Annotated in this window: 51 protein-coding genes and 1 tRNA gene (1 of these 52 cut by a window edge); 38 read left to right on the forward strand and 14 right to left on the reverse strand. The window is 53.0% G+C overall.

The genetic code is table 11. From position 1 onward, the window contains the following. The 3 genes from fabB to B3729_RS14300 all read right to left on the reverse strand — a co-directional run. A protein-coding gene (gene fabB, locus B3729_RS14290) for a beta-ketoacyl-ACP synthase I (protein ID WP_286788214.1) crosses the window boundary here: on the reverse strand, positions 1-622 show its 5' portion. It extends 596 nt beyond the left edge of the window; the window shows 622 of its 1,218 coding nt (coding positions 1-622); it begins with the start codon at positions 620-622; its stop codon lies beyond the left edge, outside the window. A 12-nt stretch (positions 623-634) separates the two neighbouring features. Continuing rightward, positions 635-1,150, reverse strand: a complete 516-nt coding sequence (gene fabA / locus B3729_RS14295; protein WP_010797837.1) for a 3-hydroxyacyl-[acyl-carrier-protein] dehydratase FabA — start codon at positions 1,148-1,150, stop codon at positions 635-637. Between the two features lie 180 nt (positions 1,151-1,330). Then, positions 1,331-3,214, reverse strand: coding sequence for an ATP-binding protein (locus tag B3729_RS14300; RefSeq protein WP_286788215.1), 1,884 nt, complete (start codon positions 3,212-3,214; stop codon positions 1,331-1,333). A gap of 196 nt (positions 3,215-3,410) precedes the next feature. Here B3729_RS14300 and B3729_RS14305 point away from each other — a divergent pair, with 196 nt between their 5' ends. From B3729_RS14305 to B3729_RS14335, 7 genes are all read left to right on the forward strand, one after another. After that, positions 3,411-4,439: an NAD(P)H-dependent glycerol-3-phosphate dehydrogenase gene (locus B3729_RS14305; RefSeq protein ID WP_286788216.1), complete on the forward strand. Its 1,029-nt coding sequence runs from the start codon at positions 3,411-3,413 to the stop codon at positions 4,437-4,439. An 8-nt stretch (positions 4,440-4,447) separates the two neighbouring features. Further along, positions 4,448-4,741, forward strand: a complete 294-nt coding sequence (locus tag B3729_RS14310; RefSeq protein ID WP_010797840.1) for a DUF4389 domain-containing protein — start codon at positions 4,448-4,450, stop codon at positions 4,739-4,741. Then, positions 4,738-5,193, forward strand: a complete 456-nt coding sequence (gene sixA, locus B3729_RS14315; protein WP_286788217.1) for a phosphohistidine phosphatase SixA — start codon at positions 4,738-4,740, stop codon at positions 5,191-5,193. The genes B3729_RS14310 and sixA overlap by 4 nt, the downstream gene beginning before the upstream one ends. A gap of 96 nt (positions 5,194-5,289) precedes the next feature. Further along, complete coding sequence (locus B3729_RS14320) at positions 5,290-5,727, forward strand: hotdog fold thioesterase (protein WP_010797842.1); 438 nt, start codon at positions 5,290-5,292, stop codon at positions 5,725-5,727. 159 nt (positions 5,728-5,886) lie between these two features. Next, the gene (locus tag B3729_RS14325; protein ID WP_010797843.1) at positions 5,887-6,753 is read left to right on the forward strand and encodes an alpha/beta fold hydrolase; all 867 of its coding nucleotides are present in this window, start codon (positions 5,887-5,889) and stop codon (positions 6,751-6,753) included. Positions 6,754-7,000: 247 nt separating this feature from the next. Next, positions 7,001-7,801, forward strand: a complete 801-nt coding sequence (locus tag B3729_RS14330) for a DUF4892 domain-containing protein (RefSeq protein WP_286788218.1) — start codon at positions 7,001-7,003, stop codon at positions 7,799-7,801. 164 nt (positions 7,802-7,965) lie between these two features. Further along, the gene (locus B3729_RS14335) at positions 7,966-9,018 is read left to right on the forward strand and encodes an AI-2E family transporter (protein WP_286788236.1); all 1,053 of its coding nucleotides are present in this window, start codon (positions 7,966-7,968) and stop codon (positions 9,016-9,018) included. 45 nt (positions 9,019-9,063) lie between these two features. Here B3729_RS14335 and B3729_RS14340 read toward each other — a convergent pair whose 3' ends face one another. Continuing rightward, positions 9,064-10,269 carry a CynX/NimT family MFS transporter gene (locus B3729_RS14340; protein WP_125887855.1) on the reverse strand — a complete coding sequence of 402 codons (1,206 nt, stop codon included), beginning with the start codon at positions 10,267-10,269 and terminating at the stop codon, positions 9,064-9,066. Between the two features lie 540 nt (positions 10,270-10,809). Between B3729_RS14340 and selD the strand changes: the two genes are divergently transcribed. From selD to B3729_RS14355, 3 genes are all read left to right on the forward strand, one after another. Beyond that, entirely contained in the window at positions 10,810-11,844 is a 1,035-nt protein-coding gene (gene selD / locus B3729_RS14345; RefSeq protein WP_150347677.1) for a selenide, water dikinase SelD, read from the forward strand. Further along, positions 11,844-12,935 (forward strand): tRNA 2-selenouridine(34) synthase MnmH, encoded by a 1,092-nt coding sequence (gene mnmH, locus B3729_RS14350; protein ID WP_286788219.1) that lies wholly within the window; start codon positions 11,844-11,846, stop codon positions 12,933-12,935. Before selD ends, mnmH begins: the two co-directional genes overlap by 1 nt. Before the next feature lie 64 nt (positions 12,936-12,999). Further along, positions 13,000-13,281 (forward strand): hypothetical protein, encoded by a 282-nt coding sequence (locus B3729_RS14355; protein ID WP_010797849.1) that lies wholly within the window; start codon positions 13,000-13,002, stop codon positions 13,279-13,281. A gap of 57 nt (positions 13,282-13,338) precedes the next feature. Here the strand turns inward: B3729_RS14355 and B3729_RS14360 are convergent, their stop codons facing one another. The 4 genes from B3729_RS14360 to B3729_RS14375 all read right to left on the reverse strand — a co-directional run bounded on the left by B3729_RS14360 (position 13,339) and on the right by B3729_RS14375 (position 16,907). Continuing rightward, positions 13,339-14,082, reverse strand: coding sequence for a YciK family oxidoreductase (locus B3729_RS14360; protein WP_219653215.1), 744 nt, complete (start codon positions 14,080-14,082; stop codon positions 13,339-13,341). A 38-nt stretch (positions 14,083-14,120) separates the two neighbouring features. Next, a complete protein-coding gene (mupP, locus tag B3729_RS14365) occupies positions 14,121-14,792 on the reverse strand; it encodes an N-acetylmuramic acid 6-phosphate phosphatase MupP (protein ID WP_286788220.1) in 672 nt (223 codons plus the stop codon). A gap of 4 nt (positions 14,793-14,796) precedes the next feature. Next, positions 14,797-15,495: a bifunctional 2-polyprenyl-6-hydroxyphenol methylase/3-demethylubiquinol 3-O-methyltransferase UbiG gene (gene ubiG / locus B3729_RS14370; protein ID WP_286788221.1), complete on the reverse strand. Its 699-nt coding sequence runs from the start codon at positions 15,493-15,495 to the stop codon at positions 14,797-14,799. Between the two features lie 89 nt (positions 15,496-15,584). Then, a complete protein-coding gene (locus B3729_RS14375; protein ID WP_286788222.1) occupies positions 15,585-16,907 on the reverse strand; it encodes a TRZ/ATZ family hydrolase in 1,323 nt (440 codons plus the stop codon). Between the two features lie 182 nt (positions 16,908-17,089). On the opposite strand from B3729_RS14375, the gene mtnA reads away from it, so the two are divergent. The 4 genes from mtnA to pheA all read left to right on the forward strand — a co-directional run bounded on the left by mtnA (position 17,090) and on the right by pheA (position 23,285). Beyond that, positions 17,090-18,166: an S-methyl-5-thioribose-1-phosphate isomerase gene (gene mtnA, locus B3729_RS14380; RefSeq protein ID WP_286788223.1), complete on the forward strand. Its 1,077-nt coding sequence runs from the start codon at positions 17,090-17,092 to the stop codon at positions 18,164-18,166. A 116-nt stretch (positions 18,167-18,282) separates the two neighbouring features. Beyond that, positions 18,283-21,102 carry a DNA gyrase subunit A gene (gene gyrA / locus B3729_RS14385; RefSeq protein ID WP_286788224.1) on the forward strand — a complete coding sequence of 940 codons (2,820 nt, stop codon included), beginning with the start codon at positions 18,283-18,285 and terminating at the stop codon, positions 21,100-21,102. Beyond that, on the forward strand, positions 21,102-22,187 hold the full coding sequence (gene serC, locus B3729_RS14390) for a 3-phosphoserine/phosphohydroxythreonine transaminase (protein WP_286788225.1): 1,086 nt from the start codon (positions 21,102-21,104) through the stop codon (positions 22,185-22,187). The genes gyrA and serC overlap by 1 nt, the downstream gene beginning before the upstream one ends. A 3-nt stretch (positions 22,188-22,190) precedes the next feature. After that, complete coding sequence (gene pheA / locus B3729_RS14395; RefSeq protein ID WP_122042979.1) at positions 22,191-23,285, forward strand: prephenate dehydratase; 1,095 nt, start codon at positions 22,191-22,193, stop codon at positions 23,283-23,285. Positions 23,286-23,303: 18 nt separating this feature from the next. Here the strand turns inward: pheA and bamE are convergent, their stop codons facing one another. Further along, the gene (gene bamE, locus B3729_RS14400) at positions 23,304-23,837 is read right to left on the reverse strand and encodes an outer membrane protein assembly factor BamE domain-containing protein (RefSeq protein WP_286788226.1); all 534 of its coding nucleotides are present in this window, start codon (positions 23,835-23,837) and stop codon (positions 23,304-23,306) included. Between the two features lie 301 nt (positions 23,838-24,138). Between bamE and mgtE the strand changes: the two genes are divergently transcribed. Then, on the forward strand, positions 24,139-25,572 hold the full coding sequence (mgtE, locus tag B3729_RS14405; RefSeq protein ID WP_010797859.1) for a magnesium transporter: 1,434 nt from the start codon (positions 24,139-24,141) through the stop codon (positions 25,570-25,572). Positions 25,573-25,620: 48 nt separating this feature from the next. Here the strand turns inward: mgtE and B3729_RS14410 are convergent, their stop codons facing one another. After that, a complete protein-coding gene (locus tag B3729_RS14410) occupies positions 25,621-25,938 on the reverse strand; it encodes an Arc family DNA-binding protein (protein WP_010797860.1) in 318 nt (105 codons plus the stop codon). 282 nt (positions 25,939-26,220) lie between these two features. Between B3729_RS14410 and B3729_RS14415 the strand changes: the two genes are divergently transcribed. The 9 genes from B3729_RS14415 to B3729_RS14455 all read left to right on the forward strand — a co-directional run bounded on the left by B3729_RS14415 (position 26,221) and on the right by B3729_RS14455 (position 34,976). After that, positions 26,221-26,297, forward strand: a tRNA-Arg gene (locus B3729_RS14415). A 523-nt stretch (positions 26,298-26,820) separates the two neighbouring features. Next, on the forward strand, positions 26,821-27,846 hold the full coding sequence (locus B3729_RS14420) for a glycosyltransferase (RefSeq protein ID WP_010797861.1): 1,026 nt from the start codon (positions 26,821-26,823) through the stop codon (positions 27,844-27,846). 14 nt (positions 27,847-27,860) lie between these two features. Continuing rightward, a complete protein-coding gene (locus B3729_RS14425; protein ID WP_010797862.1) occupies positions 27,861-28,967 on the forward strand; it encodes an FAD-dependent oxidoreductase in 1,107 nt (368 codons plus the stop codon). Further along, positions 28,948-30,597 carry a hypothetical protein gene (locus B3729_RS14430; RefSeq protein WP_286788227.1) on the forward strand — a complete coding sequence of 550 codons (1,650 nt, stop codon included), beginning with the start codon at positions 28,948-28,950 and terminating at the stop codon, positions 30,595-30,597. The genes B3729_RS14425 and B3729_RS14430 overlap by 20 nt, the downstream gene beginning before the upstream one ends. 5 nt (positions 30,598-30,602) lie before the next feature. Further along, positions 30,603-31,400, forward strand: coding sequence for an NAD(P)-dependent oxidoreductase (locus tag B3729_RS14435; protein WP_010797864.1), 798 nt, complete (start codon positions 30,603-30,605; stop codon positions 31,398-31,400). Next, the gene (locus B3729_RS14440) at positions 31,400-32,239 is read left to right on the forward strand and encodes a sugar phosphate isomerase/epimerase family protein (RefSeq protein WP_286788228.1); all 840 of its coding nucleotides are present in this window, start codon (positions 31,400-31,402) and stop codon (positions 32,237-32,239) included. Before B3729_RS14435 ends, B3729_RS14440 begins: the two co-directional genes overlap by 1 nt. Further along, on the forward strand, positions 32,236-32,595 hold the full coding sequence (locus tag B3729_RS14445) for an EamA family transporter (RefSeq protein WP_010797866.1): 360 nt from the start codon (positions 32,236-32,238) through the stop codon (positions 32,593-32,595). The genes B3729_RS14440 and B3729_RS14445 overlap by 4 nt, the downstream gene beginning before the upstream one ends. A gap of 7 nt (positions 32,596-32,602) precedes the next feature. Beyond that, positions 32,603-33,415 (forward strand): glycosyltransferase family 2 protein, encoded by an 813-nt coding sequence (locus B3729_RS14450; RefSeq protein ID WP_230382325.1) that lies wholly within the window; start codon positions 32,603-32,605, stop codon positions 33,413-33,415. Between the two features lie 187 nt (positions 33,416-33,602). Next, a complete protein-coding gene (locus B3729_RS14455) occupies positions 33,603-34,976 on the forward strand; it encodes an MFS transporter (RefSeq protein ID WP_010797868.1) in 1,374 nt (457 codons plus the stop codon). Here B3729_RS14455 and B3729_RS14460 read toward each other — a convergent pair. From B3729_RS14460 to flgA, 4 genes are all read right to left on the reverse strand, one after another. Continuing rightward, complete coding sequence (locus B3729_RS14460) at positions 34,973-35,707, reverse strand: flagellar brake protein (protein WP_010797869.1); 735 nt, start codon at positions 35,705-35,707, stop codon at positions 34,973-34,975. The genes B3729_RS14455 and B3729_RS14460 overlap by 4 nt on opposite strands. Before the next feature lie 74 nt (positions 35,708-35,781). Beyond that, entirely contained in the window at positions 35,782-36,249 is a 468-nt protein-coding gene (locus B3729_RS14465) for a flagella synthesis protein FlgN (RefSeq protein WP_010797870.1), read from the reverse strand. A gap of 41 nt (positions 36,250-36,290) precedes the next feature. After that, complete coding sequence (gene flgM / locus B3729_RS14470) at positions 36,291-36,617, reverse strand: flagellar biosynthesis anti-sigma factor FlgM (protein WP_010797871.1); 327 nt, start codon at positions 36,615-36,617, stop codon at positions 36,291-36,293. 146 nt (positions 36,618-36,763) lie between these two features. Continuing rightward, positions 36,764-37,489 (reverse strand): flagellar basal body P-ring formation chaperone FlgA, encoded by a 726-nt coding sequence (flgA, locus tag B3729_RS14475; protein WP_286788229.1) that lies wholly within the window; start codon positions 37,487-37,489, stop codon positions 36,764-36,766. 98 nt (positions 37,490-37,587) lie between these two features. Here flgA and B3729_RS14480 point away from each other — a divergent pair, with 98 nt between their 5' ends. The 14 genes from B3729_RS14480 to B3729_RS14545 all read left to right on the forward strand — a co-directional run bounded on the left by B3729_RS14480 (position 37,588) and on the right by B3729_RS14545 (position 51,741). Beyond that, the gene (locus B3729_RS14480) at positions 37,588-38,520 is read left to right on the forward strand and encodes a chemotaxis protein CheV (protein WP_010797873.1); all 933 of its coding nucleotides are present in this window, start codon (positions 37,588-37,590) and stop codon (positions 38,518-38,520) included. A gap of 43 nt (positions 38,521-38,563) precedes the next feature. After that, a complete protein-coding gene (cheR, locus tag B3729_RS14485) occupies positions 38,564-39,391 on the forward strand; it encodes a protein-glutamate O-methyltransferase CheR (RefSeq protein WP_010797874.1) in 828 nt (275 codons plus the stop codon). 226 nt (positions 39,392-39,617) lie between these two features. Continuing rightward, positions 39,618-40,031 carry a flagellar basal body rod protein FlgB gene (gene flgB / locus B3729_RS14490; RefSeq protein WP_010797875.1) on the forward strand — a complete coding sequence of 138 codons (414 nt, stop codon included), beginning with the start codon at positions 39,618-39,620 and terminating at the stop codon, positions 40,029-40,031. Positions 40,032-40,033: 2 nt separating this feature from the next. Further along, positions 40,034-40,477 (forward strand): flagellar basal body rod protein FlgC, encoded by a 444-nt coding sequence (gene flgC, locus B3729_RS14495; protein ID WP_010797876.1) that lies wholly within the window; start codon positions 40,034-40,036, stop codon positions 40,475-40,477. 13 nt (positions 40,478-40,490) lie between these two features. Beyond that, positions 40,491-41,201 carry a flagellar hook assembly protein FlgD gene (locus B3729_RS14500; protein ID WP_010797877.1) on the forward strand — a complete coding sequence of 237 codons (711 nt, stop codon included), beginning with the start codon at positions 40,491-40,493 and terminating at the stop codon, positions 41,199-41,201. Positions 41,202-41,228: 27 nt separating this feature from the next. Beyond that, the gene (flgE, locus tag B3729_RS14505; protein ID WP_286788230.1) at positions 41,229-42,536 is read left to right on the forward strand and encodes a flagellar hook protein FlgE; all 1,308 of its coding nucleotides are present in this window, start codon (positions 41,229-41,231) and stop codon (positions 42,534-42,536) included. Between the two features lie 184 nt (positions 42,537-42,720). Further along, complete coding sequence (gene flgF, locus B3729_RS14510) at positions 42,721-43,458, forward strand: flagellar basal-body rod protein FlgF (RefSeq protein ID WP_010797879.1); 738 nt, start codon at positions 42,721-42,723, stop codon at positions 43,456-43,458. Between the two features lie 52 nt (positions 43,459-43,510). Next, positions 43,511-44,296, forward strand: a complete 786-nt coding sequence (flgG, locus tag B3729_RS14515) for a flagellar basal-body rod protein FlgG (RefSeq protein WP_010797880.1) — start codon at positions 43,511-43,513, stop codon at positions 44,294-44,296. A 29-nt stretch (positions 44,297-44,325) separates the two neighbouring features. Further along, positions 44,326-45,021: a flagellar basal body L-ring protein FlgH gene (flgH, locus tag B3729_RS14520; protein WP_010797881.1), complete on the forward strand. Its 696-nt coding sequence runs from the start codon at positions 44,326-44,328 to the stop codon at positions 45,019-45,021. An 11-nt stretch (positions 45,022-45,032) separates the two neighbouring features. Beyond that, entirely contained in the window at positions 45,033-46,133 is a 1,101-nt protein-coding gene (locus B3729_RS14525; protein WP_286788231.1) for a flagellar basal body P-ring protein FlgI, read from the forward strand. A gap of 13 nt (positions 46,134-46,146) precedes the next feature. Beyond that, on the forward strand, positions 46,147-47,373 hold the full coding sequence (gene flgJ, locus B3729_RS14530; RefSeq protein ID WP_219653229.1) for a flagellar assembly peptidoglycan hydrolase FlgJ: 1,227 nt from the start codon (positions 46,147-46,149) through the stop codon (positions 47,371-47,373). Positions 47,374-47,382: 9 nt separating this feature from the next. Beyond that, positions 47,383-49,434, forward strand: coding sequence for a flagellar hook-associated protein FlgK (flgK, locus tag B3729_RS14535; protein WP_286788232.1), 2,052 nt, complete (start codon positions 47,383-47,385; stop codon positions 49,432-49,434). Positions 49,435-49,445: 11 nt separating this feature from the next. After that, positions 49,446-50,996, forward strand: coding sequence for a flagellar hook-associated protein 3 (locus tag B3729_RS14540; protein ID WP_286788233.1), 1,551 nt, complete (start codon positions 49,446-49,448; stop codon positions 50,994-50,996). 76 nt (positions 50,997-51,072) lie between these two features. Continuing rightward, complete coding sequence (locus B3729_RS14545; protein WP_286788234.1) at positions 51,073-51,741, forward strand: class I SAM-dependent methyltransferase; 669 nt, start codon at positions 51,073-51,075, stop codon at positions 51,739-51,741. Positions 51,742-52,083 lie beyond the last annotated feature (342 nt).

Here is a 52,083-nt window from a genome sequence, read left to right on the forward strand (position 1 = left end):
GGCTAGACAGGGCGCCCATGGCGTCGAACAGGAAGGACTGGGACCAATGTTCCTCTTCACCGCCACCGGCAAACACGACGTCCTGCTTGCCCAGTTGAATCTGCTCCATCGCCAGGCCAATGCAGTGCGCACTGGTTGCGCAGGCCGATGCCACGGAATAGTTCAGGCCTTTAATTTTGAAAGGCGTTGCAAGGCAAGCCGATACCGTGCTGCTCATAGTACGAGTAACCCGGTAGGGGCCGACACGCTTGACGCCTTTTTCGCGCAAGATATCCAGCGCTTCCATCTGGTTGAACGTAGAGGCGCCCCCGGAGCCGGCAATCAGGCCGGTACGTGGGTTTGAAACCTGCTCTTCGGTCAAGCCTGAGTCTTTGACAGCCTGTTCCATTGCCAGGTAGGCATAGGCGGCTGCATCACCCACGAAGCGCTTGACCTTGCGGTCGATCAGCTCTTCCAGGTTCAGGTCGACGGACCCGGACACTTGGCTGCGAAGCCCCATTTCGGCATATTCCGGATTGAAACGAATGCCGGGACGACCTGCGCGCAGGTTGGCGGAAACGGTGTCTTTGTCATTGCCGAGGCAAGAAACAATGCCCAAGCCGGTGATCACGACGCGACGCATGCGGAAGGACCCTTAGAAACTTTCTGTTGAAGTGAATAGGCCGACACGAAGACCTTCGGCCGAGTAAATCTCGCGACCATCAACGCTAACCGTACCATCTGCAATGGCTAGAATTAGCGAACGTGTAATGGTGCGCTTGATATGTATGTTGTAGGTCACTTTCTTGGCAGTGGGCAGTACCTGGCCAAAAAACTTGACCTCTCCTGAGCCCAGCGCACGGCCGCGGCCAGGATTTCCCTGCCAGCCAAGATAGAAACCTACCAATTGCCACATGGCATCCAAGCCCAGGCAGCCTGGCATTACCGGGTCACCTTCGAAATGGCATTTAAAGAACCAGAGATCTGGATTGATATCCAGCTCGGCGACCAGTTCACCCTTACCGTACTTGCCGCCTACATCGCTGATATGAGTGATCCGATCGATCATCAGCATGTTCGGGGCGGGCAGTTGCGCATTACCCGGGCCGAATAGCTCGCCACGGCTGCAGCGCAGCAAGTCTTCGTGGGTGAAGGCGTGTTGTTTGGTCATGCAAGCTCCTGTAGCTGGCCTGGTGATCAATGTCGGCGATTATAGTGTCGCTCTCGCTATTGGACAGCCACCACATAGACAGCCAAGCCATTTTTAAAGTCACAGCGAGGCGGTAAAACCTCGCGAAAGACGAATTGTGCACGTTGGAGATCAAATACTCCAATAGTGATGCATATCCGATTACAAGGACGTTGCTCCTCGAGACCGCTCGGGCTGGCTAATCCAGCGTTGCAGCATCTGCTGAAGATCAGCTCGCTTGAAGGGTTTTGCCAGATAATCATTCATTCCGGCAGCCAGACAATTTTCCCGATCCCCCTGCAGCGCATTAGCCGTCAGTGCAATGATGGGAACCATAGGCCCAGGCTGTTGACGGATCAGGCGAGTAGCCTGATAGCCATCCAGCACCGGTAAACGACAGTCCATGAGAATTGCACTGAAAGACTGCTGCTCGGCCAGATTTACCGCCTGGGCTCCATCCCCTGCGATAGTAATATGATACCCCAGGCTGCGTAACATGGCTTCGATAACTGTCTGATTGACCGGGTTATCCTCAACCAGCAGGACGTTCAGTCCATTGACCTGAAACTCCTGAAGAGGAGACTGGTTGCGCTCTGTCTGCTGGACGTGTCGGAAGGGAAGCGGCAATTCGAGCGTAAAGGTTGATCCCTGGCTTTCCTGGCTTATGGCATGAAGCGATCCACCCATCCGCTCCGCCAGTGTGCGTGCGATGGACAGTCCAAGCCCGGTACCTCCGTAACGGCGGCTGATGGTTGGGTCAGCCTGCTGGAAGGCATCAAACATGCGTTCCAGGCGTTCTGCCGAAATACCTATGCCGCTATCGTGTACCGAGCAGGTGAGCCAGAGCAGGCGCTCATCCAGAGGTTGGCAGTAGCATTTAACCTCGATTGAGGCGCTCTCGGTAAATTTGAGTGCATTGCCAACCAGATTGACCAGGATCTGCCTCAGGCGCGTCGGGTCTCCGGTAACCTCCAGTCGCTCCAGACTTTCGGCGCCTTCAAGCGCCAGCTGCAGACCACGTTGTGTTGCACTGTGCTGGAAAACCTGCACCGAACCTGTAATCAGGTCGGCCAGATTGAATGGAATGCTTTCCAGCTCCAGCGCACCACGCTCGATGCGTGAGAAATCCAAAACATCGTTGATGACTTTCAGCAAATGCTCTGTGGATTCGGTAGCAAGGCTAGTGTATTCACTTTGCTCGCGGGATTGCTCTGTGGTTTCAAGGAGCTGCAACATGCCCAGTACGCCATTGAGTGGTGTACGAAGCTCATGACTCATCATGGCGAGGAAGTCTGATTTGGCGCGGTTGGCCTGCTCGGCCTCTTCACGTGCCGCAACCAGCTGATCAATGCTGCGCTGTTGCTCTTCACTGGCCCGCTGCAGGGCTTGGGCAAGATCATTGATCAGATGCGCCAATACGCCCATTTCGGAGTTGTCTGGTACCGGAAGACGGCTGTGGTAGTCGCCTGCGCGAATGGCATTCACGGTACGACCCATGTCGCTTAGCGGCGCGGAAAGGCGCTTGGCCAGGCGCCAGGCCAGCAAGAAGGTAAGCCCAAGTGCCAGTAAGGCCAGTGCGCCTGCCTTGGTCAAAATAGCCTGTTGGCGCTCATGGAAGGCTTCGTTGGTCACGCCAACGGCAACACGGCCAAGGGACCCATTCGAATTGGGTGTGCCCGAGCGGCTGATGCTTGCGTGAAATATCTCTACCTGTGAAGCCGATTGCGCATTGGGGGGCGGATTATGCGCATACATGATGATGCGCTCCTGACGATCGCGGATTTCGATAAAGCGAACGTAGCGGGTCGCCAGTGTGGCCTCCAGGAGGTTGCGTAGCATCGGGAGGTTATCGGTCGAGACCCCATATTCACTGGCAGATGCCAACTGAATTGCAATCAGCTGACCTGTGTGACTGAGTTCGTGATGCAGATCCTGAAGGCGGGCGTATGTGAAATAGCCCGTCAGTACCAATGTAATAATCAGGGCAGGTCCCAGGCTGATGGCTAAAGTACGGGTACGTATGCCCCAGCCGCGTCGCTTGTCCAATAGAGCGTTCTCCGTGAGCCTTGAGCTCGATGCTCTTACTACAATAGGCCATTCTGGCCGTTATGGTGTTAGCGTCCACCTTCAGGAAGAAGGATACGGTAATTACACATGGTTCAATAAAAGAGAGCGGAATGTTAAATAGGGGCTTCGTATAATGTGGATACCGTCGCACATTGCGGCATAAATGGATAACCCGATGAGTGTAAAGCAACCTATAGCAGTCTTGGGCGGAGGCAGTTTTGGAACTGCCCTGGCCAATCTGCTGGCGGAGAATGGTCATCCTGTAAAGCTCTGGATGCGCGATCCTGAGCAGGCTGAAGCTATTCGTCAAGTTCGTGAGAATCCGCGGTATCTAAAGGGCATAAAGGTTCATCAATCTGTCGAGCCGGGATGTGATCTTGATGCCTCTCTGGCAGGGTGTGACATTGTCTTTGTCGCGCTGCCCTCCAGTGCGTTACGTAATGTGCTTGCCCCGGTAGCCGATCGCCTGGCGGGTAAGGCGTTGGTCAGCCTCACCAAAGGAATTGAAGCGCATACCTTCAAGCTGATGAGCCAGATCCTTGAGGAGATCGCACCGAAAGCCAGAATTGGTGTGATTTCAGGACCTAACCTGGCGCGAGAGATTGCAGAGCACGCGCTGACGGCTACCGTTATTGCCAGTGAAGATGATGCGCTCTGCCAGCAGGTGCAGGCTGTTCTCCATGGGCGTACCTTCAGGGTCTATGCCAGCCGTGACCGGCTGGGAGTAGAGCTGGCCGGAGCCTTGAAGAACGTATATGCCATCATGGCGGGGCTGGCAGCTGCGCTGAATATGGGTGAAAACACCCGCAGCATGCTGATTACCCGCGCGCTCGCCGAGATGACTCGCTTTGCCGTACAGCAGGGTGCCAATCCCATTACATTCATGGGTTTGGCCGGGGTAGGTGATCTTATCGTCACTTGTTCTTCGCCCAAGAGCCGCAACTATCAGGTAGGGCATGCATTGGGTGAGGGCCTTACGCTTGAGGCGGCAGTTGCTCGAATGGGGGAGACGGCGGAAGGGGTCAACACCTTGCGTGTTCTCAAGGAAAAAGCCGATGAACTCGGCGTCTATATGCCGCTGGTGCAAGGCCTGTATGCGGTACTGTTCGAATCCCGCACGCTGGATCAGGTTATTGCTGCGCTGATGCGTGGGGAGCCTAAAACCGATGTCGATTTCTATTTGCCGATAGGCTCCGAAGCTTAGGAGAGAATATGTCAGCAGACACTCATGAACGCGAAAGCCTCGCGTTGCGTCTTATCTGGATGGTGATTTTCCTGCTTGTATGGTTAGTGTCGCAGTACATTTTTGCAGGCGTGGTAATTGCTCAGCTGGGCTATCGCCTCGTCAAAGGCACACCAAGTGACGCCTTAAGTGAATTTGGTTCGAGTTTGTCCTGCTATCTGGCGCAGATTGTTCGTTTCGGAACCTTTGCTACAGAAGAAAAGCCATGGCCTCTTGCTGACTGGCCCGATACCGCTTCCTCTATGCAAGAGAAGCAGCCATGACGCTCTGGTTGCTAAGGCATGGTGAGGCGGAGCCGCGTTCAGAGGGCGATGAGTTCAGGCCGTTGACGGATAGGGGCCGTAGTGAAGTCAGACGCAGTGCGGAGCGGCTGTTGGGGGAAAGGATCGATGTGATTTATGCCAGTCCATACGTCCGAGCCCAGCAGACAGCCGAGCTGGTCAGGGGTGTTCTAGGGCACAAAGAGTCCATTGTCACTCTGCCCTGGATAACGCCTGATGATGACGTGATCAAGGCTATTGATCTTCTGGATGATCTTTCCGGCAGTAATATCCTGTTAACTACCCATAATCCCTTTGTCAGCTACCTGGCTGGTCTTCTGGTTCATGGAAACCTACAGCAGCCACTGAGTATGGCTACAGGCTCACTGGCTACGCTTGAAGGGGAAATGCGCATTGCAGGTGCCATGGAGCTGGTTGAGCTTTTCCATCCTTGACTGATTCGACGATTCCATAATTTCTAACAAAAAAGAGGTCGTTATGTTAATTGATGCATCAGGTGTGTCTTTACGGGTCTATGCGGAGTACCTGGTATGAGTATCTGGTTCACCGAGCCGGACCTCGCTGCGCTGGATGAGAGTTTGCAAAACACTATTTGCGAGCGCGTGGATATTCATTTTGAGGCTTATGATGAAGATTCGCTCACTGCAAGCATGGCGGTAGATGAGCGTACCCACCAGCCGTTTGGGTTGCTTCATGGAGGGGCTTCTGTTGTCTTGGCAGAAACCGTCGGCTCCATTGCCAGTCTGCTCTGTATCGACAGGAGCCAGTACACCTGCGTGGGGCTTGAGGTCAATGCCAATCATTTGCGCGCTGTTAGACGTGGGCGGGTGACCGCTGTGGCAAAGCCTGTCCATCTGGGTCGAAGTACTCATGTATGGGATATCCGATTGTCAGATGAAGCGGGGCGTGCAACCTGTATTTCGCGTTTAACGGTAGCTGTCATCCCCAAAGACCGCATTTCGTCCTGATGCCGCGCCTGGACCAGCCCTTTCGGTTATTAGGTGTTGGTCTTGCGCCTCTTTATATCTAGAGCATTTACTGGTTCGTCGAGCATGAGCGCCATTGCTCTGCGAAGCCCTTCTGCTTGCTTTATTGTCTGATCTGAAAATCAATTATGAGAACTAGACATGACTGCCCATGTACAGGAGTTGCGCCTTAACTTACCCCACCTTGAGCTTGCGGCTCGTTTATTCGGCCCTGAAGACGGGCGGCCAGTGCTGGCTTTGCATGGCTGGTTAGATAATGCCATGACGTTCTCGCGATTGGCCCCTTATCTGGAGGGGTTGCGCATTGTTGCAGTCGACCTGCCGGGGCATGGTTTATCCGCTCATCGCCCGGCCGGTGTTGGCTACCTGCTGCAAGACTACGTGCAGGACGTCTTGATGGCAGCAGAGCAGCTAGGGTGGGAGCGCTTCTCGTTACTGGGTCACTCACTCGGGGCCATTATTTCGGTGCTTTTCGCAGCAGCATTGCCGGAACGTGTCGAGCGTCTGGCGTTGATCGACGGGCTGCTACCGTACACGACAGAGCCGGATGAGGCGCCTGAAAAACTAGGCAATGCCTTGCGTGCTCAGCTTAATTTGCCCAATAAGCGCAAGCCGGTTTATGAGACTGTTCAGCAGGCCGCTCAAGCCAGACTCAAAGGTGTGGGATCGGTCAGTATGGAGGCTGCAGAGCTACTGGCAGAGCGAGGGTTGATGCCTATTCCAGGAGGGTATACCTGGCGCTCCGATGCTCGTTTAACCTTGCCGGCCACATTAAGGCTGACGCATGAGCAGGCCTTGGCGTTCATTAAAAAAGTGCAGTGCCCCGCGAGTCTCGTTGTGGCTGACAAGGGGCTGCTCGTCAACATTCCCGGTATCGATGGACTTCTACAGGAGCTTGCTTGCTATGAAGTTACCCGTTTGGCTGGGGGGCATCACTTGCATCTGGATAACGAGGTTGGCGCAAGAGCGGTAGCAGATTGTTTCAATCGCTTTTTCTCTGCAGCTTGACTCGAATACGGGTATTGATAAGGCTTGTTATGCATAAAGGATCAATAGCGATCAAGTCACAGGGAGCCATGCCTCTAAAGGATGCAGCGTTTGGGCGGTTTTGAACGTGTATTCGCTCTGTCAGATTCGCCTGTCAGTCCTCAGGCAGGAAAAGGCGCGTGCCGGTATAACACGCCACTCCAGGTAAACATGTCCCCGCTATTATTTATGGGTCTTTAAATTAATTCAGGGTGATTCACTAATATATATGCGACTTTTTTTTGCGCTTGGTCTGGGATTCATGACGTGTGCTGCTGTTGCGGCAGATATGCCAGGCAGTGTCGATCTTCCAGTGCTGGCGCGACCTGCCCATGCCGAAATTATTGATTATCGTGAGGCTGGGTCTGTCGAAAAAATGTACCCACAGGGCGCTGTAAGTCGTATAGGAGGCAAGTTGCGCCTGGAGGGAGACGTCCAAGCAGAGGGTAAGCTCGTCACGCTGACCTATGAGTTGCCCCGTGGCCATGACCCTATTGCGGCACTCAATGAGGCTAGAAGTACATTGCAGAAGCAATCTGCGATACCGTTATCGTGGTGTAAGGGACGCGATTGTGGCTCCAGTAATGTATTTGCCAATGCTATTTTTGGAAAATCGCAGTTGTATGGGCCGGACGAGCAGCAGTCGTATCTCCTGTTGCGTCTCGCTCCACCACAAGACGACACATTGCTGACGCTTTACGCGATCACTCGGGGTAATCGAAGGGGTTATCTGCATGTGGAGCAGCTCGAGGCTTCCATACCTTTGGGCAAGCTGGTAGCAAGTCCTGCAACATTGCTTCGTCAATTGCGGCAAGATGGTGAGTTACATCTTCCTGCGTTAGCCGATCCACCAGACGATATCTGGCTGGACCTGGTAGGGCAGTGCCTTAATCTGGACACAGGTACCCGAGTGATCATCGGTGGGCCGCAAGCGGGCAAGTGGGAAAAAGCATTGCTGGCCAGGCGTATACGAGCGGCCCGGCTTGAAGTTGACCCGAATCGTGAGCCTGGGCTCTATCTGCAGCTATAACCCATCTAGCGGTAACGACAGGTATCTGGCGGGGCGTTAAGCTCTGACATTGTCACTTGCCTGTCCGGCGGATGGAGCCGCTTAAGCAGGACAGTGATTCGATTGTCATCTTAGGAATTTATATGCGGCTTCCTGCTGGTCAGTCTCCCCAATTACCTCCGCCCATGTATGAGCACGATCGCCTGCTCGTCCGCATACTTCTCCTGTCACTCCTTGGTGCCTGTCTATGGGTGTTGCTGCCATTCATGTCGGCCCTATTTTGGGCTGCGGTACTGGCTTACGCCAGTTGGCCTCTGATGCGGGGCTTGACCCGCAGGCTGAACGGCCGTAATACGGTGGCCGCTGCGATTCTTACGATTGGTTGGATATTGTTGGTGGCATTGCCGCTTGTATGGGTCGGTATCGGACTTGCTGATCATGTGCGTGGAACGATTGAGTTAGTTCGCAGCATTCAAGTGGGCGGTTTGCCGCCTGTGCCAGAGTGGGTAGTGCGGTTGCCTCTTGTTGGCGACCGGCTGGCCAGTCTATGGCAAACCCTAGATGCGCGAGGTACTGCCTATTTTGACAGCTTGAAGCCCTATCTGGGGCAGATGGGGAATTGGCTTCTGGCGCGAAGTGCGCGCGTAGGTGGCGGCTTTTTAGAGCTGGCGCTAAGTCTTGTCCTGGTGTTTTTCTTCTACCGTGACGGACCTCGGCTGGCTACCTTGGTTGAGAAGCTGCTCGTCAGGCTGATTGGTGCTCAAGCCGGCCATTATATGCAACTGGTCGGCGGCACAGTGCATCGAGTCGTTAATGGAATTCTAGGAACGGCGGCGGCTCAAGGTGTCTTGGCGATGATAGGCCTAATGATCGCTGGGGTGCCCGGCGCGTTAGGATTGGCGCTGTTGACCTTTGCATTGAGCTTGATCCCTGTAGGGCCTCCGCTGGTCTGGATACCTTCAACGATCTGGCTGGTGCTCCAGCAGGAATATGGATACGCCATATTCATGGGGCTTTGGGGGCTCTTTGTTATTAGCGGTGTAGATAATATTCTCAAGCCGTATTTGATTAGTCGGGGAGGGGACCTGCCATTGGTAGTCGTATTGCTTGGTGTCTTTGGCGGCCTGCTGGCGTTTGGTTTTATGGGATTGTTTCTGGGGCCTATTCTTTTGGCCGTTGCCTACAATCTGATTCGTGACTGGATGGCAGGCGCTACAGATCGGGTCCCAAAGCCATAACCAAACGAGTGGGGCAAACAAGACGTTTTACCCCACTCAAGCACGTTATAGCGGAAGGCTCTTGGCGTTTACATGCAGGTTGCGTCCTGCAAGCAGGCCAAATAACGCGGCTGAAATGGCGATTCCAATAAACAGGATGCCCACACTGCTCCAGCCGCTGCTCATGTCATGGATCACGCCTACCAGCAGGGGACCCATGGCTGCCAATGTATAGCCTACGCCTTGGGACATTCCTGACAGGCGAGCTGCAATATGCGCATCAGGCGAACGAAGTACGATCAAGGCCAGGGCTATACTGAAGGTTCCGCCTTGGCCCAGGCCTAGAATGCAAGCCCAGAACCATAGACTGCCGAGGGAACCGTACAGGCAGCCAAGAAGGCCGGTTAGCGTCATGCTCAGCACCAGGATGATGGCCAGGCGCTGGTCCTTGCCTCGGGTAGCCAGCCAGGGCGTGATAAGCGCGGTCAGTAATTGAAGTAGGACTGAAATGGACAGCATGAGTCCTGCCTCTACAGCGCTGAGACCTCGATCAATCAGGATGGAGGGTAGCCATCCAAAAACAATATAGGCGAGCGACGATTGAAGCCCCATATAAAGGGTGACCTGCCAAGCCAGCTTATCCTGCCATAAGCCTACCACCTGCCATTTCTGGCTGTTCGCATGATGATTAGCGCGGGTTTGCGGCAACCAGACGATTGCTGCCAAGATCGCTGGTGTTGCCCAGAAAGCCAAGGCCGGTTGCCAGCGGTCGTTGAACAGATGCTCCAGTGGGGCTGTTGCACCGGCGGCGAGGGCGGCACCCAGGCATAGCGCCATGGTATAGGCGCCCATGAGCATGCCTGCCTGCTCCGGAAAGTCCCGCTTGATAATGCCGGGTAATAGAACGCCGATGACTCCAATGCTGGCACCTGCAACAAGACTGCCTATAAACAGGCCGGCAGGGGGTAACAGACTACGTAAGACAATACCGCCTGCCAGTGTAAGCAGTATCACCAGCACGGTTCTTTCGCTGCCCAGCCACCGGGAGAGGCGAGGCGCCAATGGCGCAAAAAGTCCCAGGCACAGGACGGGTGCTGTGGTCAGTAGTCCGGCTGCCGAGCTGGACAACCCGGTCGAGGCCTCGATCTGACGAAGCAGAGGGGAAAGACTTGATAAGGCGGGCCTTAAATTGAGTGCGACAAGAAAGAGTCCCAGCAGGAGTAACCACGCACGTGCGGGTACAGATGAGGTGTGGGTTGATGGGGCAGACATTAAGTAATCCAAATGTATAAACATGCTTATCCTACCTCAAACAATTGGCAGGACATTTTTGTAGTTGGGGTGGCGAGATATACACACCCGACTAAAACGCCATTGGGCGTAATGTCAAGGGGTTGTAATGCGTAGTAAAGCTATACTCTAAAATTATAAATGACTGAAAAGGCACAGAATTTATGGATTGCCTAAAAAAACGACAGTTTAGTTAAAGGTGGCGTGGCTACTGGCGTTGCGGTGATTTCCACCATCTTTTCCACGAACTTATCCACAGCTTTTGTGGATTAAAAACGTTCATGCCAGGTACTTTTAGGCGTTTATACAATGTTTTTTCGCGACATTTTGTCCTTGTAAATAGCTGGCAAGTTCCATCTGTGGCTCCATACGAGCCTCGAATCACGCGTATAACAGGCGTATTCTGGCTATTTAGTCTGGTTCACTTACCAAGCAAGCCTAACCTTATCCAGGCTTTGTTAGAATACTGACCTATAAGCGCGCCTCGCGCGTATGAAATTCTTAGCCTTCAGCGGAGTACTTATGTCCGAGCCGATTCGCCTTACCCAATACAGCCATGGAGCCGGCTGTGGTTGCAAGATTTCGCCTAAGGTATTGGAAATCATTCTGGCCGGCAGTGGTGCCCAGCATCTGGACCCGAACCTTTGGGTAGGAAATGCCTCGAGGGATGATGCAGCGGTATATGCCCTTGATGCTGAGCGAGGTGTGGTTTCCACAACTGACTTCTTCATGCCCATTGTGGATGATCCCTTTGATTTCGGACGTATCGCGGCGACCAACGCCATTAGCGATATCTACGCCATGGGTGGTGATCCTTTGATGGCAATTGCAATTTTGGGCTGGCCTGTCAATGTGCTTCCGCCTGAGGTTGCACGGGAAGTGGTGGCAGGTGGCCGCAAGGTTTGTGACGAGGCGGGCATCCCGTTGGCTGGTGGACACTCTATCGATGCGCCTGAACCTATTTTTGGTCTGGCAGTAACAGGTGTCGTCGAAAAGCGAAACATGAAGCGAAACGACACGGCTTCGTTAGGCTGCAAGTTGTTCCTCACCAAGCCTCTGGGCATCGGCATTCTGACTACCGCTGAAAAAAAATCAAAATTGCGTGTGGAAGACATGGGTGTCGCACGCGATTGGATGTGTCAACTGAACAAGCCGGGTAGTCGCTTTGGCAAGTTGGCTGCCGTCACCGCAATGACAGATGTAACGGGCTTCGGGCTACTGGGACATCTGGTGGAAATGGCTGACGGCAGCGGCTTAACTGCCCGGGTCGAATATAACGCAGTTCCACGTTTGCCTATGGTTGAGCAGTATCTGGAGTGGGGGTGTGTGCCTGGTGGCACCTTACGCAACTTCGATAGCTACGGTGACCGTATTGCATCGCTATCCGAGCAGCAGAAATTGCTTTTGTGCGATCCCCAGACCAGTGGCGGGCTGTTGATCGCGGTCGAGCCGCAGGGCGAGTCAGCATTCATGTCGGTCGCTCGAGAGTTAGGCCTATCACTTCAGCCTATTGGCGAAATGGTTGATCGACAGCGGCATGCGGTTGAGGTGTATTGATGCGCGATGACGCTCGGGACTACCGCTCCCTCTTTCTTTCTGGTGTGCCGCTAATGGATGTGCGTGCACCCGTCGAGTTTTCCAAGGGCGCTTTTCCGGGCGCAACCAACCGGCCGTTGATGAATGACATCGAGCGGCAAAAGGTGGGTGCCTGTTACAAGCTGAAGGGGCAGCAGGCTGCTCTGGAGCTTGGACACTCTCTGGTTTCCGGTAAGTTGAAGGAAGCGCGGGTACAGGCGTGGGCCGAGTTTGCCGAGGCCAATCCGGAGGGCTATCTGTACTGCTTCAGGGGTGGGCTGCGGTCGCAAATCACTCAGCAATGGCTGCTTAGTGAGGCAGGTATTGCCTATCCACGTGTAGCCGGTGGCTATAAGGCCATGCGTACGTTTCTCATGGAAACACTGCTTCAGTCTGTTGAGGAATGCCGCTTTGTATTGGTGGGCGGTATGACTGGAACTGGCAAAACAGAAGTCATCGCTCAGCTCGACGATAGTATTGATCTGGAAGGGCATGCCAATCATCGCGGCTCAAGTTTTGGTAAGCGCGCCACCGTACAGCCATCACAAATCGATTTTGAGAACAGTCTGGCCATTGACTTGTTGAGGCGTCGTGCAAAGGGGCAGGATCGTTTTGTGCTGGAAGATGAGTCTCGGTTGATTGGGCGGTGCTCCTTGCCTTTTGAGTTGCACCAGGCTATGCAGCATTTTCCCATGGTATGGCTGGAAGACACCCTGGAGGGGCGTGTCGAGCGAATACTAAAGGACTACGTGATTGATCTGGCAGCCGAGTTCAATCGTGAACATGGCGACAGCGGATTTGATTTGTTTGCTGAACAGCTTTGTAAGAGTCTTTCCAATATTGCCAAAAGACTGGGCGGCGAGCGCTATCAACGCCTGGCGGAAATCATGAATGAAGCACTCGCGGTGCAGAAGGTCAGTGGCGATGTAGAGCAGCATCGTGAATGGATTCGAGCGTTGCTAAGTGAATATTACGACCCTATGTATGCCTATCAACGCGAGAATAAGTCAGGGCGCATCCTCTTTGCTGGAAATCAGCAGTCGGTCGTGAGTTATCTCAAGGCAAACCGTTGAACAGGCTAGTTAAAACGAGGTCTTTAATGCGCCGGATTTACTTATCCATTGAAGGAGTCAAATCATGAATCGCTGGCTTGCAATGATGCCTGTCGCGGCGCTGGTACTTGCTGGATGTGCAGCCAAAACGGTCAACCGAGACAGTTGTGCGGCAGAGGTGAACGCTGCATGGAAAGAACTGGATATAGCCAAAACCGAAGGGTTTGCAGGTACGGTCAGCTATTCCAAGGCGCTGGGCTTGATTTCAACCGCCAAGACTCAGCAGCAGGTAGAGGCCTATAACGGCTGCGTTCAGAATGCTCAAAAGGCGCGCTTCTATATTCGCGAATCACGCGCTGGTCGTTGATTGATCCAAGGATGAACATCTCACATGTTCATCCTTTCTTGCTTCCCTTTCCTCTATCTAGCCTTGAGCGTTGAACGCTTGCCCATTGACGTGTGCGCTGTCTGGTCCCATCAAATAGAGGTAGACGGGCATGATCTCCTCGGGTGTTGGGTTGCGTGCAGGGTTTTCAGCAGGGTAAGCGAGAGCACGCATGTCGGTTCGGGTTCCGCCGGGATTGATACTATTGGCCCGTACGGCCGCAGTGCCATCCATTTCATCGGCAACCACCTGCATAAGGCCTTCGTTGGCAAATTTAGAAACGGCGTATGCTCCCCAATAGGCACGTCCTTTTCGCCCCACACTGCTGGAGGTGAAAATGATCGAGGCATCGTTCGATTGTCTGAGCAGTGGCAGTAGCGCACGCGTTAGCATGAAGACTGCGTTGACGTTGACTTGCATAACCTGCATGAAGGCTTCTCCGCTGGTCTGCTCAACAGAGGTGCGAGGACCTAGAATACCTGCATTGTGCAAAAGACCATCAAGTCGACCAAACTCCGTCTCTACCATGGCAGCCAGCTCTTCGAACTGCTCAGGCCGTGCGGCTTCAAGGTCAAAAGGAACGACTACCGCTTGTGGATGGCCAGCAGCCTCGATTTCATCGTAGACCTCGTTGAGGTTCTCTTCTGTCTTACCCAAGAGCAGGATGGTTGCGCCATGGGCAGCATAGGTTTTTGCCGCTGCCCGGCCAATGCCTCGTCCGGCACCTGTTACAAGGATGATTCGATTTTTGAGAAGGTCAGGGCGGGCCTTGTATTCAAACATCTTGACTCCCAGCCGCTCGCTTGAGCGGCCCTACTGTTTTAACAGCCGCAAATGGCGCGGTCCAAGGCGTCATGCAGCTCAAGCGGGTGATCTACTACCAGATCGGCGCCCCAGTGAGCAGGATTGTCCTCTGGATGGATATAGCCATATCGCACGGCCGCTGTTTTGGTGCCCGCTGCGCGCCCCGATTCGATATCTCGACGATCGTCACCGACAAAAATGACGGCTTGCGGCTCGATATTGATTTGTTTACACGCTAACAACACGGGCTCTGGATCAGGTTTGCTGTAGGTGACATGGTCAGGGCAGACCAGAACGGCTGAACGTTTAGCAAGGCCAAGTGCCTGCATGATGGGCTCTGCATAACGGACGGGCTTGTTGGTGACTACGCCCCAAGTCAGACGAGCCCGTTCCAGGTCCGCCAACAATTCTTCCATGCCCTCGAATAGGTGAGAGTGGATGGCGCAGTGATCCTGATAGCGGTCAAGAAAGTCCAATCGTAGTGGGTCAAACTCATCGCTCAAGGGATCTACTTCGAACGCGCTGGCTACCATGGCTCGCGCGCCACCCGATACGACGTCCCGGACAGTTTTCTCATCGACGGCTGGCAAGCCTCGATCAGCGCGCATGGACTGGATCACGGCGATAAAGTCAGGTGCCGTGTCGAGCAATGTGCCGTCCATATCGAACAGTACTGCTTTTATTCGCATCCTATTACTCCTCGCGGATGGTGCGCAGCATGTAGTTTACGTCGACATCATTGCCCAACTTGTAGACCTTGGTAATCGGGTTGTAAGTCATACCGATGACATCGCGTACGTGTAGGCCGGCGTTTCGGCACCAGGCGCCTAATTCGGATGGACGAATAAACTTGCGGAAGTCATGAGTGCCGCGCGGCAGCAGACGCAAGACATATTCGGCGCCCACAATGGCAAATAGATAGGATTTGGGGTTGCGGTTAATCGTAGAGAAAAAGACATGGCCGCCAGGTTTGACTAGTGTCCGGCATGCTTGAATCACAGATGCCGGATCTGGGACATGCTCAAGCATTTCCATGCATGTGACGACATCGTAAGCGCCGGGCGTTTCAGCTGCCAGCTCCTCAGCGGTAATGCGGCGGTAGCTGACGGGCACACCTGATTCCAGTTGGTGAAGCTGTGCAACTGAAAGCGGCGCTTCGCCCATGTCGATTCCTGTGACGTCCGCGCCCCGTACTGCCATGGCTTCGCTCAGGATGCCGCCGCCGCAGCCTACGTCGAGTACTTTTTTACCGGCGAGGTTGGCGTGTTGGTCAATCCAATTGACGCGCAGCGGATTGATATCATGAAGCGGCTTGAATTCACTCTCTTGGTCCCACCACCGCGAGGCCAGGGCTTCGAATTTGGCAATCTCGGCATTATCGACGTTGGACATCCCTTACACTCCATTCTCTAAATTCGTTGTGCAAATGCGCTTGTGATTTGGCATTTGCTAGATGAACGCACCACTGGCGCAGCCAGTCGTTAGCGAGTGGCTATCTTTTGGCCCCAGGTGCAAGCGTTCTCGATAAGCTCTTGTTCATCCAAGCGGGTCAGCTTGCCGTCCTTTAACAGGGGGCGACCACCCACCCAGACATGCTTCACACAATCACGGTTGCTGGCATAAATCAGTTGAGACACTGGGTCATAAATGGGTTGCTGAGCCAATCCGCTCATATCGAAAGCGACCATGTCAGCTGCCTTACCCACCTCAAGGGAGCCCAGGCAGCGCTCAAGGCCCAAGGCGCGTGCCCCATTGAGCGTGGCCATACGCAAGGCTCTGTGTGCATCCAGTGCTGTTGCGGAGCCGGCTACCGCCTTGGCCAGGAGAGCGGCGGTACGGGTTTCGCCCAACAGATCCAGGTCATTGTTGCTGGCTGCCCCGTCCGTACCTATCGCGACGTTCACGCCTGCCTGCCAAAGCGTTTCTACCGGGCAGAAACCGCTGGCTAGCTTGAGATTGGACTCAGGGCAGTGGATTACATGAGTGTTGGTCTCAACCAGATTTTCCAGGTCTTCCTCGTCGATCTGGGTCATGTGGACAGACTGGAAGCGGGGACCTAAAAGTCCTAGCCTGCGCAGGCGAGCAAGCGGACGTTCCCCTGTCTTTTCGATTGCCTCCTGCACCTCGCCAGCCGTTTCATGCACATGCATGTGGATGCATGCGTCAAGTTGATCGGCCAACATCAGGACATTGGCCAGCTTGTCATCGCTGACGGTGTAGGGGGCGTGAGGCCCAAAAGCGACCTTGATGCGCTCATGTAGCTTCAGGTCATCAAAAAGCTCAAGTCCCCGGCGTATCGCCTCATCTGCAGTCCTTGCCCCTGGTGCAGGAAAGTTCATGATCGGCAGGGTGACTTGCGCCCGCATACCTGACTCGTGGATGGCCTCACACGCTACCTGCGGAAAAAAGTACATATCCGAAAAGCAGGTTATGCCGCCTTTGATTTGCTCTGCGATGGCCAATCGGGTGCCGTCGCGGACGAAATCCTCGCTTACCCATTTGGCTTCAGCGGGCCAGATATGTTCCTGTAGCCAAGTCATGAGCGGAAGGTCATCCGCAAGGCCACGAAACAGTGTCATCGCAGCATGGCCGTGCATATTGATGAGGCCCGGACTCAGTAGCATGCCGGGAAGTTCGACTGACTCGGCTGCCTGATAGCGTCGCAGATCAGAGCGGGGTGCCAATACGGCGATTTGCCCATCCTTGATGCCGATAGCGTAGTCAGTCAGTACCACCCCGGCCGGTTCCACCGGAACGATCCAGGTGGGAAAAAGAAGCAGGTCAAGGGGCACGACACCAGGCATGGAAGGGCTTCCTGAAGGTAAATAAATGAAAGTATAACTGGCGTCAGCCCAATGGCGGGACTCAGTCGAGCCACATTATCGATAAAAGCGTTTATAAACCCATGTATTCGCGATGTCCTGTCACAGCGGCTTGTATCACCCCTGTATAATCGACTTTTTTGTTTCAGGCGATGAGGGTGATCATGCGCGAGCGACTTCTGGCCGCAGAGAAGGTCAAGGCTATCGAGTGGAAAGAGGGCGTACTGCATCTGCTAGATCAGCGTTTATTACCCATGCAGGAAGTCTGGCTCACGTATGACTCGGCCAGTGGTGTGGCCGAGGCAATCAGGCAGATGGTCGTGCGAGGAGCACCGGCAATCGGTATTAGTGCAGCCTACGGCGTTGTGCTAGGCGCTCGAGCGCGCCAGCAGGCAGGGGAAGACTGGTTGCAAACGCTGGATGAGGATATGCAGATGCTCGCAGAGTCCCGTCCTACAGCGGTCAACTTGTTCTGGGCGCTTAATCGTATGCGAGAGCGCCTGAAGCGACTCAAGCCGGGCGAGGAGGCACTAGCGGCCCTTGAAGCGGAGGCCGTTGCCATCCATGAGAGCGATCGCGAAGCCAATCTGACCATGGCGCAGCTCGGGGTCGAGTTGATTCGCAAGCATGGCGATGGCGTTCAGACGCTTCTGACCCATTGCAATACCGGTGCGTTGGCGACCGGAGGGTTTGGAACCGCCCTGGGGGTTATTCGTGCGGCTCACCTGGAAGGACTTGTGGACAAGGTATTTGCCGATGAGACGCGCCCGTGGCTACAAGGTGCCCGCCTTACTGCCTGGGAGTTGGCTGGCGAAGGCATTCCTGTCACTTTGAATGCCGATGCGGCAGCGGCCCATCTGATGAAAACCGGCAATATCTCCTGGGTCATCGTAGGGGCTGACCGAATCACAGCCAACGGTGACGTTGCCAACAAGATCGGGACCTATCAGCTGGCCGTCAATGCAATGCACCATGGGGTGCGCTTTATGGTTGTGGCGCCCAGCTCGACCATCGACATGAATCTGGCATCCGGTGAGGATATCCCCATCGAGCAGCGTGAGGGACGCGAACTGCTTGAAATAGGCGGTGTTCGGATTGCGGCAGAAGTCGATACTGTAAATCCTGTTTTCGATGTAACAGCTGCTGATCTGATTGATGCGATTGTCACGGAGCGAGGCGTCGTGGAGCGGCCCACTGCAGAGAAAATGGCTGCACTTATGAACCGCAAGCGCTTGCACTGATTTTTCCGCTTAACACGACTCACACATCGCCTGCGGGAAACCGCAGGCAACCCTTGGTTTGTGGTAGTATTTACTGCTTTCCCGCAGGGTGTTGAAACTAAGGAACCAGGCTTCTCATGGGCGAACTGGCCAAAGAAATCCTCCCGGTCAATATTGAAGACGAACTCAGACAGTCTTACCTCGATTATGCGATGAGCGTAATCGTCGGACGCGCATTGCCGGATGTGCGCGACGGCTTGAAACCTGTGCATCGCCGTGTGCTTTATGCCATGAGCGAGCTGGGTAACGATTGGAACAAGCCTTATCTGAAATCCGCCCGTGTCGTGGGCGACGTAATCGGTAAATACCACCCTCACGGCGACTCTGCGGTATACGACACGATTGTACGTATGGCGCAGCCGTTCTCCCTTCGCTACATGCTGGTGAATGGTCAAGGTAACTTCGGTTCGGTTGACGGTGACTCCGCAGCCGCTATGCGATACACCGAAGTGCGCATGTTCAAATTGACCCACGAAATCCTGGCGGACCTGGATAAGGAAACCGTTGACTGGGTAGACAACTACGACGGGTCCCTGAAGATCCCGGCAGTCATGCCTACAAAGGTTCCGAACCTTCTGGTCAATGGCTCCAGTGGTATCGCGGTGGGGATGGCTACTAACATTCCGCCTCACAACCTGACCGAAGTGATTGATGGCTGCCTGGCGCTGATCGAAAACAGTGAGCTGACTGTCGACCAACTGATGCAGTATATCCCGGGGCCTGATTTCCCGACTGCAGGCATTATCAATGGCCGGGCAGGTATCATCGAGGCTTATCGTACAGGGCGGGGGCGTATTTACGTACGTGCACGTGCTGACGTCGAAGATATCGACAAGTCAGGCACTCGCCAGCAGATCGTCATCACCGAGCTGCCTTATCAGCTGAACAAGGCTCGTCTGATCGAAAAGATTGCCGAGCTGGTGAAAGAACGCAAGATCGAAGGTATCACCGAGCTGCGTGATGAGTCCGACAAGGATGGCATGCGTGTCGTGATCGAGTTGCGTCGTGGTGAAGTGGCTGAGGTTGTGCTGAACAATCTGTATGCACAAACCCAGCTGCAAACAGTGTTTGGTATCAATATCGTTGCGCTGGTGGACGGCCAGCCCAAGGTCCTTAACCTAAAGGACATGCTTGAGGCATTCATCCGTCACCGTCGCGAAGTGGTTACCCGTCGGACCATTTATGAACTGCGTAAAGCGCGTGAGCGTGGTCATATTCTCGAAGGCCAAGCGGTTGCGCTGTCCAATATCGATCCGGTTATTGAACTGATCAGGTCCTCTCCAACCCCAGCTGAAGCCAAAGAGCGGCTCATTGCGACCGGTTGGGAGTCCAGTGCTGTCGAGGCGATGGTAGAACGCGCTGGTGCGGATTCCTGCCGCCCGGAAAACCTTGATCCGCAGTATGGTCTTCGTGACGGCAAATACTGGCTATCTCCTGAACAGGCGCAGGCCATCCTTGATTTGCGACTGCATCGCCTGACCGGCCTGGAGCATGAAAAGCTGCTGGCTGAATATCAGGAGATCCTGAAACAGATTGCAGAGCTGATCCGAATACTCAACAGCCCTGAGCGTCTCATGGAAGTCATCCGTGAGGAGCTTGAAAAGATCAAGGCAGAGTTCGGTGATGCACGTCGTACTGAAATCGTCGCGTCTCAAGTCGACCTGACCATTGCTGACCTGATCACAGAAGAAGATCGTGTCGTCACCATTTCCCATGGCGGCTACGCCAAGTCCCAGCCCTTGCATGCCTACCAGGCTCAGCGCCGTGGTGGTCGCGGCCGTTCTGCCTCGGGCGTGAAGGAAGACGATTACATCGAGCATCTTCTCGTCGCCAATAGCCATACCACACTGCTGTTGTTCTCCAGCCTGGGTAAGGTGTACTGGAAAAAGACCTACGAAATTCCTGAGGCTTCTCGTGCTGCACGTGGTCGTCCGCTTGTAAATCTGCTGCCATTGGCTGAAGGCGAGCGTATCACTGCGATGTTGCCAGTAGATCTGGAGGCCGTGCGTCAACAGGCACCTGAGGGTGAAGACCTGGGTGATCAGGACGATGTCGTTGAAGACGTGGTGCTTGAAGATGATGTTGAGGTCGATGAGGGCGCAGAAGGGGTTGAAGATAGCGGCAAGGATGAGCCTACCGGATCCTATATCTTCATGGCTACTGCTTACGGCACGGTCAAGAAAACCCCGCTGGTGCAGTTCAGTCGTCCTCGTAGCAATGGCCTGATTGCGCTGAAGCTGGAAGAGGGCGATAGCCTGATTGCAGCGGCCATTACCGATGGCGCCCAGGAGGTCATGCTGTTCTCTGACAACGGTAAGGTCATTCGCTTCAAGGAGCGTCATGTCCGCACAATGGGACGTACAGCCCGTGGTGTCCGCGGTATGCGTCTGGGTGATGGGCAGCATCTGATTTCCATGCTGATTCCAGAAGAGCAGGCGCAGATACTGACAGCCAGTCTGAATGGTTATGGCAAGCGTACTGCTATTGCTGAGTATCCGCAGCGTGGTCGTGGTGGTCAGGGCGTAATAGCCATGGTAACCAATGAGCGTAATGGCCCGCTGATTGGCGCTATTCAAGTCCTTGAAGGTGAGGAAATCATGTTGATTTCCGATCAGGGTACGCTGGTGCGTACACGGGTTGATGAGGTTTCCCTGCAAGGCCGCAACACGCAGGGTGTAACACTGATCAAGCTTGGCAAGGGCGAGAAGCTCGTAGGCCTTGAGCGTGTGCAGGAGCCCTCTGTTGACGACGAGTTGATCGAGCATGAGGGCGAGCTTGATGACGAGTTGCTTGAAAAGGAGCTTCCTGTCATTAGCGAAGAGCCAAGCGATGAGGATGTCCTGCCGGGCGCCAACGATGTTCCCTCTGATGACATGCCCAATGAGGACGATGAGTGATGAGCAAGCGAGCGTATAACTTCTGCGCTGGCCCGGCTGCGCTGCCGGAGGCGGTACTGAAACAAGCTCAGGCCGATCTGCTCGACTGGCAGGGGCGCGGCTTGTCTGTCATGGAGATGAGTCACCGTGGCGACGACTTCACTGCAATCAGCTCGAAAGCCGAGCAGGACTTGCGGGATCTGCTTGTAATCCCCACTGATTACAAAGTGCTTTTCCTGCAGGGTGGGGCAAGTCTACAGTTCGCTCAGATTGCACTGAACCTACTACCTGAAGGTGGAAAGGCTGATTACATCGATACAGGGATCTGGTCACGCAAGGCTATCGAGCAGGCGCAAAACTATGGCGCAGTGAATGTTGCCGCCAGCGCCAAGAAATACGATTACCTGGCTATCCCTGGGCAGAATGAGTGGCAGCTTTCCAAGGACGCGGCCTATGTTCATTACACTCCGAACGAAACCATTGGCGGCCTTGAGTACAACTGGATTCCTGAGACAGACGATGTTCCTCTAGTTGCTGATGCGTCCTCGAACCTGCTGTCACGTCCTTTGGACGTGTCACGGTTTGGGTTGATTTATGCGGGCGCGCAAAAAAACATCGGACCCAGTGGGCTTGTAGTGGTGATCGTTCAGGAGGAGTTGCTGGGGCGGGCACGTTCCTCTTGTCCCAAGCTCCTCGATTATAAGGTCGAGGCAGACAACGGTTCGATGTACAACACGCCCGCCACGTTTTCCTGGTATCTGTCTGGCCTGGTGTTCCAGTGGCTGAAAGATCAGGGTGGACTACCTGCCATCGAGCGGATCAACCGTCAGAAGCAGGAGCTTCTGTATGGCTTCATCGATAGTAGTGAAATGTACATGAATCCGATTGCGGTAAATGATCGTTCCTGGATGAACGTGCCTTTCCGCCTGGCAGATGAGCGTCTGGACAAGACTTTCCTGTCGGGTGCAGAAGAGCGAGGCCTTCTATATCTTCAGGGGCATCGCTCGGTAGGTGGCATGCGCGCATCCATCTACAACGCTGTCAGTCTTGAGGCTGTGCAAGCACTGGTCGCCTATATGACAGAGTTTGAAAAGGAGCACGGTTAAACCATGGCGGAACAAGAGCTCAAGGCCCTGCGCCTTCGTATCGATAGCTTGGATGAACGGATTCAGGAACTCATCAGTGAGCGCGCCCGCTGCGCTCAGGATGTGGCTCGCGTGAAAATGCAGTCGCTAGGTGAGGGTGAAAGTCCGGTTTTCTATCGACCGGAGCGCGAAGCGCAGGTGCTCAAGCGGGTAATGGAGCGTAACCAGGGCCCGTTGGGTAACGAGGACATGGCTCGTTTGTTTCGAGAGATCATGTCTTCGTGCCTTGCGCTTGAAGAGCCATTGAAGGTTGCCTATTTGGGGCCGGAAGGTACGTTTTCGCAGGCGGCTACGCTTAAGCATTTTGGTATGGCAGTAAAGACACGGCCAATGGCCGCTATCGACGAAGTCTTTCGTGAGGTGGCGGCTGGGGCCGTAAATTTTGGTGTGGTTCCTGTTGAGAACTCAACTGAAGGTGCCGTCAACCATACGCTTGATAGTTTCCTGGAGCATGATCTGGTTATCTGCGGCGAGGTGGAATTGCGTATCCACCATCATCTGCTTGTGGGTGAAACGACCAAGACAGATAGCATTTCGCGTGTTTACTCACACGCGCAATCCCTAGCTCAGTGCCGTAAATGGCTAGACGCGTATTTCCCTAACATCGAACGAATCGCAGTTTCGAGCAATGCCGAGGCTGCGAAGCGGGTTAAAAGTGAATGGAATAGTGCGGCGATAGCAGGGGATATGGCGGCTTCCCTGTATGGTTTGTCAAAGCTGCATGAGAAAATCGAGGATCGTCCAGATAACTCCACGCGGTTTTTGATTATCGGAAATCAGGAGGTCCCACCTAGCGGCGATGACAAGACGTCTGTGATCGTGTCGACTCGCAATAAGCCGGGCGCCTTGCATGATTTGTTAATGCCGTTTCATGCCAACAACATTGACCTGACGCGCATCGAAACACGTCCATCCCGCAGTGGTAAGTGGACCTATGTTTTCTTTATAGACTTCGTCGGTCATCAGCATGATCCTCTCATCAAGGATGTGCTAGAAAAAATCAATGGCGATACGGTCGCCTTGAAAGTTTTAGGGTCGTATCCTAAAGCAGTGTTGTAACGCTCGAAAGCCACACCGTTAGGGTGTGGCTTTTTTATATTTGCTTTCTGTATCTGCAACGCATCCCGCATCATCAAAACTAATGACGCGTGAATGCTTCTTGCGCTGCGTTACATAGTAGTAGCGGGTGCGATTATTGTTCTCGACGATCCTGTCTGGCTTTCCCAGGGCGCTTTCGACATCCTCTTTCGTCATGCCCTCTATAACCTTTTTGTGGATGACCGCCGTTCTTCTTTCCGAGCCTGAAAGCACGTTTGGGCAGGCTCCTTCCTTAGCTCCCACAACTGCCAGCTCATGGTAGGTAGGCAATTGATCCTTTGAGGGGGAAGGCGGGGATAACGGTTGTGTCGATATCGGTGTTTTGGGTCCGTTGCCGCCAGGCTTGGGATTATCAGCGGTTTGGTGGCTGATCATCTCGCCTTTAAGGCAACCATTTGCGGAAAAGCTGATATGGCCGTCTTCGCTTACACACCGAAAGACGGTTGTGGCAGTAGCCGTATTTGAAAAAAACAACGTTGCCAAACATAGAAGTGTAACGGGATTACGGTACATAGCTGTCCTCATGACATCTGTTCATAGCGTAGTGCGAGATGCGCCGTGCCGCTGTGATTGGCTCCGCAGATCAACGGCCAGGCTCGGTCAGGCATGAGCATTAGCTGCCAAATGATTGTTTTTAACTGTTTTACATCGCCGATTCAGCGCATGCAGTGCTATGATTCCGCTTGTCAGCCCCGCCGGGGCTCGTGGACCCTTTCCATGGACATACCCCGATCTAACAAACTTCGATCGCTGTTTCGTTTATTAAAGATTTGATTCCCGCAGCGCGCTCCGTTGCCGGGGATGGAGTGCGCTTATGAGTGAAGTGGAAGCAAGAAAGCCACAGGAAAGTCTGCAGGAGCGACTGGCTCAAGTCGTTGAGCTGCTCCATCAGTATCGTTTCGTTGAAGGTCCCGCTCACGACGAGCAGGTTGTGCAGCCTGATGAGGCGTTGCATGAAGAGGGGCTGTCCGAACTCCGTCGCCGCCTGGATGAACTGCATCCGGCCGATATTGCCTTTATCCTTGAGGCGCTTCCACTTCATGAGCGTCTGACCGTCTGGAGCCTGGTTAAGACCGAGCGTGACGGCGACATCCTTCTTGAGGTCTCCGACTCTGTTCGTGAAACACTGATTGCCGACATGGATGATCAGGAAATCCTTGCAGTGGCAGGACAGCTGGATGCTGATGAGCTGGCCGACCTGGCGCCTGACCTGCCTCGAGATGTTGTACATGAGCTTATGGAGGCTCTGGACGCCCAGCAGCGTGAGCGGGTGCGCTCAGCGCTTTCATATGAAGAGGATCAGGTTGGCGCACTGATGGACTTCGAGATGGTGACTATCCGCGACGATGTCACGCTTGAGGTTGTTCTGCGGTATTTGCGTCGCTTGAAGGAGCTGCCAGGCCATACGGATAAGCTGTTTGTTGTCGATTATGACGGCATATTGAAGGGCGTGCTTCCTGTGAAGCGGCTTTTGGTCAATGACCCGGAAAAGCAAGTCGCTGAGGTAATGGCTAACGACCCGGTAGCGTTTCATCCTGATAATGATGCCTACGAGGCCGCTCAAGCGTTTGAACGTTACGATCTAATTTCTGCGCCTGTCGTTGACAAGAATGGCAAATTGATAGGTCGTCTCACTATCGATGAAATGGTGGACTTGATTCGCGAGGAAAGTGAATCTGAGGTCCTCAACATGGCGGGCCTTCGTGAAGACGAAGATGTTTTTGCTTCTGTTTGGAAGTCGGTCGGCAATCGTTGGACCTGGCTTGCTACGAATCTGGTAACGGCGTTTGTTGCCTCTCGTGTAATCGGGCTCTTTGAAGGCAGCATTGAAAAGTTAGTAGCGCTGGCCGCCTTGATGCCTATCGTTGCAGGTATTGGCGGTAATTCGGGTAATCAGACGATCACTATGATTGTGCGTGCTATCGCGCTGGGTCAGCTCAATGCCAGCAGCACCATGAGATTGTTGAGGAAAGAGCTAGGTGTTGCGCTCTTCAATGGATTGATTTGGGGTGGGGTAATTGGCCTGATTGCCTATTACCTTTATAACAGTTGGTCGTTGGGGGTCGTCATGACGGCTGCCATGACGTTGAATCTCTTGCTAGCCGCGTTTATGGGAGTATTGATTCCCATGACGTTACAACGGTTTGGACGAGATCCCGCAATGGGGTCCAGTGTGCTGATTACAGCAATGACAGACAGCGGCGGCTTTTTCATCTTCCTTGGTCTTGCCACTATGTTCCTTCTGTAACTTCAAGCGAAAGGATCAGGGTGTATCCCTGATCCTTTAACAAATACTTTATTCCTGTGATGACTCGACGTCATTGGCAATCAGAGAGAGGAGGGCGTTTTGCTGGCGTCCAGAAAGTTGCCTGAAGCGCTGTAGCAGTTCCCGTTCATGAGCGCTTAGCTCTGGACTATCCATACGCATGCTCGGATCTGTATCGATAGCGCCTTCTTGAATGAGACTCTGCTCCAGTCGAGCAATGATTTCAGAATTCATGCTGCGATGATGGTTGCGTGCAACTTCGGCGATACGTTCGCGCATTCCTTCGGGAAGACGGACGACGAATTTGTCAGCTGTGCGACTGGAGTACGATCTAATTGCCTGAGTCATGAGTACATTCATCTAAGTGGTCAAGGACGATGCCAACAAGGCTTTCATGAAGCTTGGGACAGCATTTGTTATTTGCTCTCAACGCCATTACTTGCGTGAGCTTATTGGCGTCAATTTAGTGACAATTTTCAAAAAAAGCAAAGTGGCTTCTCTCTAAATCAATGCTAATGAGAAGCTTAGCAATGATTTCTGGGAATAGCGGTCTTTAACGCTAGGTTTTACATAACGCATGACAAAGCGCGCTCTTGTCGTTAACATTCTGCTCTCGCACGACGTCATTTGGTCCCAGTAGCTCAATTGGATAGAGCATCCCCCTCCTAAGGGGAAGGTTGTGAGTTCGAACCTCGCCTGGGACACCATAAAACTTGCAATACCTCACGCACTTCTAGTCTTCACATCCTTGACTAACGCATAAACTGGACTTTATGGTCTTTTATATTATTGTGCGTTAACGGTTGTCCTTTCATTTTTATGGCAACTATTAATATGACTATTAATATGACTTCTACCGTAAAGTGATATTAATAGTTAGCCGTCCTATAACCGATATATAAATATGTGATGGGGTTGGCAGACTGAAGGGGAACCTTTGGTGGGCATGAGAATCTATCGCTGGCGCTAGTATTAAGGGGTAACAAGATTCCTTAATTATAGTTATGTTATTCCGGTGCTCATTGGGCTGAGCGTGTTGGCCTCGATAACGATTCGAACAAGCAGAGCCCAGCAATGAACTTGTTTTACAGGCACGGCCAATTGAGTTGGCTGTGATGGTTTGTTCGTTATGTCGCGCCCATTCTTAATGAAGCCGCAATATTAAAGTTTATCTAGACAGCTTTGCTGAATATGGATCAACCCACTTGGGCTCTCTGAGAGGAAGCGTGAATGTCTTATTATCCCGTTCTGTTATCAATCGTTTTTGTTGTCCGTAATCAGTCTAGGGAGCTTGCAGAGTCATTGACTAATGCGGCGAGTATTATCGCCTCACTAGTGAGTGACTATGAGTTGATCATTGTTGACAACGCCTCTACCGATGACAGTGTAGCCATGTTAAAAGGGTTAACCAGCGAGAAGGGTTTGCCGAATCTTCAGGTGTATGCTCTGACCAAAGAGGTCGATACGGACACGGCTTGCTGGGTGGGTTTGGAAAATGCACTTGGCGATTATGTAGCCGTCATTGATCCACTGACGGACGATGTCGGGTTCTTGCCTGCAATGCTGGAAAAGGCAGCGGAAGGAAGTGATGTCGTATTTGCGGCCAATTCTCAAAAGCCTAAGCGTACCTTAGCCTACAAGGCCTGCTTCTCCAGCTTTAACTCTTTGTACAAGCGTCTAGGCGGCATCGACCTTGCAAACGATGCCCCTCAGTATCGCCTGTTGAGCAAGCGCGTAGTTAATTTTATTCTGCAACACCCTGTTCCTGCTTTGACCTATCGTCATTTGCCGGCAACAGCGGGCTTTGCTCAGACAAAATTGACCTATAGCTCTACGCCCAAAGCGCCTCAGAACAAGCGTCTGGGAGACAGTATCGAGCGGGGAATCCGTCTTCTGATCTCTACAACGCGTGCCCCTATGCGACTGGTCAACATGCTTTGCATGTTTGGTGCTGCAGCCAACCTTATCTACTCGGCATATGTCATCGCGGTTGGGCTTCTCAAGTCGGATGTTGCGCCAGGTTGGGTAACGCTATCCCTGCAACAGTCAGGCATGTTCTTTCTTCTGTCCCTCGTGCTGCTGGTATTGGGCGAATACATCCTGCAAGTGGCTACCCGTACCAATGAAGGGCCGGCATACCATGTTGCTCAGGAGTTTACGAGCGCCATCATGACGCGACGCGAGAAACTCAACATCGAGGTCGTCAGTGACCCACAGCCGTCTACCGTGACTGCTGCTGCCTCTAATATGGCTTAAGGCATACATACATCATGCAGGATGCTATTGTCATTGGTGGCGGTTTCTACGGATCCATGATTGCCTTGTATTTGATGAAAGTACGAGGTTTCAAGGCTGTGACGTTGATTGAGCGAGAGGCGACTCTGCTCAATCGTGCGTCTTATAACAATCAGGCCCGTGTGCATAACGGCTATCATTATCCGCGTAGTTTCACGACTGCCTTCAGAAGTCGCGTCAACTTACCCCGCTTTATAAAAGATTATCCTGACGCTGTAGTCACAAACTTTACAAAGCTCTACGCCATAGCCCGTAATAACTCGAAAGTTACTGCCAAGCAGTTCGAGCGGTTTTGTCATGAAATTGGTGCAAAGCTTGAACCTGTACCTGCGTCAATGGAAAAGCTCTTTGAGCCACGGCTTATTGAGGCTGTTTATCTAACGGAAGAGTATGCGTTCAATTCTAGAGAATTGGCAGGAGAGGCGAGGCGCGAACTCGATGAAGTTGGAGTCGAGGTATTACTTAATACCAGGGTGAAATCTATTCATCGGCAGGGCAGTGACACGCTTTCGGTCACTTATGAGCAGGATGGAAAATCGGTAGAGCGCTCCACTCGGTTCATTTTTAACTGCACCTATAGTGGTCTGAATCAGTTTTCCGGCGACTTTCCGGGTACTCAGACCAAGTTGAAGCATGAGCTGACAGAAATGGCCTTGGTTGAGATGCCGGATGCGCTTAAAGGTCTAGGCGTTACGGTGATGGATGGGCCTTTCTTCTCCATGATGCCTTTCCCTGCGAGAGGGCTGCATACGCTATCCCATGTACGCTACACGCCGCATATGCAGTGGAACGACTCACCGGATCTCGATCCCTATCATCGCCTTGAGCACTATCACCGCGACACACGCGTTGATCGCATGATTCGAGATGTGGCGCGATACATGGCCCCTGTCGCCAATGTTCAGTACAGGGACTCGCTTTTTGAAGTCAAGACCATCCTCGTTAAGAACGAAGGGGATGACGGTCGTCCCATCCTTTTTGAGCAACACGCTCAACTGCCCAATTGTTACTCGGTTCTAGGCGGAAAAATCGATAACATTTTTGATGTTCTGGAGAAGCTAGATGCCGAACCCATCCACTGATGCAACAAGTTTTGCGGATGTTACCCCGGCTCGGACGGCCCGCTGGCTGGGAATTATTGCTCTACTCGCGTTTGCTTTCGTCAGTCATTTCACGCTAGGTCCAGGCAATATTGTCGATCCTTTCCATCAAGGAGAGTTTTTTGCCACTTTGCCTAACATGTTGCATGGCCAGGCAGGTGAGCATGCTTTTACTATTCATGGTGCACTCGACTTTCTGCCTGCCTGGATCGCCACTCATTTCAGCGGGCCGGATAATAACTTTCTCTATACCCAGGTTGCCTACGCACTGTGCAACCTAGGTGCGGCTTGGCTGTTTTACTTGATAGCGTCTTTATTCATTGAGCGTGGCGCTAGATATGAGTTGCTGACACTCGTTGCAGTGGCGGTGGTAGCCAGCCAACTGGTTGGTTACCGTGACCTGTGCTTGCTGCTTTCGATCTATTTATTCCTGCTGTGTTTGCGAGCCAATCGCTCCTCCGATTTTTTTGTTAAAGCGACTCTCTTGGGTATTGCTGCAGCATTCAACATGTTTTGGTCTTATGATCGGGGCATTACCGGGTTTGGGGCGATAGGGTTGGGCGTGCTTCTGGCCAGCTTTTACGATCGCCGTTGCATCTATGCCATGGCCATCTTTGTTGGGACGTTTCTTGTACTGTCCCTGATGACTGAGGTGTTTTCCCTTAGCGATTATCTACGGAACTTCGACTTTCTACTCAGTACATCCTCGCAATGGACGTATCACAGTCCACGCTTCATCATTCAGAGCGCGCTACTGACCGTACCGACAGTGCTGGCTTATTATGCACTGTTCAAAGCGCTGCCTAAGCCGTTCCATTTCGGCTCTGCGTTTGCCATTGCTGGAATGCTGGCTGTCCTGATGTTGGTTTTGTACAAGATCGCGACCAACCGTGCAGATTTCATCCATGTTCCGATGGGTATGTGGGCGCCTTTGCTCAGTTTCCTCTTCGCTTATGATCAGCTGCGTAAGACGGGCCGAAAGCAGGAATTTGTGTTGCTGAAAAAGCCCGTAGCCGTGGCGGTGGTTGGGTCCATGCTGCTTCTAGGGCTGATTGGTAAGAACCCGATGCCCTTTTTTGCAGTTCTGCTGGGTTTGGTACTCATTAACAGCAACCGCAAGCCCTTGGGGTATGTAGCCCTGGTAGGTCTCTCGGGGTTGCTGGCTGCCTTTACACTTTACAAATCGCCAGTCCCCAATGTTCTTGTAAACGGCTACAAGTGGCTACCCAGTATGGCGTCGCCCCCTGAGAACTCTCTGCTGGTCTCTGACGGTGCGCGTTGGGCGGCCAGCCAGATCAAGGGGTCAGGATCGCAGTGTGTGTTTGATCTTTCCAATAACGGAATTATCAATGGCGTGACAGGTTTGCCCGCGTGTACGAAATACATTTATCCGGTGTATGCCACGCGCGTGTATGAGCAAGACATGATTTCGGATCTGAAAAAGTCAGACCCCTCTGTCGTGGTCTACTCCACAACGTTCTGGTCGTTCAATATCAACGACATATCAATGCACGACAAATTTCCTGAACTCAAAAAGTATCTGGATGAAAGGTATCCGTACGAAAAGTGCGAGTCGGAATATTGTCTTCGTTTTAAAAATACTCAGGGGTGATAGGAATGAGTTTGCCAGACGCGCTTATAGGATATAGCGGCTTTGTCGGTTCGACATTGCTCAAGCAAAAAGACTTTGAGGGCCAGTTTCGCTCGACCAACATCTCTGAGGTAGGCGAAAAGGCTTATCACACGCTTGTATGCGCCGGTGCCCCCGCTCAGAAATGGATTGCGAATAAGGACCCCGAGGCTGACCGAGAGAAAATCGACGGTTTGATCGAACACTTGAAGCAGGTTAAATGCGAGACATTTGTTCTTATCAGTACTGTTGATGTATTCGGCTCGCCCGTTGGAGTCAATGAAGAAACGCCTGTTGTTGAAGAGGGCCTGCATGCGTATGGCTTGAATCGCAGACGCCTTGAGAAATTCGTAGAAAGTCATTTCCCCAATTACCTGATTGTTCGTTTGCCAGGTCTAGTCGGACCAGGACTTCGCAAGAACGTTATTTTTGACTTCCTGAACGATAATAATCTCTCGGTCATCGATAGCCGTGGGGTATTCCAGTTCTATCCCATGGTCAATCTCTGGTACGACATCCAGACTGCCCTGAAGGCCAATCTCAAACTGGTGCATTTTACTTCGGAGCCTGTCAGCGTCGCTGATATCGCTCGCTATGGCTTTGGCTTCGAGTTCACTAATGAATTAAGCAACACTCCAGCTTCGTATGATTTCCAATCCCTCCATGCTGAGGAGTTTGGCGGTGGTGCCGGCTATCAGTACAGCAAGCGTGAGACGCTTCAGGCAGTAAGGGCATATGCACAGTCCGAGCCGTTGAAAGCGAAGACTGCTTCGGAGGCTCATTGATGCGAGTCGCCATTTCCAACATCGCTTGGGATGTTTCCAATGACGAAGAAGTAGCGCAGCTGCTTTCCCGTTACGATGTAGATGCAGTCGATATAGCGCCCGGTAAATACTTTCCGCAGCCCAAGGATGCGACTGACGCAGAGATCCGGGCGGTCAAGCAGTGGTGGCAGTCCCGTGGTGTTTCGCTAACAGGTATGCAGTCCCTGTTATTCGGAACTACTGGATTAAATGTTTTTGGCTCCGCTGAGTCACAGCAGGCAATGCTGGATCACTTGGATGCCGTCTGCCGTATTGCGGCAGGCCTGGGCTCTACGCGTTTGGTATTTGGCTCTCCCAAGAACCGTGATCGCTCTGCAATTGCGGATGAACAGGTAGATAGCGTAGCTATCCCTTTCTTCCGCCGCTTGGGTGATATTGCTGCTCGTCATGGTGTGCTGATATGCCTGGAGCCAAATCCCACCTGTTATGGCGCTAACTTCATGGTCAATAGTGTAGAGACTGCTCGTGTAGTTGAGGCAGTTGATCATGACTCTATCCGGATGCAACTCGATACTGGCGCCTTGGCGATCAATGACGAAAATCCTGAAGAGATCATTGCCCGCTTTGCACCTTTCATTGGGCATGTACATGCCAGTGAACCCAATCTGATTACGTTGGGTGATGGCAGTTCGAAGCATGCGCAGGTTGCCCAGGCATTGGCACAACACCTTCCCGATCATGTCGTGACTATCGAGATGCTCCCTGCCAGGGAAGAGTCGAACATGGCATCTATCGAAAGAGCACTGGGCGTTGCTACACGGCTCTATCGAGATGGTGTGCAAGCAGGGGTAATGGCATGAAGTGGATGATCCTCATACTGGGCATCCTGTCCAATGCATCTGCCAGTGTCCTTGTAAAGATGGCCATGATGCCACCAAGAAAGTTTCCAAGTCTTTCCGATCCTATGGGAGCGTTAAGCAACTGGCCATTCTGGCTTGGACTTTTTCTTTATGGATTGGCGTTTCTGCTGTATGCCGCTGCGCTTGCACGTTTGCCGCTGAATGTGGCGCATCCCGTTTTGACCGCTGGTGCCATAGCAACCGTGGCGATCATGTCGGCAGCGATATTCAAAGAACCTTTCCCATGGACGACCATTACCGGGATCATCATGGTAATCGCCGGTGTTGCGCTGATTACGGCCCGTGTAAGCTCATAATGTAGACATGACTATGACAGCAGATATTTCCGAACACATACGCACTTCCTGGCAAGTGCCTGCGTATGAAAAAACGATGTGGTTGGGCAAGCAGCACGCCACATGCATCATCATTCCCGTTATCAATGAAGGAAGCCGTATTGTCAGTTTGCTGACTCGGATGAAGGATCTGAACGTTGATCAAGCGTCGGATGTAATCATTATCGATGGCGGCAGCACAGACGGCTCATTGGAGCTGGAGCGCCTCAAGTCCAAGGGTGTTAGAGGCCTGTTGCTCAAAAAGGGACCTGGTAAGCTAAGTGCTCAGTTGCGTTGTGCCTACGCCTTTGCATTAGAGCAGGGCTACGAGGGCATCGTGACGATTGACGGGAACGACAAGGATGATCCTGAGGCTATCCCGCGGTTCATCAAGGCGTTGGAGGAGGGGGCAGACTTCGTGCAGGCGTCGCGCTTCCTGCAAGGCGGTGTTGCTGAAAACACGCCAAAGTCCCGTGATTTCGCTATTCGCTTCATTCATGCGCCTATGCTGAGCATGGCATCAGGCTTTCACTGGACCGATACGACCCAGGGGTTCCGGGCCTATAGTCGCAAAATGCTGTTGGATCCGCGCGTCGCTCCATTCCGTGATGTGTTCATGACCTATGAGCTGTTGGCTTACCTGTCCTATCGAGTGCCCAAGCTGGGTTATCGTTGTGTAGAGCTGCCTACCATCCGCCGCTACCCTAAAGGTGAAGTGCCCACCAAGATCAGTAGCGTGAGAGGAAATCTCTCTGTTCTTCAAGTTCTCTTCAAGGCGTGTACGGGACAGTACAACCCTTGAGGGACTATAAACACGGCGGCTTAGGCCGCCGTGTTTGTTTCGGCTAAAAATCCCTCCTGACTCGACCGAACTCTTGGGCTTGCTGCCCATCGAAGGGGTACATCAACGTCAAGGCAACAGGCCTTCGTATCAAACGCATAAGAATCTGTCTTCGAAGCGCATTGTGCTGCCTTCGTAAGGAGCTGTAATGGGACGTACGTTATCTGCCTTCCGAGCGCTTTATGCCGCTACGTTGCTCATGCTGATCGGCTCAGGTCTGCTTAGCACCTATATGGCACTAAGGCTTGCGTCCGAGGAAGTTCCAGGGGCCTGGATCGGTGCATTGACAGGTGCTCAATACTTGGGTCTGGTGTTGGGAGGCAAGGTAGGGCATCGTCTTATTGCGCGTGTAGGGCATATAAGGGCTTACGTTGCTTGTGCGGGAATCGTAACTGCTGCAGTTCTGGGAACCGGAATATTGCCCTTTCTGCCCGTGTGGCTGCTGCTGCGTATGCTGGTAGGGATGGGCATGATGTGCCAGTACATGGTGTTGGAAAGCTGGTTGAATGAGCAAGCTGAGCCCAACCAGAGAGGCAAGGTATTCTCGGGGTATATGACGGCTTCCTACTTTGGTCTGGTTCTAGGGCAAGGTGTCCTGATTGCCTGGCCTGAGCTCGGTAGCGAAAAGCTTATGCTGGTTGCGCTCTGTTTTGCGCTCTGTCTGGTGCCTGTTGCGATCACTGCGAAGATCCACCCGGCCCCGATGAGTCCGGCTCCTCTTGATCCTGGATTTTTCTTCAAACGAATCCCCCAATCGTTAACAACAACTGTAGTGAGTGGCCTCGCTATCGGTTCGTTTTATGGTCTTGCGCCTGTTTACGCCGCGGCCCAAGGGCTGCCAACCGAGCGAGTCGGCTTATTCATGGGGGTTTGTATTTTCGCAGGGCTGCTGGCCCAATGGCCTATTGGTTGGCTTTCCGACCGCCATGATCGTAGTTGGCTGATTAATAAGGTTGCGCTTGTTCTGGTGGTGGCTGCACTACCGCTGGCGTTATTGCCCAAGGTCCCCTTATTACTGCTGCTTGCTCTTGGCTTTGCAGTCAGCATGTTGCTTTTTGTGCTTTATCCTCTAGCCGTTGCGCTTTCCAACGACCATGTGGAAGGGGAGCGACGGGTATCCCTTACCGCCATGCTCCTGGCCACCTTTGGCGTGGGGGCCTGTATCGGTCCGCTATTGGTAGGTGCCTTGATGAATTGGTTCGGCGCCAACATGTTGTACGCGTCCATCGGTGTGTGCGGATTGATCCTGGTGTGGCGTATCAGGCCGCAGGATGTAAAAGGCTTGCACCGTGTCGACGAGGCCCCGCTGCAACACGTGCCTATGCCGGATAGCCTGGCCAGCTCACCTTTGGTTGCGGCACTGGACCCGCGAGTAGATGAGCAGGTAGTCCATGATCAGATGCAGAATGCAGAGGCGGTGGCAACTCCAGCGGAGGCTGCAGATGAAGAGACTTCCTCATCTGCAGTGGAGGCTATGGCTGAAGAGAGCAATCCTATACCTGAGGATGAGCCCAAGCGTTAGTCTATCCGCCGTGTTTCGCGTTGAAGTTGATAGACGAAGCGTTCGACCTGACGTTGAGTTAGGCCCGACATGCGATAGAAGCGCAGGCCTACCTCGGTACAATCTAGCCTTTCGTTATAAGAAACGTGGCGGACTTCTACTGTTGAGCTAAGGGAGCTGCCAGGAAGGGCTACGGAGAATTTTTCCAGTAGCTCACCAGGAGACACCATGGACGTTGCATTCTTGGCGATACGGATCTTGCAGCCGGTCGCCGAAATGTCCAAGAGCGAACCTTTTAGGAATTTTTTACTGGGAAGGTCTGAGAGCTCGGCTGTTGGCTGGCGATTAAGCTGAAGGCGGACCCGAAAGGCATTTCGGCGCTGGTGATAGCTTACTTCCTTCGGGAGTGGAAACCAGTAGCAGCGGCTGTCGTTCAGCTCGCTCAAATTGCCTGGAACGTCATACTCCCAAGTGATTTGCACGCCTTCATGGGAGCTGTCGATGCGAAAACGCTCTCCCTGAAGCAGTAGTCGTTCCCCCTCGGTAGGGATGAGTTCATCCAGCGCGATCAAGCCTTGTTCGGTATTGATGTCGATCAGAAAGCTCTGGAACTGTCTGTTACGTTCCAGAAAGGTTATGCGGAGTGGACTACGGGTTTCCACCAACGGTTTTAGGTATGCAGCTATCTCAATAGGTGTTTTGAGCAGCTTGGGTGGCTGAGGACCCTGCACATCATTAAATGCGTTGGACACGCCCTGTCTCCATTTCTTGACAAATAAATAAAGAATGGCCGGGATCGTTTAATCCCAGCCATTGTTTCAACAATTCATACCTGACTTAACGGGCGTTGGTAACTCGAGCGGGGCAGATGGCCGCGTCTGTTGTACAGACTGGGCACAGGAGGACCCTGCAAAATTTCGAGCATGCTGGCCACAGTATACTGGTTGGCCTTGATGATCTGGCCATTCCGGTTATTGGCTTCCTTGCACTGCTCAATAACGGTCGTGAGCTGGTCTGCCGCCTCGATCAACTGATCGTCCTGCTCGAAACGTTCGGCATAGGCTAACAGGCCTTCACGGCTCAAGGGTAACCCCAGGCGCTGCAATTGTGCAGAGCGCAAGTGATTATGCTGATCCAGTTGAACCAGGAGTGGCTGCTTTTCATCCAGCAGCAGGCCAAGCAAATCGAACTTGCGATTTACCAGGGCTTCGTGTTCTAACTCGATCAGTTCCAGTAACCTTGTAGCGATGTTCAAATCGCTAAGGGTTAGCTCAAGCAAGCTGGCGTTGTGCATACGATCTACACTCGTGCGTCATATTTCCAACGCTGCGTCGCTTAGCGCTGGGATTCAAAATCAAGCAGTTTGGAAGCTACGCGCTGGCTATCGACTTTATAGCTGCCATCAGCAATGGCCTGCTTCAGGCGATTAACACGCTCGCTATCAACCACCGGCTCTTGGCGAATCTTTTCGACAGCCTTCTGAAGCGTTTGGGCTTCATCGCTCAGCTTTACATTTTCGCCTGCTGGCTGGGTTGGGGATACGGCAGCTGCCTTGGCAACTTCACTGGTTTTGTTAGTTGCATTGGTCGCTGCAGGTCCAGTAGTCCGGCTAGTGCTGGCGGTGCTGGAAGTGCTGTTCGTTCTGTTGAAATCAATAACCATGATGGAGAACCTCGGACAGTTTCGGTCGCATGCCCAGCTTTTCGGCTTAGCCCAAAAAAACTTTAGGCTAAATTTTGTGCTCCGTTTGGCAAAAAGCTAATGGGCCAGTATAAACCATCTGTTAGAGGCCATGGTGGCTGTTTGGTTTACATGGCGACCTCAACCATTCCCGGGCCAGTCACACGCGCTTTAATGACGCGCTTGGAGTTCAGATTCTTGACGCGAATCTGTTCTCCCTGGGCTCCATCAACCAACGCCTCTCCCTGCATTCTTACAGTAAAGCCTCCCGATCCCGCACTAATGACAACCTGATCGCCCTTGCGCACCACTTCGGCTGCCTGGAGAAAGGAGGGAGCCAGTATCTGATCTGCCACTACCTGCCGCTTGAGTTTCTGGCCCATTATTAAATCGATATCGGTGAGATAACCTTGAGGCAATTTTCCGACGTCTCGCTCCAGTAGAGCTACATTTTGCGGATCTATAATCGTATCGCGCAGCAACGGTCGGGTAGTGACTACGACATTTCGATACAGGCGAACCTCCGCAGGAATGTAGACGGTCCAAGGGGTGCTTCCTTCGCATCGAACACGTACCGAAACACGGCCTAGCGGTGCTTCAAGGCCCTGCTGTGCAACGGTTAACGGTCGATCGCAAGCCGCCAGACGTAAACGTGGGTCCAAGTCTTTCACCTGAACCTCGTGTCGACCCTCGGCATGACTCTCGATCAAATATTCCTGAACGCGCTCCTCAAGAAATCCTTGAGCCGCGCCGATAAGTTCTTCAGGCAGGGTTAGCTCGGCAGCTGCATAGGTCTGGTTTGCAGAGCAGAACCCTACAAGCGTTATCAGTAATGAGATGTGGCGTCTGTTCATGCGTCGAGAAACTGTCTTCGGCGGTTCATGAACCTACCTAAGCAATCCCTGTGCCGTCTTCTGTCATCCGATAGGCCGGCCTTTTCAGGAGTTCACAAATGGCTGGCGTATTAGATGCAGTCAACCAGCGTACTCAGTTGGTCGGGCAGAATCGGCTGGAACTGCTGTTGTTCCGTTTGGACGGCCCGCAGCTTTATGGAATCAACGTCTTCAAGGTAAGGGAAGTGCTGCAGTGCCCCAAACTTACCGTGATGCCGAAATCCAGTGCTGTCGTACGTGGCGTTGCAAGTATTCGTGGTGGCACCTTTCCGATCATGGACCTGGCGCTGGCAACGGGTCGCCGTGGTCTGGATGATCTGACGAACAGCTTCGTCATTATTACAGAATACAACACCAAGGTTCAGGGCTTCCTGGTGCGCTCCGTCGAGCGAATCATCAATATGAACTGGGATATGATCCAACCGCCACCCAAGGGAACCGGTCGTGATCATTACCTGACGGCTGTTACGCGTGTCGATAATCAGCTGGTTGAAATTATCGACGTGGAAAAAATCCTTTCAGAAGTAGCGCCTTCGGTCGAAACCATTTCGGAAGGTGTTATAGACACGGTTGTTCAGGCAAAAGCCGTTACCAAGCATGTGCTGATCGTCGATGACTCGTCTGTGGCACGTAAGCAGGTGAGCCGCTGTCTGGGAACCGTTGGAGTGGAAGTAACTGCGCTCAATGACGGACGTCAGGCGCTGAATTTCCTGAAGGACATGGTCGATAATGGTGAAAAGCCGGAGCGGGAGTTGCTCATGCTGATCTCTGATATCGAGATGCCTGAAATGGACGGCTATACTTTGACGGCAGAAATCCGTAACGACCCCCGGATGAGCAACCTCCATATCCTTCTTCATACCTCGCTGTCTGGTGTATTCAACCAAGCTATGGTTAAGAAGGTTGGAGCTAATGATTTCCTCGCTAAATTCCGCCCCGATGATCTTGCATCCCGGGTTATTGAGCGTATCAAGGCAGCCGATGAAGGCTGAGATGATCAACGCTCTTCTTTTCTGATTCAGGAGCAGAACGGAAGTGTCAGCAGTTAATGCAGATTTTATGCAGTTCCGTGTCTTTCTTGAAAAGACGTGTGGAATCCTGCTTGGTGATAATAAACAGTATCTGGTTTCCAGTCGCCTCAACAAACTGATGGAGGCGGAAGGAATCAAGTCGTTGGGAGAGCTGGTACAGCGTATCCAGACCCAGCCACGCAGTGGGCTTAAGGAGAAGGTCGTCGATGCGATGACGACCAATGAAACCCTATGGTTTCGTGATACCTACCCGTTTGAGGTTCTGAAAAATCGCCTGTTACCGGAGTTGACCAAAGCCAACCCTGGGCAGCGACTGCGTATCTGGTCGGCAGCCTGCTCGTCGGGCCAGGAACCTTACTCACTATCGATGACCATAGACGAGTTTGAGCGTAGCAGTCCAGGCCAGCTACGCAGCGGTGTCCAGATCGTAGCAACAGACTTATCCGGTGTAATTTTGACAGCGGCTAAATCGGGTGAGTATGACTCATTGGCAATCGGGCGCGGCCTTTCCCAGGAAAGACTGCAACGTAATTTTGACGTGGTTCCGCCGAATCGGTGGTCAGTAAAGCCCGCTATTAAAAGCCGCGTTGAATTCAGAGCGCTCAATCTGTTGGACAGTTATGCCAGCCTGGGCAAGTTCGACATGGTCTTTTGCCGCAACGTGCTGATTTATTTCTCGGCTGATGTGAAGAAAGATATCCTGACGCGTATTCACGGCACGCTCAAACCGGGAGGCTACCTGTTCCTGGGGGCGTCGGAAGCCTTGAACGGGCTGCCGGAACTCTATCAGATGGTCCAGTGTAATCCTGGCATCATTTACAAAGCGAAATAAGCCAAAGGCCCGACATGTCGGGCCTTTTCTTTTCCTGTCTTGCCATCCTTCCTGTCAAAGTTTTGCCGTCATCCTTGCCGCTTGCCCCTTCAAATACGGAAAAACCTTGCCGCTTTTGGCGCCGTAGCGCGCCTTATTTTTTTAAGCCATTGATATTTAAGGGTTTTAATAGTTGGCATGTGCATTGCTAAAGGGAGATAGCCCTTCTGGCAATAGGTTCATGACCATGAGTATCAGTTTCGATAAAGCATTGGGTATCCATCAGCAGGCGTTGAATTTCCGTTCTCAACGCGCCGAAGTGTTGGGCAACAACATTGCTAACGCCGACACGCCTGGATACAAGGCGCGCGATCTGGATTTCTCGGCCGTTCTGGCAGAGCAAGCCAGCAAGTCGTCGCATAGCAAATTCAACCTTGATACGACCAACACTCGTCATATCGAGGCTGAAGGTTTCGGTGATCTGTCAGCGGATGCTGCGATGCGCTATCGCATACCCACTCAGCCTTCGCTGGATCAGAACACTGTAGATGAGCAAGTAGAGCAAGCCAATTACGCAGAAAACTCTGTGCAGTTCCAGGCCAGCTTCACGTTGCTTAACAACAAATTCAAAGGGCTCATGTCTGCCCTTCGTGGAGAGTAACCATGTCCCTGAGTAATGTATTCAACATTGCTGGTACAGGTATGAGCGCACAGACCACGCGCCTGAATACCATCGCCAGTAACATTGCTAACGCCGAGACCGTTTCGTCCAGCGTGGATGAGACCTACCGTGCCCGTCACCCTGTGTTCGCAACCATGTTGAACCAGGCGCAGAACGGTGGCAGCGCTTCTCTGTTCGATGAGCAGGGCGAAGCTGGAACGGGTGTGCAGGTACTGGGCATCGTTGAAGACCAAAGCAATCTTGAGGCCCGTTACGAGCCCAATCATCCGGCTGCTGATAAAGACGGTTATGTGTATTACCCGAACGTCAATGTCGTGGAAGAGATGGCGGACATGATTTCGGCAAGCCGTGCATTTCAGACCAACGCTGACATCATGAACACTGCCAAGCAGATGATGCAGAAAGTCTTGACGTTAGGTCAGTAAGCGGAGATCACGCATGTCCACTATCAATACGAATACCAATAACGCAGGCGTTGCAGCATCGGCATTGACAAGTCTTACGAGCACTTCGTCAAAGGATGCTACTGCGTCTACCGATAAGAAAGGCAGTCTGGGAAAGGATGATTTTCTGCAGCTGCTGGTCACTCAGCTCAACAACCAGAACCCGCTAAGCCCTCAGGACAATAGTGAGTTCGTCGCTCAGCTGGCCCAGTTCAGTAGTGTTGAAAGCCTGCAGAACTTGAACTCTGCAGTTAACGGCATCGCAGGTACCTATCAGTCTTCGCAAGCGCTGCAGGCGTCGTCACTGGTGGGACGCTCCGTGATCGCCCAGACGGGGTCGTCCATGGTGGATACCTCGAAGAGTTTCAATGGCTCGCTGGTCATGCCAGCGGCTGGTAAGGATGTCACTGTCGGCGTGTACGACAGTGCAGGTTCGCTGGTCAAGACCATCGACCTGGGCGTAGCCAAGGCAGGCACTACCGATTTCATCTGGGATGGTACAGATGCGAAAGGTAATAAAGTTGATGCGGGAATTTATAGCTTCAAGGCATCTGCCGATATCGATGAAACGCGGCAAGCCCTGACTACTTATCTGCCGGCCACCGTCAATAGCGTAACGCTGGGACAGGATGGCGGTGAAATGCAACTTAACCTGGCTGGGCTGGGCAGCGTGACGCTGTCGCAAGTTCAGATGATTGGTCAGTAAGCCGGCAGTCCGGCAGAGGAAAGAATTATGTCATTCAATGTTGGTCTGAGCGGTCTGAAAGCAGCAAGCACTCACTTGAACGTTACCGGTAATAACATTGCCAACGTAGGCAGCACCGGCTTCAAGGCATCCCGTGCCGAATTTGCCGATATCTATGCAACGTCGATGTTTGGTGTAGGCAATAACACCACAGGCAGCGGCGTCTTGACTGCCAATATTTCCCAGCAGTTCACGCAGGGCACAATCAGCAAGACCGGCAATAGCCTGGACATGGCCATTAACGGTAATGGCTTTTACATCATGAGCAACAACGGTACGGAGACCTATACTCGTAACGGTACGTTCAGCACGGATAAAGAAGGCTATATCGTTGACAATTCGGGCAACCGTCTCCAGGGCTATCGTGCTGATATCGATGGTAATATTGTGCCCGGCGCGGTGACTGACCTTGTGGTCGATACGACCAACCAGCTGCCTAAAGCCACGACTGCCGTAGCACAGACGCTGACCTTGAACTCAAGCTCGACGGTACCGACGTCCACTACATTCGATCCTAATCTGGCTTCTAGCTACAACTGGTCTACCTCAGTCAGTGTGTTCGATACTCAAGGTAACGAGCACAACATGATGCAGTACTTCGTCAAGAATGATACAAACCAGTGGACCATGTATGTAACGGTTGACGGTCGTAACCCTGCAGATCCAACCTCAACCACACCGTATTCAGCGAACGTGAATTTTGACGCTGCCGGTCGTATGAGCTCAATTGCGTCGAATGACTTCCAGGTCGACGCAAACAACGTGCTGACCATGAACAACTGGGTGCCTGCTGCTGTTAAAGACAGCAAGGCTGATCCGGTCGTTTGGGGTGCCAATGGCGCGGCTGCCAACGGTGCGGGTGTAACCCTGGATATCACCAAGGTCACCCAGACTAACAGCAGCTCTGCAGTTACTAAAGTAACCCAGGATGGCTATACCACGGGTCAGCTGTCAGGTCTTTCCGTAGATGCCAGCGGCACGTTGTTCGCCAACTACACCAATGGCCAGTCGAAAAACATTGGTCAGACTGTTCTGGCTACCTTCGCCAACATGCAGGGCCTGCGTCCGGTAGGCAACACTAATTGGATCCAGACCGTTGCGTCCGGCGAGCCTGTTCGTGGTACTCCGGGTTCAGGTGTGATTGGTACGATCGAGTCCGGCTCATTGGAAGATTCCAACGTGGATCTGACGGCTCAGCTGGTAGACCTGATCGTTGCTCAGCGCAACTATCAGGCTAACGCCAAGACCATCGAAACTGAAAACGCTATTTCCCAGACGATCATTCAGATTCGTTAATTAGGGGAAGGATAGGTTTGCCGCTAGCGGCAACAATATTCCGGCGCTCTGATAAAAAGGCCTCATCCGAGGCCTTTTTCTTTTTAAATCAACTACTTAACTAATTTAAATAATATGGCACAGGCCTTGCTATAGATCCTGCATCGAAGCAATTCGCTGCAAAAAACCGTCGCTAGAGGATTCTATGGACAAGTTGCTTTACGTCGCTATGAGCGGTGCCAGCCAGAATGAAATGGCACAGCGTGCCCACGCCAACAACTTGGCGAACGTTTCCACTTCAGGGTTCCGTAAGGATCTTGAGCAAGCACGCTCGATGCAGGTATTTGGTGATACTCATCCTTCACGCGTCTATGCCATGAGCGAGCGTCCGGCAACGGACTTTACGCCTGGCTCGCTTCAAGAGACCGGACGGAACCTGGATATCGCTATCGAGGGTAACGGCATGATTGCTGTCCAGGCGCCCGATGGTAGCGAGGCGTATGTACGTACCGCCAGCCTTCAGATTGATGCATTGGGTCAGCTGCGTACTAGCGGCGGCTTTCCGGTCATTGGCAATGGCGGACCTATTGCGGTGCCTCCGCAAGCCAAGGTGGAAATCGGTCAGGACGGCACAATCAGTATTCAGGCGCTAGGTGAGAGTCCTCGCGTACTGGCCGAGGTTGACCGCATCAAGCTGGTTAACCCTGATACCAAGCAAATGGAAAAAGGTCTTGATGGCCTGATCCACACTAAGAACAACCAGCCTGCAGCGCCGGATGCCAATGTCCGTGTGGCTTCGGGATTCGTAGAAAGCAGCAACGTGAATGCTGCTGAAGAAATGACCTCTGTTCTTGCCCTGGCCCGTCAGTTCGAGTTGCACATCAAGATGATGCGTTCGGCTGAAGACAACTCGGCTGCGATGGCAAAGGTTTTGCAATCCTAATTATCAGTTTGCATGAAACGCCGTAAAGCCGGCGCTTGAGGAGAACGCAATTATGATGTCTGCATTGTGGGTCAGTAAAACAGGTCTGTCCGCTCAGGACATGAACCTGACCACTATTTCCAACAACCTGGCCAACGTCTCCACGACGGGCTTCAAGCGCGACCGTGCCGAGTTCCAGGATTTGCTGTATCAGGTACGTCGCCAGCCAGGCGCCCAGTCCACTCAGGACAGCCAGCTGCCGTCAGGTCTGCAACTGGGTACTGGTGTACGTATCGTAGGTACCCAGAAAAACTTTACCGAAGGTAGCCTGCAAACCACGGATCAGCCGTTGGACATGGCCATCAACGGTCGTGGTTTCTTCCAGGTTTCCATGCCGGACGGCACGATTGCCTATACCCGTGACGGTACCTTCCACCTGAACTCTGATGGTCAGGTCGTTACCGCCAATGGTTTCGCGCTGGAGCCAGCGATTGTTGTTCCTGCCGAGACCAGAACCTTTACTGTGGGCGAAGACGGTACGGTGTCGGTAACCACGGCTAACAATGCGGCGCCGCAGGTGATCGGCAACCTTCAGACGGCTGACTTTATCAACCCGGGCGGCCTGCAGGCTGTAGGCAACAACCTGTTCATGGAAACCGCTGCCAGTGGTGCTCCGCAGAACGGTACCCCTGGCTTGAATGGTCTTGGCACCGTCATGCAGCAGACATTGGAAAACTCCAACGTAAGCACCGTGGAAGAGTTAGTGAACATGATCACTACTCAGCGCGCTTACGAGATGAACTCCAAGGTCATCTCCACCGCTGACCAGATGCTTGGCTTCGTTACTCAGAACCTGTAATCGCTTTTATTCGCGAGGTCGTTGTTTGTATGAACCGCCTTCTTGCTCTTGTTCCAGCGCTTGGCGCTGTATTGCTGGTTGGCTGCGTAGCACCTGCTGCTCAGCCAAACGATCCGTATTACGCGCCGGTGCTGCCGCGCACGCCGATGCCGGCTGCGCAGAACAATGGCTCCATTTACCAGCCTGGGTTCGACCAGAATCTGTATACCGACCGCAAGGCGTTCCGCGTAGGTGACATCATTACCATCACGCTGGAAGAAAGGACTCAGGCGAGCAAGAACGCGAGTTCGGATATTTCCAAGGACAGCTCGGCCAATCTTGGGGTCAGCTCTCTGTTTGGCACCAAGGCGCAGATTGGCAACCCGCTTTCGGGTGGCAACCTGAACCTGGGCGCCCAGTTTGACGGCGCTCGAGAGAACAAGGGTGATGCCAAGGCTGCACAAGGCAACAGTCTGACGGGTTCTTTGACCGTGACGGTGGCAGATGTGATGCCCAACGGAGTATTGGCCGTCAGGGGTGAAAAATGGCTGACGCTCAACACAGGTAATGAGCTGATGCGCATTTCTGGACTGATTCGTGCAGACGATATCAGCACCAATAACACCGTGTCTTCCACTCGGGTAGCAGATGCACGGATTACCTATTCCGGTACCGGGGCATTTGCCGATGCCAGTCAGCCGGGTTGGTTGAGCCGCTTCTTTACTAGTCCGCTATTTCCGTTCTGAGGCGTGAAATCATGTTGAAACATCTATGCGTTGCTTTCGCACTGGTACTGTCGGCAACGGCAGTCCAGGCAGAACGCCTCAAGGACATCGCCACGATTCAGGGCGTGCGGACCAACCAGTTGATTGGTTATGGCTTGGTTGTAGGCCTGAATGGTACAGGTGACCAGACGACTCAGACACCGTTTACCGTCCAGACCTTCAATAACATGATGGCGCAGTTCGGTATCAAGGTCCCCAACGGCGGAAACGTCCAGCTTAAAAACGTGGCTGCTGTATCCATTCATGCGGACCTGCCAGCGTTTGCCAAGCCAGGCCAGACGATCGACGTTACCATCTCGTCGATCGGTAATGCCAAGAGCCTGCGTGGCGGTAGCCTGTTGATGGCTCCGCTAAAAGGTATCGACGGTAATGTGTATGCCGTCGCGCAAGGCAACCTGGTTGTAGGTGGTTTTGACGCAGAAGGTAAGGACGGCTCGCGTATCACTGTCAACGTTCCGTCAGCAGGGCGTATCCCTGGCGGGGCCACCGTCGAGCGTCCGGTTCCGAGCGGCTTCGATCAAGGCAACTCGCTGACGCTGAACCTTAACCGTTCGGACTTTACAACCGCCAAACATATCGTTGACAAGATCAACGACCTGCTGGGTCCCGGTGTGGCAACGGCAGTAGATGGCGGCTCGGTTCGTGTGACGGCACCGCTCGATCCCAACCAGCGCGTGGACTATATCTCTGTGCTGGAAAACCTGGAAGTCAGCCCAGGCGAAGCAGTTGCCAAGGTCATTATCAACTCGCGTACCGGCACTATCGTCGTCGGGCAGAACGTAAAAGTTGCGCCTGCAGCTGTTACGCACGGCAGCCTGACGGTCACCATCAGTGAAGATCTCATTGTCAGTCAGCCCAATCCGCTCTCGGACGGCCAGACAGCAGTGGTACCCAACTCGACGGTCAAGGCCAAGCAGGAAGCCAAGCCGATGTTCAGGTTTGGTCCTGGCACGACTCTTGATGAGATTGTACGGGCCGTCAACCAAGTTGGCGCAGCACCCAGTGATTTGATGGCGATCCTCGAGGCGCTTAAACAGGCTGGCGCCTTGCAGGCCGATCTGATTGTAATTTAACGGAGCAGTAGTCATGGACTCTCGTTTGGGCGGAACCTACAGCAGTAACGTCGATTCCGGCGCATACACCGACCTGAACCGCCTTGCCCAGATGAAGGGCAAGAACCGGGATAGTGAGGAAAACGTCAAGAAAGTGGCTCAGGAGTTCGAGTCGCTCTTCCTGAACCAGATGATGAAGTCCATGCGCTCGGCTAATGAAGTGCTGGCCGATAAGGACAGTCCGTTTCAGAGCGAAACGACCAAGCAATACCAGAGCATGTATGACCAGCAGATGGCCGTGTCGCTCTCGCGAGAGGGTGGTGGCCTTGGCTTAGCCTCTGTGCTTGAGCGTCAGCTCTCGAAGACGGGTCAGACCAGCCATCGTCCGAATCCATTTGCGCAGGTAGGGCAGGCAGCGGCGGCGCCGAAAAGTGAGGCTTCAGCGGCTGCCCAGCCTTCAACGCTTCGCTCCGATCACAAACTGGCCACTGTAGATCCTGCGCGTGATGACTCCAAGTTTCTCAATCAACGCCGCCTGGCGTTGCCTGGAAAGCTGGTTGATCGCGTCATGGCCGGTATTGTGCCGGATGTACAAAATCCGACCAGTCAAGTTGCCGGCACGGCTAACACTGCACTGTCAAAAAATGATTGGAAGCCTGCTCAAGCTCTGGCCGTTTCGGCCGATAAAGGTCTGAGTACGGGTGCCTCCCAAGAGATTAGTGGACGTCGGTATGCGCAACCACCCCTGGCCAGTAAGTCATCCTTCAGTAGCCGTGAGGACTTCGTTAACACGATGCTGCCAATGGCGAAGGAAGCGGCTGAGCGGATCGGCGTCGACCCGCGTTTTCTGGTAGCCCAGGCTGCACTTGAAACCGGCTGGGGCAAGTCCATCATCCAGCAGCAGGACGGCTCCAGTAGCCACAACCTGTTCGGCATCAAGGCTCATGGCTGGCAGGGTGGTTCGGCGCGTGCACTGACTACCGAATATGTGAACGGGCAGCCCGTTAAAGAGGTAGCCAAGTTCCGTGCATATGACTCGTACGCAGACAGCTTCCATGACTATGTGAGCTTTCTGCAGGACAACGATCGGTATCAGAAGGCGCTCAACAGCGGAGGCGATTCAGAGAAGTTCATGAAAGGACTCCAGCAAGCCGGCTATGCCACTGACCCGAACTATGCACGCAAGGTAACGCAAATTGCTCAAGGCATTGGTACTTACCAGAACATTGCCTCGAATAGCTCAACTACGATTCGTTCATAAGGCCTGATCATGTCGAACCTCATTTCAATCGGACTTTCGGGGCTTTCAGCCAGCCAGAGTGCTTTGAGCACGACGGGTCATAACATTACCAATGCGGATACCGCAGGGTATACCCGTCAGCAGACCGTTCAGAAAACGACGGCAGCGCGTCTTGAAGGTACCTCCTATATTGGTACCGGTACGACCATTGCCGACGTGCGCCGTATTTATAACGACTATCTGGGTACCCAGGTAAGGACGACCACCGCGCTGAATAGCGCCGCGCAGTCGTTTTACAACCAGGTCAAGCAGGTCGACTCACTGCTGTCGGACGGTACTACCGGCGTTAGCAAGGTCATGCAGTCATTCTTTGCTGCGCTGCAGACAGCATCGGCCAGTCCTACGGATAATGCCTCTCGCCAACTGCTTCTGACACAGGCTCAGGGCTTGAGCGAGCGCTTCAACTCCGTAACCAACCAGCTGATAGACCAAAATAACTACGTTAACGAGCAGTTGGCCAGCATGGCCACACAGGCCAACAAACTGGCAGGTAGCGTAGCTCAGTACAACCAGGCTATTGCCGAGGCCTCGGGCAACGGCGCTTCGCCCAACGATCTGCTGGATGCCCGGGACGAGGCGGTACGTCAGCTTTCTGAGATGATCGGCGTGACGGTGGTCAACCAGGACGGCAACTACAACCTGTATATCGGCTCAGGTCAGCCCCTGGTGGTCGGCAACTCCGTGTCTACACTTGCAGCAGGCCCCAGCCAGATCGATCCGGCGCGTTATGCCGTTACGTTGACCAAGGCCAATACAACCCAAGATGTCTCGTCCGTAGTAACGGGCGGTGAAATGGGCGGATTGCTCAACTACCGTGACAACGTGCTTGATCCGGCCCGTAATGAGCTGGGCCGCATGGCGATGGTGATTACCGAGCAGGTGAATAGCCAGTTGGGGCAGGGCCTGGATCTTAACGGCAACTTCGGTTCGCCGATGTTTGCTGATCTTAACAGCGCCGCCAACGTTTCTCATCGCAGCCTTGCCCAGATTGGCAACAGCGATAAGACGGCAAGCCTGAACGTAGACATCAAGGACACCAGCAAGCTGACCACTAGTGACTATGAAGTCACGATGCTGGAAGGTAATAGATATTCGGTGCGCCGTCTTTCCGATGGCCAAGCCATGGGCTCTTACAACCTGGATGCTTCACCTGCACCGGTGATTGATGGCTTCTCGCTGAGCCTGGCGAGCGGGTCTGCGGTAAAGGGTGACAAGTTCACGATCATACCGACTCGTACCGGGGCGGCAGACATCTCCGCGCAGCTCAAGGATGCCTCTCAGCTGGCGTTCGCTGCACCGCTGTCCGCCACGCTTACAACCGGTAATAAAGGGTCTGGCAGTGTGACGCAGCCGACTTTGACGACCAAGCTGGATGTCAATGATGCTACCGCCAATGCTCAGATGCAGGCGGGTATCAAGAACGGCACGCCGGTCAAGATTGTATTTGGTGACGTCGCGAATGGCTCTCAGAGCTACTCGGTATTCAATACCAAGGGTGAATCCATCGGGACCGGTACTATCGTTCCGGGCAACAACAACAAGGTTGCTGTCAATGTTCCTGTACTGGATGACGCTGGCAATGCGGTACTGAATACAGACGGAACGGCCAAAACGTTCTCGTTTGAAATGACGGTGAGCGGCTCTCCATCCAAGGATGACAGTCTCACCGTGTCGTTCAACAAGAGCGGCGCCTCTGACAACCGCAACGCTCAGCAACTGCTGAATCTGCAAACCAAGAATGCGGTGGGCGTCAGTGGCGGGAGTGTAGGAACCAGCATTACTGGTGCTTATAGCTCATTGATTGAGCGAGTAGGGGCCATTACAAGTCAAGCCCAGCTCGACACCAAGGCAACGAGCGCTGTGCTGACCCAAGCAAAAGACAGTCGTGATTCGGTATCAGGCGTCAACCTGGACGAAGAGGCGGCCAACCTGGTCAAGTTTCAACAGTATTACAACGCGTCTGCGCAGGTGATCTCGATTGCTCGCAGCACGTTCGATACGCTGATCAACGCAGTTCGATAGAGGCTTTATTCATGCGCATCTCTACTTCACAAATGTTTGCTTCGAATATTGCCGGATATCAGAACGGCTATTCGAGCATTGTTAAAACTCAACAGCAGATCTCCAGCGGCGTTCGTATCCAGACGCCGGCAGACGATCCTGTTGGCGCTGCTCGTCTGCTTCAGTTGGAGCAGCAACAGGCTCAGCTTGGACAGTACAAAGGCAATCTGGATACGGCGAAAAATAGTTTGCTGCAAGAGGAAAGTGTACTGACTTCCATGGGCAACATGCTGCAGCGCGCACGTGAGTTGGCGCTTGGTGCGGGCAATGGCTCCTATTCTGATATCGACAGAAAGTCCGTAGCAGCTGAAATTGACCAGATTCAACAGCAGCTCTTGACCTCGATGAATAGCCAGGATGCAAATGGCCAATACTTGTTTGGTGGGGCCAAGAGTTCGTCAGCTCCATTCACCCAAAATCCTGACGGAAGCTATAGCTATACGGGAGACCAAGGCACTCTTGAAGTTCAGGTATCCAGCTCAATGCGGCTTTCGTCCAACGATAGCGGCTGGAGTCTGTTTGAAAACGTAGGCAACAGCAGCCGTACCGGCACAACGTTGACCAATGCACCCAGCAGCGGCCAGAAGGCCTATATGGGGCAGGGCGTAATCAGCAACGAGCAGAGCTTTGACAATAGCTATCGCAGCGGTGCGCCTTATGTAGCCGAGCTGACCAGCAGTAATGAATACAAAATTTACAGCAAGGCTGACCCGAGCCAGACGTTGACGACCGGCTCGTTCGATGTTGCCAAAAGCAAGAACAACATATCGTTCCGGGGTGTTGAGTTTGCTCTTGACTTTAACGCACTGTCTGCAGCTCCAAGCGCTGAGGATCAACTGAAAGGACACACATTCGAACTGTCGGTCGCCTCAGACAAGTTCACCGTCTCAGGCCAAAATGCGTCGAATGCTCAGATTGGCAATGCCAGGATTGTAGATGCAGGCGCGTACTCATCGACCTTTCCAGCTTCCGGAGTGACGATCAAGTTCACCAGCACTACCGATTACGAAGTCTATGCTCAGCCTCTTTCTGAAGGTGACAAGCCCTTGGCTTCAGGCGCGCTCAACAGCAACACGCTGACGTATGGCGGCGTCCAGTTTGATGTTGGTGGTACCGCGCAGGCTGGCGACCGGTTGAGTGTTTCGCCTAAGTCACAGAATACCCAAGGTATCCTGGATACGCTGTCTAATTTGTCGAAAGCGCTGAAAGCGCCGGTGTCGGGTGACAACGCGGCCAAATTCAAGCTGAATGAGTCGCTGAACGCCGCCGTAGGTAATATTGATAGTGCGCTGGGGCAGGTGCTGTCTACTCAAGCTTCAATTGGCGCGCGCCTTAATACGATTGAGACGCTCTCGGTGGAGAACGAAAGCTTGAACATGACGAACAAGTCTACTCAGTCCGATATCCGTGACACGGACATGGCCGAGGCTTCTTCAAAGCTCATCCTGCAGCAAACAATGCTGGAGGCGGCGCAAGCTTCCTTTGCGCGTGTCAGCCAGCTTAGCTTGTTCGACAAGCTGTAATCAGAGCCCGGCTTTAAAAGGCCGGGCTACACTTGTAGCTTGCCCATGATATTCGCCTGCTCGGTGAGGAAAAATTATGAAACAAACACCAGTGCATGAGCAACATAACCCAGACTTATTAAAAATAATGCCAGCCTCGTCAATGTCTGTTATTGAGGTGGGTTGTAGCTCAGGTGCCTTGGCTAGGGAGTTCAAGAAAGTCAACTCAGCCTGTAATTATCATGGCGTAGAAATTGATGCTGACTACACCGAGCTTGCCAAAAGGTTTTGTGACTCTGCAGAAACGCTCAATATCGATAATGCAGATCAAGAGTTTTACTCAATACACAGCAATAGAGACTGCTGGGTTTTTGGGGATACCTTGGAACATTTGAGTAATCCATGGAATGTCCTTAAACAAATAAGGCAAGTTATTCCAGAGGGTGGCTGTGTAGTAGCTTGCATTCCCAACGCACAGCACTGGTCGATACAGGCCAAGCTTTCCATTGGTGATTTTCGTTACGAAGAAAGCGGCCTTCTGGATAAAACCCATCTTCGCTGGTTTACCCGTCAGACTCTTTTGGAGCTTTTCAGAAGCTCAGGATTTGAGGTGGACGAAGGATGGCCCCGAATTTTCAATGAGCCCCATCGTGATCGCTTTTTGCCCCTGATCGGTGAGATGGCAAAAGCGGCAAACAGTGATCCTCAGGTGGCTATGGAAGATGCTTTACCTTTCCAGTACGTGGTAAAAGCTGTTCCTGTTTAAATCATATGCAAATGTTTGAGTAATTGGACATTGGTATTTGTTTATAGTACTCAATTTGCTCAGGGTTTCTTTGAAGAAAATTTCCTGGGTAAATTGAGTTTTTTTATGCATGCGAAGCTCGATTAATTAAAAATTAAGTTGAGTATTTCTTGCTTATATACTCGCTGAATTATTTGTCTATCTTATACGCTTGCATTGTAATTGTTGGTTTGTACTTCTGAGCTAAAGCTGTCTTGTTTAATTGCTTTTTTAGAGGGAGGCTGTGCATTTAATAAGCGTCGCTTCTGGCTTTACTGTCCAGATTTTTTGGGTTTCTTATCCTATTTAGAGCCGCTAACAAAA

This window comes from Pseudomonas sp. UBA3149 (assembly GCF_002364655.1).
GTDB lineage: Bacteria > Pseudomonadota > Gammaproteobacteria > Pseudomonadales > Pseudomonadaceae > Chryseomonas > Chryseomonas luteola.

Excerpts from the sequence above, each read along its gene's own strand:
- sixA (WP_286788217.1), top strand. The coding sequence starts at position 4,738 with ATGACGCTCTGGTTGCTAAGGCATGGTGAGGCGGAGCCGCGTTCAGAG.
- B3729_RS14335 (WP_286788236.1), top strand. The coding sequence starts at position 7,966 with ATGTATGAGCACGATCGCCTGCTCGTCCGCATACTTCTCCTGTCACTC.
- B3729_RS14305 (WP_286788216.1), top strand. The coding sequence starts at position 3,411 with ATGAGTGTAAAGCAACCTATAGCAGTCTTGGGCGGAGGCAGTTTTGGA.
- mnmH (WP_286788219.1), top strand. The coding sequence starts at position 11,844 with ATGCGCGATGACGCTCGGGACTACCGCTCCCTCTTTCTTTCTGGTGTG.
- pheA (WP_122042979.1), top strand. The coding sequence starts at position 22,191 with ATGGCGGAACAAGAGCTCAAGGCCCTGCGCCTTCGTATCGATAGCTTG.
- gyrA (WP_286788224.1), top strand. The coding sequence starts at position 18,283 with ATGGGCGAACTGGCCAAAGAAATCCTCCCGGTCAATATTGAAGACGAA.
- B3729_RS14330 (WP_286788218.1), top strand. The coding sequence starts at position 7,001 with ATGCGACTTTTTTTTGCGCTTGGTCTGGGATTCATGACGTGTGCTGCT.
- flgA (WP_286788229.1), bottom strand. The coding sequence starts at position 37,489 with ATGAACAGACGCCACATCTCATTACTGATAACGCTTGTAGGGTTCTGC.
- bamE (WP_286788226.1), bottom strand. The coding sequence starts at position 23,837 with ATGTACCGTAATCCCGTTACACTTCTATGTTTGGCAACGTTGTTTTTT.
- B3729_RS14480 (WP_010797873.1), top strand. The coding sequence starts at position 37,588 with ATGGCTGGCGTATTAGATGCAGTCAACCAGCGTACTCAGTTGGTCGGG.
- mtnA (WP_286788223.1), top strand. The coding sequence starts at position 17,090 with ATGCGCGAGCGACTTCTGGCCGCAGAGAAGGTCAAGGCTATCGAGTGG.
- flgH (WP_010797881.1), top strand. The coding sequence starts at position 44,326 with ATGAACCGCCTTCTTGCTCTTGTTCCAGCGCTTGGCGCTGTATTGCTG.
- B3729_RS14450 (WP_230382325.1), top strand. The coding sequence starts at position 32,603 with ATGACTATGACAGCAGATATTTCCGAACACATACGCACTTCCTGGCAA.
- fabA (WP_010797837.1), bottom strand. The coding sequence starts at position 1,150 with ATGACCAAACAACACGCCTTCACCCACGAAGACTTGCTGCGCTGCAGC.
- B3729_RS14420 (WP_010797861.1), top strand. The coding sequence starts at position 26,821 with ATGTCTTATTATCCCGTTCTGTTATCAATCGTTTTTGTTGTCCGTAAT.
- flgB (WP_010797875.1), top strand. The coding sequence starts at position 39,618 with ATGAGTATCAGTTTCGATAAAGCATTGGGTATCCATCAGCAGGCGTTG.
- B3729_RS14310 (WP_010797840.1), top strand. The coding sequence starts at position 4,448 with ATGTCAGCAGACACTCATGAACGCGAAAGCCTCGCGTTGCGTCTTATC.
- B3729_RS14440 (WP_286788228.1), top strand. The coding sequence starts at position 31,400 with ATGCGAGTCGCCATTTCCAACATCGCTTGGGATGTTTCCAATGACGAA.
- flgF (WP_010797879.1), top strand. The coding sequence starts at position 42,721 with ATGGACAAGTTGCTTTACGTCGCTATGAGCGGTGCCAGCCAGAATGAA.
- serC (WP_286788225.1), top strand. The coding sequence starts at position 21,102 with ATGAGCAAGCGAGCGTATAACTTCTGCGCTGGCCCGGCTGCGCTGCCG.
- B3729_RS14430 (WP_286788227.1), top strand. The coding sequence starts at position 28,948 with ATGCCGAACCCATCCACTGATGCAACAAGTTTTGCGGATGTTACCCCG.
- mgtE (WP_010797859.1), top strand. The coding sequence starts at position 24,139 with ATGAGTGAAGTGGAAGCAAGAAAGCCACAGGAAAGTCTGCAGGAGCGA.
- B3729_RS14355 (WP_010797849.1), top strand. The coding sequence starts at position 13,000 with ATGAATCGCTGGCTTGCAATGATGCCTGTCGCGGCGCTGGTACTTGCT.
- B3729_RS14360 (WP_219653215.1), bottom strand. The coding sequence starts at position 14,082 with ATGTTTGAATACAAGGCCCGCCCTGACCTTCTCAAAAATCGAATCATC.
- B3729_RS14320 (WP_010797842.1), top strand. The coding sequence starts at position 5,290 with ATGAGTATCTGGTTCACCGAGCCGGACCTCGCTGCGCTGGATGAGAGT.
- B3729_RS14375 (WP_286788222.1), bottom strand. The coding sequence starts at position 16,907 with ATGCCTGGTGTCGTGCCCCTTGACCTGCTTCTTTTTCCCACCTGGATC.
- flgJ (WP_219653229.1), top strand. The coding sequence starts at position 46,147 with ATGGACTCTCGTTTGGGCGGAACCTACAGCAGTAACGTCGATTCCGGC.
- B3729_RS14425 (WP_010797862.1), top strand. The coding sequence starts at position 27,861 with ATGCAGGATGCTATTGTCATTGGTGGCGGTTTCTACGGATCCATGATT.
- B3729_RS14525 (WP_286788231.1), top strand. The coding sequence starts at position 45,033 with ATGTTGAAACATCTATGCGTTGCTTTCGCACTGGTACTGTCGGCAACG.
- B3729_RS14445 (WP_010797866.1), top strand. The coding sequence starts at position 32,236 with ATGAAGTGGATGATCCTCATACTGGGCATCCTGTCCAATGCATCTGCC.
- B3729_RS14410 (WP_010797860.1), bottom strand. The coding sequence starts at position 25,938 with ATGACTCAGGCAATTAGATCGTACTCCAGTCGCACAGCTGACAAATTC.
- B3729_RS14545 (WP_286788234.1), top strand. The coding sequence starts at position 51,073 with ATGAAACAAACACCAGTGCATGAGCAACATAACCCAGACTTATTAAAA.
- ubiG (WP_286788221.1), bottom strand. The coding sequence starts at position 15,495 with ATGTCCAACGTCGATAATGCCGAGATTGCCAAATTCGAAGCCCTGGCC.
- B3729_RS14340 (WP_125887855.1), bottom strand. The coding sequence starts at position 10,269 with ATGTCTGCCCCATCAACCCACACCTCATCTGTACCCGCACGTGCGTGG.
- selD (WP_150347677.1), top strand. The coding sequence starts at position 10,810 with ATGTCCGAGCCGATTCGCCTTACCCAATACAGCCATGGAGCCGGCTGT.
- B3729_RS14455 (WP_010797868.1), top strand. The coding sequence starts at position 33,603 with ATGGGACGTACGTTATCTGCCTTCCGAGCGCTTTATGCCGCTACGTTG.
- B3729_RS14540 (WP_286788233.1), top strand. The coding sequence starts at position 49,446 with ATGCGCATCTCTACTTCACAAATGTTTGCTTCGAATATTGCCGGATAT.
- B3729_RS14435 (WP_010797864.1), top strand. The coding sequence starts at position 30,603 with ATGAGTTTGCCAGACGCGCTTATAGGATATAGCGGCTTTGTCGGTTCG.
- flgG (WP_010797880.1), top strand. The coding sequence starts at position 43,511 with ATGATGTCTGCATTGTGGGTCAGTAAAACAGGTCTGTCCGCTCAGGAC.
- flgE (WP_286788230.1), top strand. The coding sequence starts at position 41,229 with ATGTCATTCAATGTTGGTCTGAGCGGTCTGAAAGCAGCAAGCACTCAC.
- B3729_RS14325 (WP_010797843.1), top strand. The coding sequence starts at position 5,887 with ATGACTGCCCATGTACAGGAGTTGCGCCTTAACTTACCCCACCTTGAG.
- flgC (WP_010797876.1), top strand. The coding sequence starts at position 40,034 with ATGTCCCTGAGTAATGTATTCAACATTGCTGGTACAGGTATGAGCGCA.
- B3729_RS14500 (WP_010797877.1), top strand. The coding sequence starts at position 40,491 with ATGTCCACTATCAATACGAATACCAATAACGCAGGCGTTGCAGCATCG.
- flgK (WP_286788232.1), top strand. The coding sequence starts at position 47,383 with ATGTCGAACCTCATTTCAATCGGACTTTCGGGGCTTTCAGCCAGCCAG.
- B3729_RS14465 (WP_010797870.1), bottom strand. The coding sequence starts at position 36,249 with ATGCACAACGCCAGCTTGCTTGAGCTAACCCTTAGCGATTTGAACATC.
- flgM (WP_010797871.1), bottom strand. The coding sequence starts at position 36,617 with ATGGTTATTGATTTCAACAGAACGAACAGCACTTCCAGCACCGCCAGC.
- mupP (WP_286788220.1), bottom strand. The coding sequence starts at position 14,792 with ATGCGAATAAAAGCAGTACTGTTCGATATGGACGGCACATTGCTCGAC.